This is a genomic window from Streptomyces sp. NPDC048751, assembly GCF_043198595.1.
Taxonomy (GTDB): Bacteria; Actinomycetota; Actinomycetes; order Streptomycetales; family Streptomycetaceae; genus Streptomyces.
The window spans coordinates 1-56,817 of record NZ_JBICUX010000008.1 but is presented as its reverse complement, the minus strand read 5'-3'; the positions used below and the strand labels follow the sequence as shown (position 1 = coordinate 56,817).

Sequence of the window (56,817 nt, the reverse complement as noted above, 5' to 3'; positions counted from 1 at the left end):
CCGGACAGCCGGGCCGCCGCGAGCAGTGCGCCCAGGGCGAAGCCGAGAACCATGACGACGGTGGTCAGCCAGAGGGTGAGCCACAGTCCGCGCAGCACCGAGTCGGTGGTGAAGTAGTCGGCGACGACATCCCACTGGAACGCCTGGTTGCGCAGGACGGAGTTGACGGCGAGCCCGAGCAGGACGAGGACGGCGACGGCGGCCGTCCACTGGCCGTAACGGCGCTGGGGGACGATCCGCAGGGTGTCCGCGGGCTCCGGCAGGACGGGAGCGGCGGCTTTGGCGAGGGTGTCGGAGGACATGCGAAGGCTCCGTGACGTCGAGTCGGTCGAACACGGTGACGCCTTCACACGGTCGCGCTCGGGGGCGCGGTGCGGCCGAGCCCCTCAGCAGGGCCGCTCGTCGACTGTACGGCGGCGTTTCCCCTCGCTGTCAAGGCCGTCCATAGTGTGAGCCGTACGTCTCAAGGCAGTTGACGCGGAACCGGGGACCTGTTCCACTTGGCCCATGCATCCACAGCAGTGGCTGGTCACGCGCTCCCACATCGACTTCGGTCGTGTGTGGTCCTCTTCCTGTTGAGCCTGTCGGACTGACCCCCTGCATGCCCCGCCCTTCCCGGCGGGCGCCTCGCGTTCTCCGCTTCGCCTTCACACGCGCACCCCTCCCCTCATGCAGCGCTCTCTCGCCCTCCGCTCTTCAGGAGTCCCTCCACCATGCCTCGCGCGCCCCAGCATGCCCTTTTCGCGCCCTTTATTCTGATTACTTCTGCCACTCTGCTCCTCACCGCCTGCGGATCCGGCTCGGACGACGCGGCCGGCGGCGGCACCGCGCAGGCCGCGGCCGCGGCGGACGGAATCCCCACCACGGACGTCGTCTCCGGCATCCAGAAGGACGAGGCGGCCGCCGAACTGCTGCCCGCCGGCACCACGAAGCTCACGGTCGCGGTCAGCGTCGGCGGCACCCCGCCCGGCACCGGCTACCTCGACGACGGCAAGACCCTCGCGGGCCAGGACGTCGACTTCACCAAGGCGGTCGCCAAGGTGCTCGGCATCAGGCTCAAGACGGAGCAGGCCGGTTTCGAGGCGATCCTGCCGGCGCTGGACAGCGGCAAGTACGACTTCGGCGTCGGCAACTTCGGGGTCACGGACGAGCGTCGCAAGACCATCGACTTCGTCACCTACATCAACGACGGCCAGGGCTTCGCCGCCCGCAAGGACAGCGAGCCGACCAAGGTCACCGACCTGACCCAGCTGTGCGGCCTGAACGTCGCGACCGGTGCGGGCACCACCTTCGAGGCCACGCTGGAGGACAACAAGCACGTCTGCACGGACGCCGGCAAGAAGGCGTACCAGGTGCAGACGTACAACGAGCAGGGCGCCATGTGGTCCTCGATCCAGCAGGGCCGCAGCGATGTCGTGATGTCCACCATCAACGGCCTGCGCTACGCCGTCGCCCACCAGCCCGGCCTGAAGTTCCTCAACGAGTACCACCGCCTGGACGTCGGCTTCGCCTTCAAGAAGGGCACGAAGCTGGCCCCCGCCTTCCAGGCGGCGGTGAACAAGCTGATCGCGGACGGGACGTACGACAAGATCCTCAAGAAGTGGGGCACGACGGGTTCGGCGATCGACAAGTCGCAGATCTCGCCGCCGGAGCTGAAGAACTGAAGAACTGAGACCGGAAGTGCCTCGGGGGCCGGTCCTGACGTCCGGTCAGCAGCCGTCGCAGGGGCAGCAGCAGTCGCAGCCGTCACAGTCGCAGTCGCGGCAGCAGCCCTCCCGCTTCTTCCGCGACCACGGCCCCTCGTACTGCTCGGCGCAGCACAGTTTGCAGGTGCAGCACAGCAACCAGAACATCCCGCAGCCCGCCCAGAACCCACGGCGCCCCTTCGGCGGCTCGGGCGCGGGCCCGCCGCCGAAACCACCGAACCCGCCGCCGTCGCGGGAGCCTCCGCCGCTGCCGTACGGGTTTCCGCCGCCGTAGGGGTTACCGCCGCCGTACGGCTGCTGCGGCGGACCGTAGGGACCCTGCTGCGGCGGCTGTCCGTAGGGGCCGGGCTGGTGCAAGGCGCACATCGGGACGGTGCCGAAGGCCCGGTCCACCGAGCGGCGCAGTTCGTGGACGAGCAGCAGGTGCGCGAGCTTCGCGTCCGCGAAGTCGACCTCGCGCAGCGCGAGCCGGATCCCGTGCAGGGCGTCGTCGGCGAGCCGCCGGGCCTCGGCGCGCGAGGTGCCGGTCGCGGTGAGCGGGTTCCACGCGCCCGACTCGGCGTCGGCCGCTTGGTCCTCCACGGCGTCCAGGAGATGCGCGAGCCGGCCGAAGAGGCGCCCGGCGTCGGCGAGCGGCTCGGCGTTGTGCGGGCGTCCCGCGAGGACGGCGGTGTGCGCGAAGGCCGCGGCGGTCGCGGTCTCGGTCGGTTCGGTGACGGTCAGGATCGGCGTCCCGAGCCCGGCGAGCGTCTCGATGCCGACCTGCCGGTCGACGGCGTCGACGAGCAGGTCGGTGTCGAACCCGACGGCCGATCCGCTCCGGGCGCCCGCGCGCCCCCAGCTCCGCGCGACCCTGCGGGCGGCGACCGCGACCGGCCGGCGTGCCAGCAGTCCGTCACCGTCGGCGACATGGTCGCGCACCTTGGCGGAGGCGAGCACCAGGGAGACGGCGGCCGCGAGCCGCGCCCCCTCACCGTGGGCGACGGACGCGGTACGCATCCCGCGCAACGCGCACGGTCCGGCCGTACGCCGCCACCCCACGTCACCGTGGGTCCGGTCGGCCTGAGCCTCCGTCAAAACCGAGATCAAAAGGCCGTCGTAGTTGGTCACGACCCGGGCGAGCTGCCCGTGGTCGGAGCGAAGAGCGAGACACAGGCCGCACAAATGCGCCATCCACTGGGCCTTGAGCCCGTCCCCCAGGCGATGAGTGCAGGGCCTGACCATTCCGAACACGACGATCCCCCGTGGCTCGTACGACGTTTGGATCCGCATCGTAACGGCCAGTTGTCATGTCGCGGTGGCCGCCCCGCTCACCCGTACGCCTCACCCATCACCCATACGCCAGGAGAAATCATATTTCACTCACAGTCAGCAGCTGTGTACGGCGGGAGCCTTGGGGCACACGGACTCTCGACGGATCGGCTGTGCACCAGTACCGTCACAAACCCCCCGCGCGGCGTCTATCCACTTGGCGCGCCGTCCGCATCATGGATGACCATAGGGATGCGGAAGCAAGAAAGACCGCTGTGAGAGGAGGCGTCCATGGGATCGGTGCGCAAGGCGAGTGCCTGGCTTGGCCTCGTCGACGACAACGATGACGAGCGTTACTACGACGACGACTACTCCGAGGGGACCGACTCCGGGGACGCCTGGGTCACCGACCCCCGGGTGAAGGTCGCCACGGACACGGCCGAGGAAAAGGGCCGTCGGATCGGCACGGTCACCCCGGACAGCTTCCGGGATGCTCGGGCCATCGGCGAGATGTTCCGCGAGGGCGTTCCCGTCATCATGAACCTCACGGCCATGGATGCCGGCGACGCCAAGCGTGTCGTCGACTTCGCGGCCGGGCTGATCTTCGGCCTGCGCGGCTCGATCGAGCGCGTGTCCACCCGAGTGTTCCTGCTGACCCCCGCCGACACGGAGATCGTCAACGGGGAGGCGGCTCCCCACCGGACGGACGGCTTCTTCAACCAGAGCTGAGGCAGGGCCGCTCACCGGCCCTGCCCCCCTCCGGGGTCGGCAGCAGGCGCCAGTGGAGGCGTCGAGCTCGGTGAGCGTCCTGCCCCAGCACGAGCTGGTGCGTCTCGACGGTGAAGACGTCGGAGTCGGCCGCTCTCACACCGAGACGCGGGACTCCGCGACCTCCCGGGGCGCAGGCACCTCCACAGCGGCGGGGGACTCGCAGTGCATGACCCGCGGCAACCGCAGCGCCATCACCGCTCCCAGCAGCAACAGCCCCGCACTCACGAGCAGCGTCACATGCAGCCCGTGCACGAAGCACTCCCGCGCGGTCTGACGCAGGGCGACCCCGGCGGAGCCCCCCAACTGCCCGGCCACCTCATAGGCCTCCCCCAGCGAATGCCCGGCCGCCCGCGACGCCGACTCCGGGACCCCGGGAACGGAGGACAAGCCGGGCGCGTACGCCGCGTTCATCACCGTGCCGAGCAGCGCGATCCCGATCCCGGCACCGAGCTGGTACGACGTCTCCCCGATCGCCGCGGCCCCACCGGCCTGCTCCGGCGGTGCCTCGCTCAGCATCGACTCGTACGCCCCGAACAGCGTCGTCTCGAGCCCGAACCCCAGCAGCACGAACCCGGACAGCATCAGCCCGGCGTTGTCCGACGCGCCCATCGCGGTCAGCAGCAGCACCGCGACCGCCGTGAGGCAGAACCCGAAGCACACCATCCGGCGCGGCCCGAACCGCCGTAGCATCCGCGCACCGGCCAGCCCGGCCGCCATCGCCGCGATGGTCAGCGGCAGCAACCGCAACCCGGTCTCCAGCGGCGACAGCCCCAGCACCAGCTGCAGGTACTGCGCCGCGATCAGCTCGAGACCCACCAGCGCCAGCATCGCCAGCACGATGCAGCCCACCGACGTACTGAACGCCGGCCGCGCGAACATCCGCAGGTCCACCAGCGGATGCGCCCGGCGTCGCTGACGTCGTACGAAGAGAACGATCAGGGTCGCGCCCACCACCAGCGGCAGCACGGTGAAGACACTGCCCGCGGGCTCCCCGCCGCCGAGCCGCTTCACGCCCAGCACCACACCGAACAGCCCGAGCGCCGCCATCAGCGCGCCGACGACGTCCCACGGCCCCCGCCCGTCACCCGTCGACTCGGGCAGCAGCAGCCGGCCCACCGGCAGGCTGACCAGCATCAGCGGGATGTTGACGAGGAAGACCGACCCCCACCAGAAGTGTTCGAGCAGGAAGCCGCCCAGCAGCGGCCCGACGGCCGCGCCGACCGCGGCCACCGCGCTCCAGAGACCGATCGCGAGCGCCCGCTCGCGCCGGTCGGGGAAGACCTGCCGCAGGATCGACAGCGTCGCGGGCATGATCATCGCGCCGCCCACACCGAGCAGCCCCCGGGCCAGGATCAGGGTCCGGGCGTCCGGTGCGAAGGCGGCGAGCGCGGAGGCGACGCCGAACAGGGCGTAGCCGAGGAGCAGGATCCGTCTGCGGCCGACCTTGTCGCCGAGCGTGCCGAACAGGATCAGCAGCGAGGCGCAGACGAGGGGATAGGTGTCGACGATCCAGAGCAGCTCTATGCCGCCGGGCCTGAGGTCCTCGGTGACGGCGGGCACCGCCACGTGCAGCACGGTCGCGTCGACGGCGACCAGTAGCAGGCTGACGCAGAGGACGACGAGTACGACCCAGCGGTTGGCACCGGCCCCGGCCGCCCGGCGGCGCAGCGCGGCGGCAGCCGTGGTCGTCCCGGACATGTACGTACCTCCCAGGGTGTCGCGTTCGGCGGGCTCGCGGGGTGGGGGGTTCCCCGCGACTTCGGCCGGAGAGGAGCGGTGGTCTCCGGCCCGCGCAACGAACGGCGAGTGACACGTCAGCGTACGCGAGTCCTCGGCGGCGTCACGTGGCGGACCTCTCACACTTGGGCGGAACCTGTGTGGCGTACACCACTCCCGTACAGCTCCCCCGCCGCCCCTCCGCAGCACTTCCACACCTCTTCCACCTGCTGGTTCGGGCGGTCGTCGCTCCCCGACGTACCGTCCGGTTTCCGCGCGGGTCGATAATCGAGCCCGTGACCGATCTTGAAGCGCGCGAGGCACCGCCCGGTGCCGGGGCCCTGCGCCGGGCCGCCCCGGCGCTCCTCGGGTACGCGGCCGTGCGAGCTCTGGGGCTGCTCGTGCTGGCCCTGTGGAGCGCCGGGCGCGGCAAGAGCGCGTACACGCTGCTGACCGCTCGGTGGGACGCGCTGTGGTACACGCGGGTCGCCGAGCTGGGGTACGGCTACGAGGTGCGGCTGCCCAACGGCGACGTGCACTCCAATCTCGCGTTCTTCCCGCTGCTGCCCTGGCTGGAGCGGCTGCTGCACGCGGTGACCCCGCTGTCGTACGCCGACGGGGGCTTCGTCGTCAGCCTGATCGCCTCGCTCGCCGCGGCCTGGGGCGTCTTCGCGGTCGCCGACCACGTGTACGGGCGCCGGGCGGGGGTGTGCGCGGTGCTGCTGTGGGCCGTGCTGCCGGTCGGGATCGTGCAGTCGATGGCGTACAGCGAGTCACTGTTCACGGCCCTCGCAGCCTGGGCGCTCTACGCCCTCCTCACCGGCCGCTGGGTGACCGCCGGGGTGCTGGCGTCTCTGTGCGGGCTGACGCGGCCGGTGGGGCTGGCCGTCGTGGCGGCGGTGTGGGCGGCGGGCATCACCTCGTTCGTGCGAGACCGAAGCACGGCGCCGGCACCCGGCGCGCGAGCCGAGGAACACGCCTCCCCGCTCCTCGGCGACCGGACGGAACAGCGCGCTCGGCGCGGGCGGCGCACTCTCGCCCTCCTCCTCGCCCCCCTCGGCGCCGCCGGATACGTCCTGTGGGTCGGCCACCGCACCGGCGGAGGTCCGCTCGGCTACCTCGACGTCCAGGCGGGCTGGCGCAACGGCTTCGACGGCGGTTACGCCTTCGCCCGCTTCGTCGCCGACAAGTTCACGTCGGTCCCGGGGGCTCTCGCGGGCCTGGGACTGATCGTCGGCGTCGGCCTCGTGGTCCGGCTCTACGTCGTCTGCGTCCGGCAGCGCCAGCCGCTCCCGCTGCTGGTGTACGCGGGGGTCGTCACCGCACTCGCCCTGTGCGCGTCAAGCTACTTCGGCTCGAAACCGCGCCTGCTGCTGCCCGCCTTCCCCCTCCTGCTGCCCCTTGCCCTCGCCCTGTCCCGGCTGCGTCCCCGCAGGTCAGCGCTGGTCCTGGGATCGGTCGCGGTGGCGTCGGCGGTGTACGGGGCGCTGTGGCTGAACGGTTCCGGTCCGCCATGATCACGCATGATCGCCAGGGTAATTCCATCCCATGATTCGGTGAACGAATTCATAAGGTAGCCAAAACTACTCGCACAGGATGATCAAAGGAATTGAAGGGAACAGCCTTCCGGCATTACGGATTCCTCGGAATTAAACCGCTCGCTGAGAGCAATCCCACATCACATCGTCATCACAAACCCGTGGATTCGCCCGGGAACTGAGCTCACTCGCTGTAACGTCGATTGGGTGCGTACCGAACGAAACCTCACCCGTCTGGACCGGGTGTTCGCGAGACTGGACCGTGAGCCGGAACGACCGGTCCACCTGGACATGCCGAGGATGAGCCGGCACCGGGTCGCTCTGCTCGCCGGGACTCTGTCCTTCTACCTGGCGATCGTGTGGCTCGTGGTCATCACCTCGTGGCTGGTCCGTCTCGACTGGCAGGTCATGTTCTTCCGGCCCTACCAGCAGTGGTCCGGGATCCACTGGTTCGTGGACTACTACGTGGTGCTCGGCCAGCGCGGCCCGACGGCCGTGATGGTCGCGGCCTGGCTGGGCTGGCGCTCCTGGCGCCAGCACACCCTCCGCCCGCTGCTCACCCTGGGCACGTCGCTGCTGCTGCTGAACATCACGGTCGGCGCCGCCAAGATCGGCATGGGCCGTCTCGGCCCGCACTACGCGACCACGATCGGCTCCAACGAGATGGGCCTGGGCGGCGATATATTTCCCAGCGGCCACACCGCCAACGCCGTGGTGACCTGGGGCATCCTGGCCTATCTGGCCTCCACCCCGAGAGCGCGCCGCTGGCTGTCGGCACTGTCCGCGGTGACCTCGCTCGGCGTCGGGATGGCCACCGTCTACCTCGGTACGCACTGGCTGAGCGACGTCCTGCTGGGCTGGGCCGCGGGTCTGCTGGTCCTGCTGGCGCTGCCGTGGTTCGAGCCGCTGATCGCCCGCGCCGAGGTCGGGATCCTCGACCTGCGCGACCGCTGGCGCACCCGTCACAGCGGTACGGCACCGGTGCCCGCGCCGACCTCCTCGGTCACCTCGCCGATCCTGCTCAAGCCGCGGGCCACCGCCGAGGAGGAGGCCCTGGCGGCTCGCGACACGTCCACCGCGGCGCGCGAGACGTCCACCGCGGCCCGCTCGCCCAGAGCCCCGGTCTACCTCGCGCCGGGCCCGCACGCCGTGCGCTCGGAGCGTACGCCGGTCACCCCGGTCGGCAGCCGCCGGCCTCCGCACCCCGACCGCCTCCCGCGCGGCACGGCCGCGTCCGCGGCCCGGCCTCTCACCGGCGGCTGACGCCCACGACCGCGGGACCGGTACGCACAGCCCACCCCCGCACGACGAAGGCCCCGTCTCCTGGACACAGGAACCGGGGCCTTCGTGTCAGCTGTCTCAGCCCTTCCAGGCCCGCGCCACGCGGCCGTCCTCCACCTCGAAGTTCAGCCGTCCCACGCGGTACTCCATGGTGATGATCGTCCCCGGCGGCAGCGCACGCACCGTCGACCACCCCCGCTCCCGCGCGAGCTGCTCCGCCCGCGCGGCCTCGAGGCCGACGTACCCGTCCGGATTGTCCTGGGGCTCCGCTGGTGGAGTGGGAATCGGTGCCATGCGGCCACGCTAGGCCGTGGTCGCCGACCGGGGAAGTCGGGCAGGCGTTCTGGATCACTCCGGTCACACTTCTGTCACAGGACCACGACACGCGTTTCGGCCCAACTCCGTCACGCGTACGAGCGGTTCCGGACGCCTTCCGCGCGCTTTCAGGCCGAATTTCCGCGTGTCGCGACCGCCCGCCGAATAACCGGGCGGAAAGCGCCCCGAGAACCGCACCCGGCCCTTGTTCCATTCCCTTTCCTCGCATGATCGTCAGGGCTGACGGCGCGTAGGAAATACACGGATCCGCCACATAATCTCCGTACGCCGTCCCGCCGGAGCGTGCGGCGTGCGCGCCTCATGACCGGAGCTCGCGCCGGCGCTGGGGATGCTCCGCGGTCCGGGCCAGAGCGGCATCGAGGCGGTCACGAACCGTCCTGATCGACTCCACGAGTTCGACGGGCTCCAGCACCTCGAAGGGGAAGCCCATCATCATCACGTGGATCACCATGACGTCGAGGTTCGGGGCCCCGGCGCGCAGGACGCAGGCGTCCTCGCCGTCCGCCTCCAGCGTCCCGGCCGACGGGGAGACCCGCTCGGCCGCCACCTCCAGGGGCACCAGCAGCCGGACGACCGCGTGCGAGGCGTACGCGCGCGTCGAGACGCCCCGGGAGACATAGGCGGCGAGGTCCTCGGCGGGCGGCTCGCGCGGCTCGAAGCGCGGGCCGTGCGGCGGCCTGGGCGTGACGCGGTCGACGCGGAACGTACGCCAGTCGTCGCGGTCGAGGTCCCAGGCGACCAGGTACCAGCGGCGCTCGGTGCACACCAGGCGGTGCGGCTCGACCGTGCGCCGGGTGGAGGCGCCGTCGTGGTCGCGGTACTCGAAGCGCAGCCGTTCGGCGTCGCGGCAGAGGTTGGCCAGCTCGGTCAGGACGGCGGGGTCGACGTTGGAGGGCAGGGTGTTGCGCAGCATGGGCACGGTGAAGGCGTTCAGGGCGCCCACGCGGCGGCGCAACCTGCTGGGCAGCACCTGCTCCAGCTTGGCCAGCGCGCGTACGGAGGTCTCGCCGATGCCGTCGATGCCCTGCCCGGCGGCCGTGCGCAGTCCGACGGCGACGGCGACCGCCTCGTCGTCGTCGAGGAGCAGCGGCGGCAGCTCCGCCCCCGCGCCCAGTTGGTAGCCGCCGCCCGTGCCGGGGCTGGCGTTGACGGGGTACCCCAGCTCGCGCAGCCGGTCCACGTCCCGGCGTATGGTGCGCGCGGTGACGCCGAGCCGTTCGGCGAGATCGGCGCCGGACCACTCGCGGTGGGCCTGGAGCAGTGAGAGCAGGCGCAGCAGTCGTGCGGAGGTCTCCAACATGGGCCCGAGTCTGCCAGCGGTCGCGGACAGGGGCTGTCCTCGATCGGCTGTCCTCGATCGGCTGTCCTCGACCGGCTTTCCTCGACCGGCTTTCCTCGACCGGCTTTCCTCGACCGGCTGTCGTCGACCGGCTGTCGTCGACCGGCTTTGGTCGATCGGCTTTGGTCGATCGGCTTTGGTCGATCGGCTTTGGTCGATCGGCTTTGGTCGATCGGATGTCCTTGATCGTCAGGGCTCGTAGGGCAGTTGCGGCACGTCGAAGCAGGTGCTGTTCATGTCCCCTTGCGCGACCCATCCCCGGCCGTCCTGCCAACGCGCCACCGACAGACATGTCCTACGGCGCTCCGGCGGCTCGGGGAGCCTCTCGAACCGTACGGGGATCAGCAGTCCGCCGGCGGTGAAACCCTCGCTGCGGTTCATGTAGGCGTCGACACACGCGCGCGTGATGCCCGTGCGCGCACAGGAGCGCGCCGCGTCCGTGAACCACTTCGCCGCCGCCCAGCCTTCCAACTGCCACTGGGAGTGGGTCTTCAGGCCCTCGGTGGCGTCCCGGAACTCCCGTACGGCGGGGTGGGAGGTGTCCTCGTAGTCGCGGCTGCTTCCCGTCGCCCACAGGGCGTTGCGGCAGCGCGGGGAGCCCTTGTAGTCGTCGGGGACGGTGGACGTCCAGTTCTGCACGTTCGTCACCTTGGCGACGACATCCGCGCCGACCTCGTCCATCGCCTCGCACAGCTGGGCGTTGCCGTGCGTGTCGAGGGCGTCGAGGACGAGGTCGGCGCCCCGGTCCTTCAGGTCGGCGGCGACCGCGCGGAAGTTGGGCAGGGCGAAGTCGACCTGCTCGGTGACCACCTTGTACCCCTCGGCTCTCAGGCCCCGCTCGACGAGCCGGGCGTAGGAGGCGGACGCGGACTGGTTGTAGGAGACGACGGCGGCCGTGCGGGCCCCGTGCTCACGCTTGAAGTAGCGGTAGACCTCGGTGCCGCCGTACAGCCTGCCGTCCCAGCCCGGAGTGCCGGCGCGGGGCGCGAGGCTGCCGTAGATGCCGTAGAGGTGCGGATAGGTGTCGTAGGCGGCGCCGATGGGCTGGCCGCCGATGTCGGGCACGCGCGCGTGGGAGACGCGGGGGGCGCCCGCGTAGTCGAGGGCCGTGGTGGCGACCAGGGCGACGACCTTGTCCTCGTCGATCAGCCGGTGCACGCAGGTGTTGTTGCCCACGCCGCTGCCGCCGTCGTCGCACAGCCGCGCCTCGACGCGGCGGCCGTCGACGCCCCCGCGCGCGTTGAGGCGGTCGAACCAGGCCCTGGCGCCGTCGCGGGGGCCGGTGAAGGCGGCGCCGCCGACCGGGCTGGTGACGCTGGTGATGATGCCGACCCGGACGGCCCGCGCGGTCGGTGTGTTCGGTGCGGGCACGCGCGTGTGGTCCTCGAAGTCGCTCTCCGGCAGGCGGCTGCCGCAGGCGGTGCCCAGGACGAGCAGCAGCGCCGCGAGCGCCGTCTCAGCAGCCCGGTATCGGCGACTGCGAGGCATCGCCGCTCATCTGGACCAGTGCGCACAGCACGCGGACGGACACCTTCCAGGTGCCGCCCTCCTCGACGGACGTGCCGGCGGCGTTCGGCAGGGCGGTGGCGCCCTTCAGCAGCAGTGTGTACGTCACGTTCGCCTCGGTCGCCTTGGTGAACTCCACCTTCTGGACCTTCGCCTGGACCTGCCTGCCGCGCTCGTCACCGCTGAACGCCTGGAGCACCGGCGCCATCCGGTCGCCGTGCTCCAGGAGGGCCTGTTTCTCCTCCAGCGGGGTGGCGGGGTCGAAGAACTTCTCCCAGCTCTGCCTGATCTCCTGCTCGGCGGCCGCGGGATCGGCGGGCGCCGTGGCCGTCTGCGCGGACCTCGTCCTGGTGGGCGTGCTCTCGCTGCCGCCGCCGTTGTCGTCGCTGCAGGCCGCCAGGGCCGGGGCGAGAAGGAGGACCAGAGCGGCCGCCAGCGCCGTGCCCGGTCCCGCCGCCCGTGGGCCGCTCCCCCGCCGTGCGTTCCCCCGCCTGAGGTCGCTCCCGAGAACCATCTGGCTCACCACCGGGTGTCGGTCCGGGCGATGAACGCCCGGTGCTTTCAGGGTCAGCTCACAGAGGGCATAGTGCAAGCCATCGGCCGCCATGGACAGGCACATGCGCAGCACACGACGTGCGGGAGCCGGACATGCCAACGACGCCTACGCCGCCAACGAGGCGGACCGCCCGCCCGTGGACCCAGCACCCGGTCCTGTGGGCCGGATGGATCGCGCTCGCGGCCGGCGCGGTGCTGTGCGTCATCGGCTGGTACGGCGTCTCCGGCGAGCGCTACGCCGCACGGCAGCTGCCCTATCTCGCCTCCTGCACGGTGCCCGGCGCCGCGCTGATCATCGCCGGGGCGGTCCTGCTCACCCACGGGCGGGGCGCGCTCGCCGCTGCCCGCGTGGAGGAGCTGTACGGCCTGCTCGTGGCCGCCGAACCCGCTTCCTCCTCCGACACCGACGAGTCCGGAGGGGCCGCGACCGCGCCGGTCGCGGTCAGCGGGGAGCTGCGGATGGTGCCGGGCGGCACGCTGTGGCATCGCGCGGACTGCCCGTTGGTGGCGGGGAAGGCGGAGGCGGTGCCGGTGGACGGCAGGCTGCTGGCGACCGGTGACCTCGGCCCTTGCCCGATCTGCGAGCCCGACTCCGCGGACGACTGATGTCCTCGCTGACGTACGACCTCACGCTCGCCGGTCTCTCGGTGGGCGCCGCCGCCGCGCTCACCGGGATCGGCCTGGTCGTGACCTACCGCGCGACCGGTGTGCTCAACTTCGCGCACGGGGCGATCGCGATGGTGTGCGCGTACCTGCTGCGGCAGTGCGTGGTCGTGTGGGGGTGGCCGCTGTGGCTCGGGGCGGCCGTGACGCTGCTGGTCGTGGCGCCTGCCGTCGGGGTGCTGCTGGAACGGTTCGTCTTCCGTCCGACCGCGGTCCTGGGCGGTGATCCGGCGCAGACGCTGGTGGCCTCCCTCGGGGTGTTCGTCCTGCTGGTGGGCGGGGCGGCGCTGGTGTGGGGGCAGGGGGCCCGCGACGACGTGCCGGAGCTGGTGTCGGCGGACCCGTGGGGGCAGCTGGCGGTGGTGTTCGTGCTGGCGGCCGGTGTGGGGGCGATGATCCGGTGGACTCGGTTCGGGCGGGAGCTGCGGGCCGTCGTGGACGACCGGGAGCTGGCCGTGCTCGGCGGGATCGACGCGGACCGGGTGGCCGCGGCGGGCTGGGCGTTCGGCGCGTTCACGGCGGGGCTCACGGGTGTGCTGCTGGCGCCCTACGTACGCCTGGACCCGTACGGGCTGCCGCTGCTCGTCATGGAGGTGGTCGCGGTCGCCGTGGCCGCGCGGATGCGGAGCCTGCCGGTCGCGGTGGTCACCGCGCTGGGCATCGGGGTGGCGCAGAGCCAGCTGACGCGGCTGCACCCCTCCGGCTGGGGCGAACCACTGCTCCAGGCGGTCGGCGCGAACCTCTTCGTGGTGGCCCTGCTGGTCGCCGCCCTCGTCCTGCCGGGCATCGGCACGCGCGACGCGCTGCCGCGCACGGCCGTCGCGCGCGTGCCGACCCCGCCGGGCGCCTGGCTCGTGGCCGTCGTGCTGTTCCTGCTCCCGCTGGGCTTCGCGGGCACGGACCTGCACACGTCCGTCCAGGTGCCGGCGCTGGGCGTGATCCTGCTGTCCCTGGTGGTCGTCACCGGCCGCGGCGGTCAGATCTCCTTGGGGCAGGCCGCGTACGCCGGCCTGGGCGCCCTCTTCACGGCGCTGCTGGCGGCGGGCCGCTTCCCGGGCCTGCCCCGCCTGCCCGAACTGGCGGCGCTGGCGGTGGCGGTGCTCCTCGTGGCGCCCCTCGGCCTGCTCACCGGCTGGCCTGCGATCCGCCGCCGGGGCCTGGCGCTCGCCCTGGCGACCTTCGCGGTCGGTGTCGCGGTGAGCCGCTTCGTGTTCGCCCAGCCGTACGCCACGCACGGCCTCCTGCTGGACCGCCCGGCGGGCTTCGACGGGGACCGCGCGTACTACGTCATGGAGCTGGCCCTCCTCGCGGCCGCGCTGCTGGCGACGCACGCGCTGCGCCGGGGCCGTACCGGCCGGGCCCTCGCGGCCATGCGGGACCACGAGCCGGGGGCGTCGGCGGCGGGTGTCCGCGTCCCCTCCCTCAAACTCCTCGCCTTCGTCGCGGGTGCCGCCCTCGCCGCCCTCGGCGGCGCCATGCTCGGCATGGGCCTGCGCGCCTTCGACCCCGCCGCCTACGACCCCGTCCGCTCCCTCCTCTGGTTCGCCGCGGTCGTCGTCCTCGGCGCCGACAACACCCTCGGCGCCCTCGCCGCGGCCGCCCTGCTGGTGGGCCTCGACGCGGGCGCGCGCGGTGGTGTGGCGGCGGCCCTGGTCGGTGTGCTGGCGGTGTCGGTGGGCCGCTTCCCCGACGGCCCGTACGAAGCCCTGCGCACGGCGACCCGGAGACTGCGCCTGCGCCGGACGACGGGCCTCACGCCGCTCGGGGTCCGTGTGCGGGCGAGTCTGCGCCCGGCGGAGCTCGTGCCGGAGCGCGGCCCCACGGCAACGGAAGCGAGGACCCCGCGAGCCGCCGTGTCCGAACGCCACCTGACAGAGGGGGGCCGGCACCGCCCGGCCGAGGGGGCGGCGCGCCGCCCGGCCGAGAAATCCCGGCACCGCCCGGCCGAGGAGGCAGCCCGCCACCCAACCGAGCAGACCCGGCACCACCCAACCGAGGAGGCAGCCCGCCACCGCCCGGCCGAAGACACCCGCCGACGTCCGGCCGAGGACACCCGCCAACGTCCAGAGCGTGGCGACACAGACGCACGGCGGAAGGCGCGGGCCCAGCCCCCGAGCCCACCGCGGGACCTCGACACACCCCATGACTCACAGTCGACCCCCGGAGAATTGGACCGCGCCCCGACGGCCCGGCCCAGGCCGACCGCCCCGCGGGCTCCCTCCGGACCCGGCGGCCAAGCCGAGCCGGTCCGGTCACCGCTCCCCAGCCCAGGCCGTCCAGCCCAGCAGCTCCACCCCATCCCCGCCACCCCCGCCGGGGCACGGCCGCGTCCGCGCCGCACCGCCGGCTCCCCGCTCCTGGTCGCTCGCAGGCTCCGCGCGCGGTACGGCGGCTTCGTCGCTCTCGACGGTGTGGATCTCGATGTGCGACCGGGGCAGGTCACCGCTGTGGTCGGGCCGAACGGGGCCGGGAAGAGCACGTTGTTCCACTGTCTGGCCGGGACACTGCGTCCCGCGCGCGGGCAGGTGCTGCTGGGTGGGCGGGACATCACACGGCTGCCCGCGCACGCGAGGACCCGGCTCGGGATCGCCCGGACGTTCCAGCAGTTGGCCGTGTTCCCGTCGCTGACCGTGGCCGAGAACGTCCGCGTCGGCGCCGAGCAGGGGCGGCTCGTGGACCCGGCCGCCGTGGAGCGGGCGCTCAGGCTGCTCGCGCTGGACGGACCGACCCGCGCTCTGCCCGCCGCCGGGCTGCCGACCGGCACCCTGCGCCGCGTCGAGCTGGCCCGGGCCGTCGCGGGCGGCCCGGCCGTACTGCTGCTCGACGAGCCCGCCGCCGGACTCGACACCGCCGAGGTGAGGGCGCTGGCCCGCGTGCTGAGGGCCCTGGCCGCCGACGGAACCGCCCTGCTCGTCGTCGAGCACGACCTGGACCTGGTCACCGACCTCGCCGATGTCGTGCACGTGATGACTGCGGGCCGGATCGTGCTCTCCGGGCCGCCCGCCCACGTCCTCGACACCCTCCGCGCGCGGGAGACCGCATGACCCTCTCCCTGCGCCACGCGCGCGTGCGCTACGGCCCCCTGGAAGCCCTGCACGGCGTCACCCTCGCCGTCCCCGGCCGAGGCCTGACCGTACTGCTGGGCCGCAACGGCTCCGGCCGTACGACCGCCCTGCGCGCGCTGGCCGGGACCGTGCCGCTGTCCGGCGGTGCGGTGGTGTGGGACGGCGCGGACGTGAGCCGGACGCCCGCGTTCGAGCGGGCGCGGCGGGGACTGTGCCTGGTCCCCGAGCGGCGGGCCGTGTTCGGCTCCCTCACCGTCCGCGAGAACCTCGACCTCGCCGCCGCCGCGCACGGACTCACCCACGAATCCGCCCTCGTCGCCTACCCACAGTTGGAGCCGCTTCTCCCGCGCCGCGCCGGCACCCTCTCCGGCGGCGAGCAGCGCATGCTCGCCCTCTCCCGAGCCGTGCTGGCCCACGCTCGCGTGGTCCTCGTCGACGAGCCCGCCCAGGGCATGGCGCCCGCGGTCGCGGCCCGTACGTACGAACTGCTGGGCTCCCTCGACGCCTGCGTGGTCGTCGCCGGGCAACGACTTCCACCGGCCCTGCGCGACCACCCGGCGTTCGTGTACGAACTGCGGCGCGGGGCCGTCGTGTTCGCCGGAGAGGCGGGCGAGTGGAAGCGTCGGGAAGGGCGGGGGTGAGGCGCTCGGTCCCGGCCCGCACACACGCCGGGCCCCGCCCTGTCGACCGGGCGGGGCCCTTCGTCCCCGGGAGACCCAGGAAGGTGGCTCAGAATGCCAGGCGCTGCCCGGGCACGATCAGGTTGGGATCACCGCCGATGACGGACTTGTTGGCCGCGTAGACCTGCTGCCAGGTCGTCCCGTGCCGGGCGGCGATCTCGCCCAGCGTGTCGCCCTGGCGGACGGTGTAGTCACCGCGGGAGGAACCGCGGTTGGTGTGCACCGACGACCGCTCGGCCGTCTTCGACGACGTCGAGGGCGCCGCGTTGGTGGACCCCGAGCCCGAACCCGACCTGGAAGCCGAACCGGAGCTCACACCCGAACCCGATCCCGAACCCGAGCTCGATCCCGAACCCGAGCTCGATCCGGACGACGCCGCCGGTGCCCCGCCGGACGCTCCCGCCCGTGCCGAACACGTCGGCCACGCGCCCCACCCCTGGGCCCGCTGGACCTTGGTGGCGACGGAGATCTGCTGTGCCTTGCTGGCCTGGTCGGCGGTGGACGCGTAGGCGGTGCCGCCGTACGCGCGCCAGGTACCCGCGGAGAACTGGAGTCCTCCGTAGTAGCCGTTGCCGGTGTTGATGTGCCAGTTGCCGCCGCTCTCGCACTGGGCGATGCGGTCCCACACGCCGCTGTCCGCCGCCGCGGCGTTGCCGGTGGCGGCCAGCAGTCCGAGCGGGGCCAGCAGGGCCGCCCCGGCGAGGACCGCCGTCGTACGAGCCTTGGTGGTGCGGCTGTTATCGGCACATTCGGACATGAAGATCCCTCTCTGCAAACCCGGGCTTCCCCCTGGTCGGGGCGCTGCCTCCACGCGTCGACGTGGGGGTGGCGCTCCGTCCCGCCCGCCGACGGTCGTGCTGCGCGGTGTTGGCTCTGCGCGGTCGGCGGACGTACCCGAGCGGTGCTCGCTGCACACGGCGGAGCAATCTATGGATCCTGACGAGCCGTTATCAACCAACTCCCCGTTGTCGCAGGTCACTTGGCTGTTACCGCGGGTAGCGAGAGAATTGAAACACCCACTTCATGCGCGTATTCCGCCATTTGTCGGGTAGCGGCTCGGGTAAACAGTGAGCCAGCTCACGGAGCCAACTTCCGTGACCTTCCCGTTACTTGACAATGAGTGCCCGATTCCGCACACATCGTGACCATCCGCGGCCGGTGGTTCGATTCCGTTCGTCATACAGCGTGACCCTGGCCACAGATCGCCCGTTGTCTTCTTCATGAGCCGGGGACCACCCGGCCTCGCCGACGCACCACATCCGAGGGAGCCACCCGTGCCGCGCATGCTCGACGTCAGCGACGAGGTACGCGCCGAGATCGGCAACGAAGAAGCCGACCGGCTGCTCGCCGGAGAGAACGCCCCGGGCAGTTACGACTGCACGTCCTGCCGCACCCCGGGCGACTCCGAGCACGAGCGGACCAGCACCGTCCTGTTCATCGGCGAGGAGACCGCCGTCCTCGCCTTCGCCCACGCCGGCTGCCTGCCCTCGCAGGTCGTCCAGGTCACCGAGGAGCAGCTGCAGGGCGCCGTCCGCTCCATCAGCGGCGACACCGTCGACCTGGAGCCCGACAAGATCGTGCCCGAGCAGGCCGTCCTCGGCGTGACCAGCGGACTCGTCCTGATCGCCGGGGAGTTGCACCCCGCCCTGGTCGTCGAGCCCACCGCGCCGGTGGTGCGCCCCGGCACGACCGGCGCGGGCGACGACTTCCTGCCGCTGCTGATCGAGCAGGGCTTCATGCCGCTGTCCGAGCTGAGCTCCGTACCGCCCGTCCAGCACGGCTGGTCGGTGCTGCTCGCGATGGGGCAGCTGCACGCGGTGCTCCAGCCGGGTGCGCACGGCAGCCAGCCGGTCGCCTGGTGGCAGGCCCACCAGCCGCTCCAGGTGACGGAGGGGTGGCGCGCGGCCGCCAACAAGCACCAGCAGGTGCTGATGTTCGCCGCACCGGTCGGGTCGATCGGTCGCCAGCCGCGTGAGGACCTGCTGCGGGACGCACTGGACAAGGCCGCGGCCAACGGACAGCTGGTCGGAGCGGCGCTGCCTCTCGCGGGGACCTGAGCACAGCCCCCCCCGCCTTAACGCGGCACTCCGCAGCCGCATCTCTTCCAGTTCGGGGTCGTTTGGACATACGTGCACGCATACGACGTTCCTCGCCGCCCCTCCTTGCAGTCGATCCCTTCCGCGCGACCGGGTCAGGATCCTCAAGGGGGCCCATCGGCCACGCCGATCTACGACGCGCTCTACGCGGAGTACGTCAAGTCGTACCGCTCGCTGCCGGGTGATCGCAGCGGCGAGGAGGGGCTGGGGTTCACCGCGTTCGGGAACATCCCGTACAGCACGGGCTCGTACGTGGAACACCGCTCGGGGACGTTCAGCAGCTCCTACAGCGCCTACAGCGCGGGAGCGCACAGCGCGCGGCACGGCGGCTCCTCGGGGCAGCAGCCGCAGTGGCAGCGCGTCGGACAGCTCGGGCAGCCCGGTCAGCCCGCGCAACAGCACCCCACGATGCACCACATCCCGGCGCTGCCGCCGGGCCCTCGAAGGGGCCAGTGAAGCAGGAGGACAGTGAAGAGGGGCGGCCCGTCGGGCCGCCCCTCTTCACTGTCCGCGTTACTTCCTCTTCGCGCCGCGCTTCTCGCGCACCCGCACCGAGATGTGGATCGGCGTCCCCTCGAAGCTGAACTCCTCGCGCAGCCGGCGCTCGATGAAGCGCCGGTAGCCCGCCTCGATGAAGCCGGAGGCGAAGAGCACGAACCGCGGCGGCTTGGTGCCGGCCTGGGTGCCGAACAGGATGCGCGGCTGCTTGCCGCCCCGGATGGGGTGCGGGTGGGCGGCGACCAGCTCGCCGAGGAAGGCGTTCAGACGGCCCGTCGGAACCCGGGTCTCCCAGCCGGCCAGGGCCGTCTCGATCGCCGGGACCAGCTTCTCCATGTGCCGGCCGGTGCGCGCCGAGACGTTCACCCGGGGCGCCCAGGCGACCTGGCCGAGCTCGGTCTCGATCTCCCGCTCCAGGTAGTAGCGGCGCTCCTCGTCGAGGGTGTCCCACTTGTTGAACGCCAGGACGACCGCGCGGCCCGCCTCGACGGCCATGGTGACGATGCGCTGGTCCTGGACCGAGATGGACTCGGAGGCGTCGATCAGGATGACCGCCAGCTCGGCCTTCTCGACGGCGGCCGCGGTGCGCAGCGAGGCGTAGTAGTCGGCGCCCTGCTGGAGGTGGACCCGCTTGCGGATGCCGGCGGTGTCGACGAACTTCCAGGTCACGCCGCCGAGTTCGATGAGCTCGTCGACCGGGTCGCGGGTGGTGCCGGCGAGTTCGTTGACGACGACGCGCTCCTCGCCCGCCACCTTGTTCAGCAGCGAGGACTTGCCGACGTTCGGGCGGCCGATGAGGGCGATGCGGCGCGGGCCGCCGATCGCGGCGCCGAAGCTCTGCTCGGGCGCCTCCGGCAGCGCCTCCAGGACGGCGTCCAGCATGTCGCCGGTGCCACGGCCGTGCAGCGCGGAGACCGGGTGCGGCTCGCCCAGGCCCAGGGACCACAGGTACGCCGCGTCGGCCTCGCCGCTCGGGCCGTCGACCTTGTTGGCGCACAGCACCACCGGCTTGCCGGCCTTGCGCAGCAGCCGTACGACCGCCTCGTCGGTGTCGGTCGCGCCGACCTTGGCGTCGACGACGAACACGACGGCGTCGGCGGCCTCGATGGCGTACTCGGCCTGCGCGGCCACGGAGGCGTCGATGCCGAGGACGTCCTGCTCCCAGCCGCCGGTGTCGACGACCTTGAAGCGGCGGCCCGCCCACTCGGCCTCGTAGGTGACGCGGTCGCGGGTGACGCCGGGCTTGTCCTCGACGACCGCCTCGCGGCGGCCGATGATGCGGTTGACGAGGGTCGACTTGCCGACATTGGGCCGGCCGACGACGGCGAGTACGGGCAACGGCCCGTGGCCGGCCTCCTCGATGGCACCCTCGACGTCCTCGAGGTCGAAGCCCTCTTCCGCGGCGAGCTCCATGAACTCCGCGTACTCGGCGTCGCCGAGCGCCCCGTGGTCGTGCTCGTGCTCGGCCGAGCCCTCGGGCTGGATGTGGTCGTTCATGAAGTCCGTACCTCGTCGTTCATCGTGGTGATCGGTGGAACGCCCGGATTCCCCGGGTCGATCCACTACTCATGGTCGCCTAGCGGCCGGTGAGCCGCCTGGCGTTTTCCAGGTGTGCGGTGAGCTGCTTCTGGATGCGCACGGTCGCCTCGTCCAGCGCCTTGCGCGTACGCCGTCCGCTGCCGTCGCCCGCCTCGAAAGGGTCGCCGAAGACGACGTCGACGCGGCCGCGCAGCGGAGGCAGCCCCTTTATCAACCGTCCGGGCCGGTCGGAACTTCCCAGCACCGCGACCGGCACGATCGGGGCACCGCCGCGCACCGCGAAGTAGGCGAGTCCGGCCCGCAGGGAGGCGAAGTCGCCCTCGCCCCGGGTGCCCTCGGGGAAGATGCCCAGCACTCCCCCGTTCTCCAGCACGCCCAGCGCCCTGGTGATCGCCGTGCGGTCGGTCGTGTCGCGGTCCACCTTCAGCTGGCCGATGCCGGTCAGGAAGGGGTCGAGCGGTCCGATGAACGCTTCCTTCTTGATCAGGAAGTGCGTCGGCCGGGGCGCCACGCCCATGACCATCGGGCCGTCGATGTTGTGCGAGTGGTTGACGGCGAAGATCAACGGCCCGGTGGCGGGCACCCTCCAGGCGCCGAGGACGCGCGGCCGCCACAGGCCGTACATCAGGCCGACGCCGATGCGTCGCCCGACCTCGGCACCCCGCGCCGATGGCAGCTCGGTCACTTCGCGGCCCGCTTCTCCTCGACGAGCGTGACGACGCACTCGACGACCTGCGCGAGCGTCAGCTCGGTCGTGTCCACCTCGACCGCGTCGTCCGCCTTGGCGAGCGGCGAGGTCTTGCGGCTGGAGTCGGCCGCGTCCCGCTTGATCAGCGCCTCGCGGGTGGCGTGGACGTCGGCACCCTTCAGCTCGCCGCTGCGGCGGGCGGCACGCGCCTCCGGGGAGGCGGTGAGGAAGATCTTCAGGTCGGCGTCCGGCAGCACGGTCGTGCCGATGTCGCGGCCCTCGACGACGATGCCCTTCTCGGCGGAGCTCGCCAGCGAGCGCTGCAGCTCGGTGATCCGCGTCCGCACCTCCGGCACCGCGCTGACGGCGCTGACCTTGGAGGAGACCTCCTGGGTGCGGATCGGGCCGGAGACGTCCACGCCGTCGACCCCGATGGTGGGGTCGGCCGGGTCGGTGCCGGAGACGATCTCGGGCTTGCCGGCCACGGCGGCGATCGCGGACGGGTCGTCGAGGTCGATGCCGTTGGTCACCATCCACCACGTGATCGCCCGGTACTGAGCACCGGTGTCCAGGTAGCTGAGGCCGAGCTGCGCCGCCACGGCCTTCGACGTGCTCGACTTGCCGGTGCCGGCGGGGCCGTCGATGGCGACAATCACGGGCTGGGCGGCGCCGTTTTCCACGGGGGAACACCTTCCTGGTGCGGTGCGGTGGGGTGTACGGGGCGCGAACGTGCCCCGCACAAGGTTACTGGGTACGCGTCACTCGTCCGGCCGCACGCCCTACTGCCGGATCGCCCACCCGCGCTCGCGCAGCGCGGCCGTCAGGACCGCCGCCGCCTTCGGCTCCACCATCAGCTGCACGAGGCCCGCCTGCCGGCCCGTCGCGTGCTCGATCCGTACGTCCTCGATGTTGACCCCCGCCCGCCCCGCGTCCGCGAAGATGCGGGCCAGCTGACCGGGCTGGTCGTCGATGAGCACGGCCACGACCTCGTAGGCCCGCGGAGCGGACCCGTGCTTGCCGGGGACACGGACCTGGCCGGCGTTGCCGCGGCGCAGGATGTCCTCGACGCCGGCGGTGCCCTCGCGCCGCTTGTCCTCGTCGGAGGACTGCAGCGCGCGCAGGGCCCGCACGGTCTCGTCGAGGTCGGCGGAGACGTCCGCGAGCAGGTCGGCGACCGGCCCCGGGTTGGCGGAGAGGATGTCGATCCACATCCGGGGGTCGGAGGCGGCGATCCGGGTCACGTCCCGGATGCCCTGCCCGCACAGCCGTACGGCGGCCTCCTCGGCGTTCTCCAGGCGGGCGGCGACCATGCTGGAGACCAGGTGGGGCATGTGGGAGACCAGCGCCACCGCGCGGTCGTGGGCGTCGGCGTCCATCACCACCGGGACGGCCCGGCAGTGCGAGACCAGTTCCAGGGCGAGGTTCAGCACCTCGGTGTCGGTGTCCCGGGTCGGTGTGAGCACCCAGGGCCGGCCCTCGAAGAGGTCGCCGGTCGCGGCCAGCGGGCCGGACTTCTCACGGCCCGACATGGGGTGCGAGCCGATGTACGAGGACAGGTCGAGGCCGAGCTCCTCCAGCTCGCGGCGCGGGCCGCCCTTGACGCTGGCCACGTCGAGGTAGCCGCGGGCCACGCCCCGGCGCATGGCGTCGGCGAGCACCCCGGCGACATGGGCGGGCGGCGCGGCGACCAGCGCGAGGTCCACGGGACCCCCGGGGGCCTCGTCCGTGCCGGCGCCGAGCGCGGCCGCCGTACGGGCCTGCTCGGGGTCGTGGTCGGCGAGGTGGACGACGACGCCCCGTTGGGCGAGGGCGAGGGCGGCGGACGTACCGATGAGCCCGGTTCCGATGACTAGTGCGGTTCTCACTGGGCGATGTCCTTGCGCAGGGCGGCCGCGGCGCCGAGGTAGACGTGGCTGATGTCGGCGCGGGCCCGGTCGGACTCGATGTGCGCGAGGACCCGGACGACGCGGGGCATGGCGCCCGCGATGTCGAGTTCCTGGGCGCAGATCAGCGGTACGTCGACGATGCCGAGCTTGCGGGCGGCGGCCGCCGGGAAGTCGCTGTGCAGGTCGGGCGTGGCCGTGAACCAGATGCTGATCAGGTCCTCGGCCGTGAGGGAGTTCCGCTCCAGGATGGCGGTGAGCAGGGCTCCGACCTGCTCGTCCATGTGTCCGGCCTCGTCCCGCTCCAACTGGACGGCCCCCCGGACCGCTCGTACCGCCACGGCACCGCTCCTTGCTCCCGTACGTATCGGCTCTGCGCTCGTCCAGCGTAGTCAGGCCGGGGACCACCGGTGCAGTCGCCCGCCCTCTGAGACGCCCCGAGCGGGGGAACCCACTGTGGACCACCAAACGTAAGAAACGTCCGTTTTATGGCATTCTCTGGGTGCGACTTCCTTCCGCACCCTCGGAGTGACGACATGACTCATCCCGCGACGCGACGCACCGTTCTCCTCGCGACCGCGACGGGCGCGGCGGCGCTCGCCGTCGGCTGCGGCAACGACGGCGACGGCGGGGGCGGCTCCTCTGCGACCTCCGGGCAGGGGCTGGCCAGGACGGCCGACATCCCGGTGGGCGGCGGCAAGATCTTCAAGGACGAGAAGGTCGTGGTGACCCAGCCGACGAAAGGTGACTTCAAGGCCTTCTCGGCGATCTGCACGCATCAGGGCTGCACGGTGGGCACCGTGGCGGACGGCACCATCGACTGCCCCTGTCACGGGAGCAGGTTCCACATCGAGAACGGCTCGGTGGCCAACGGCCCGGCGACCAGGCCGCTGCCCGCGAAGCAGATCACGGTCGACGGCGAGTCGATCCGCATGACGTAGGTCCTCAGAGGTCCCAGAGATCCTCAGAGGTCCCAGAGCGCCCCGAGCGTCACCAGTTCGCCGTGGTACTCGATCCGGTCGGCCCACTCCGTCGGCCATGCCTCGGCGCCCAGGTAGGCACCCGCGAAGGCACCGGTCAGGCAGGCGATCGAGTCGGAGTCGCCGGAGCTGCAGGCGGCCCGGCGCAGCGCGGTGAGCGGTTCGTCGACGAAGAGCAGGAAGCACAGCAGCCCGGTGGCCAGCGCCTCCTCCGCGATCCAGCCCTCCCCGGTGGCCAGGCACGGGTCGGTCTCGGGCGAGACGGTCCGTACGGCGTCCCGGAGCCGCTCCAGGATCGCCAGGCACTCGTCCCAGCCGCGCGCGATGAAGTGCTCGGGTGTGGGGTCCTGACTCCGGGTCCACAGGTCGCCGAGCCACGCGTGGTGGTAGTGGGAGCGGTTGTCGAGGGCGTACGACCGCAGCAGCCCGACGAGTCCGGCCGGATCGACGCCCTGGGCGAGCAGCCGTACGGCGTGCGCGGTGAGGTCGGAGGCGGCGAGCGCGGTGGGGTGGCCGTGCGTGAGGGCGGACTGCAACTGGGCGGCACCCGCGCGCTGTTCGTCGCTGAGTCCGGGCGCGAGGCCGACCGGCGCTACGCGCATGTTGGCACCGCAGCCCTTGGAGTGGATCTGGCTGGCGTCCCGCCACGGGACGCCAGGACGCTCCAGCAGGTCACAGGCGGTCAGGCAGGTGTTGCCGGGCGCCCTGTTGTTCTCCGGGGAGCGGTTCCAGGCGATGAACTCCTTCCGTACGGCCTCGGCCATCTGCTCCGGCCCGAGCACCCCTCGGTCCATGGCGGCCCGCAGCCCGTGCGCCACCGCCAGCGTCATCTGCGTGTCGTCGCTGACGATCGCGGGCGTGATCAGCTCCATCCGCCGCCAGGGGCCGCACTTGGCGAGGATCGACGGCACGTCGTTGAACTCCGTCGGGAAGCCCAGGGCGTCCCCGAGGGCGAGACCGAGCAGCGTCCCGGTGGCGGCGCGCTTGCGGACGGTGGTGGAGGCGGTCATGCGGGGCGTCCTTCCCGGGAGGGTCGAAGCAGGGGCGGGTGCAGGGCGGTGGCGGTGCCCGCGCGGTACAGCGCGGCCGGTTTGCCGCGACCGCCGGTCAGCCGGGCGGCGCCGGGGACGGCTTCGACGAAGCCGGGTGTGGAGAGCACCTTGCGGCGGAAGTTGGGCCGGTCGAGCCCGGTGCCCCACACGGTCTCGTAGACCTCCTGGAGTTCCCCGAGGGTGAACTCGGGCGGGCAGAAGGCGGTGGCGAGGCAGGTGTACTCGAGCTTGGCGCCGACGCGTTCGTGGGCGTCGGCCAGGATCGTGTCGTGGTCGAAGGCGAGCGGCCCGGCGGAGTCGTACGGGACCCAGCGGGCGTCGCTCGCGTCGCTGCCGCCGTGCGGCTCGGGCGGGTGCGGCAGCAGCGCGGCGAACGCGACGGACACCACCCGCATACGGGGGTCGCGGTCGGGTTCGCTGTAGGTGCGCAGCTGTTCCAGGTGCAGCCCCCGCACGTCCGACAGGCCGGTCTCCTCTGCGAGTTCACGCCGGGCGGCCGTCTCCGCGGACTCGTCCGGCTGCACGAACCCTCCGGGCAGCGCCCAGTGCCCGGCGTAGGGCTCCTGTCCGCGCTCGACGAGCAGCACGTGCAGGGCGCCCTCGCGGAGGGTGAACACGGCGAGGTCGACGGTGACGGCGAAGGGTTCGTGGGCGTACTTGTCGTAGCCCTGCATGACCTCCACCCCCTTTTATAGTCACCAAGACTATAAAAGGGGGTGGAGGTTCGTCACAAGCCCTTGGAGCCCACGGGCCCTGTGAGCCTTAGAGGTCGACTTCCTTCATCAGCATCCCGACCTCGGTGTTCGACAGCCGGCGCAGCCAGCCCGACTTCTGGTCGCCGAGGGTGATCGGTCCGAAGGCGACCCGCACCAGCTTGTCGACCGGGAAGCCGGCCTCGGCCAGCATGCGGCGGACGATGTGCTTGCGCCCCTCGTGCAGCGTGACCTCGACGAGGTAGTTCTTGCCGGTCTGCTCGACGACCCGGAAGTGGTCCGCGCGGGCGTACCCGTCCTCCAGCTGGATGCCGTCCTTGAGCTTCTTGCCCAGGTCGCGGGGGATCGGGCCCACGATGTGCGCGAGGTAGACCTTCTTCACGCCGTACTTGGGGTGGGTCAGCCGATGCGCCAGCTCGCCGTGGTTGGTGAGCAGGATCACGCCCTCGGTCTCGGTGTCGAGCCGGCCGACGTGGAAGAGCCGCGTCTCACGGTTGGTGACGTAGTCGCCGAGGCACTGCCGTCCCTCGTTGTCCTCCATGGTGGAGACGACACCGGCCGGCTTGTTCAGCGAGAAGAACTGGTACGACTGCGTCGCGACCGTCAGCCCGTCGACCTTGACCTCGTCCTTCTCCGGGTCGACCCGCTTGCCCTGCTCCAGGACGATCTCGCCGTTGACCTCGACCCGCGCCTGCTCGATCAGCTCCTCACAGGCACGCCGGGAGCCGTAGCCCGCGCGCGCGAGGACCTTCTGCAGCCGCTCGCCCTCCTGCTCGGCGCCGGGGAAGGTCTTGGGGAGCTTGACGTCCTTCTTGCCCGCGTACCGCTCGCGGTTGCGCTCCTCGGCACGGGCGTCGTACTCACGGGAGCTCGCCGGAGCCGTGCGGCCGCGTCCGGTGCCCTGGCCCTGCTTGGGGCCGCCCTTGGCGCCGCCGCGCGCCGAGGCGCCACGCCCCGACTTCGGGCCGTCCTGGGTCCCGCCGGGGCCCACGTCGTAGCGCCGCTCCTCCGGGCGCGGCTTCTTCGGCCGGCCGCCCGGCTTGTCGTCGCGGTTGTTACCGGCGCCGCGGTAGTTGCCGCGGCCCCCGCTGCTCCCGCCGCGGCCGCCGCTGTTGCCACCACGGCTCCCGCCGTTGTTTCCGCTGCTGTTCCTGCCGCTGCTGCTTCGCATCAAAGTTCCGTCGTCGTCGTGTCAGGCATGTACGTCGGGCGTTCGTCGTCCGTGTCCGGTGCGTCCGGATCGAACGAGGGCACCCCTTCCTGGGTCTCGGCCTCGATCGCCTCCGCCTCCGGGAGGAAGGGCGCGAGCTCCGGGAGCTCGTCCAGACCGCGCAGGCCCATCCGCTCCAGGAAGTAGTTCGTCGTCACGTACAGGATCGCACCTGTTTCGGGTTCCGTGCCCGCCTCCTCGACCAGACCGCGTTGGAGGAGGGTGCGCATGACCCCGTCGCAGTTGACCCCCCGCACGGCCGAGACGCGGCTGCGGCTCACCGGCTGACGGTAGGCGACGACCGCCAGCGTCTCCAAAGCGGCCTGGGTGAGGCGGGCCTGCTGGCCGTCCAGGACGAAGCCCTCCACGGCCGGGGCGTACTCGGCACGGCTGTAGAACCGCCAGCCGCCCGCCACGTACCGCAGCTCGAAGCCGCGGCCCTGCACGGTGTACTCGTCGGCCAGCTCGCGCAGCGCGTCCGCGATCAGCCGCCGGGGCCGCTCCAGTATCTTCGCCAGGTGCTCCTCGGTCGCGGGCTCGTCCACGACCATGAGCACGGCCTCCAGCGCGGGCTTGAGGTCGAGATCGGCGACGGCACGCAGCCCGGCCGGGGCGTCGACGGCGTCGGTGGTGGCATCGAGGGTGTCCTCACTCACGCCTTCTGCTCCTCCTTCGGCTTCTCGGGCGGCCGGTCGAACTCGTCGGTCACCATGGGCTCGGCTTCCCCGTCCCCGCCGGTCCACCGCACCATCAGCTCACCGAGCGCGGCCTCCTGATCGAGAGCGACGGCCTTCTCGCGGTACAGCTCCAGCAGCGCGAGGAAGCGCGCCACGACGGTGAGGGTGTCCTCGGTGTCCGCCACCAGGTCCCGGAAGCTGGCCTCTCCCAGCTCCCTGAGCCGCGCGACCACGATCCCGGCCTGCTCCTGGACGCTGACCAGCGGCGCGTGAATGTGGTCGACGTACACCTGCGGCTTGGGCTTGGGCTGCATCGCCTTGACCGCCAGCCTGGCGAACCCTTCCGCCCCGATGCTGATGACCACTTCGGGCAACAACTCGGCGTGGTGCGGCTCCAGCCCGACGGTACGCGGATACCGCCTGGCCTCCTCCACGAGCCGCGCGTTGAAGATGTCCGCGATCTGTTTGTAGGCCCGGTACTGCAACAGCCGCGCGAAGAGCAGGTCCCGCGCTTCGAGCAGCGCCAGGTCGGCCTCGTCCTCCACCTCGGCGGCGGGCAGCAGCCGAGCGGCCTTCAGGTCGAGCAACGTGGCGGCCACGACGAGGAACTCGGTCGTCTGGTCCAGGTCCCAGTCCGGCCCCATGGCCCGGATGTGCGCCATGAACTCGTCGGTCACCTTCGACAGCGCGACTTCGGTGACATCGAGCTTGTGCTTCGAGATCAGCTGCAGGAGCAGATCGAACGGCCCCTCGAAGTTGGCGAGCCGAACCTTGAAGACACCGTCGGGGGTTTCCCGAGGCTCCGGAAGGGGTTCCTGCGCAGCGGGCTCCTGCGCCTCGGGCTCCTGCGCCTCGGGCTCCTGCGCCTCGGGCTCCTGCGCCCCGGGTTCCTCCGGAGCGGGTTCTTGGGGAACGGTTTCGTGAGAAACCGGCTCAGGGACCGGCTCCGGTGCGACCACCTCGGGCTCCGGCTCGGCAGGCGCCGACTCGACGGGCGCCGCGCCCGGCCCCCGCCCCAGCACACGCCGACGACCGGCCGAGCCGGAGGACGGGACTGGGGCTTCGTTCGAGGTCATGGCCCCCGCAGGCTACCGCTACCGCCCACGCAGCCGTCGTACGAGGATGCTCGCGTCACCCCGGGACTCCAGATCGGCCAGCACCACGGCCACCGCCTCGCGCACGATGCGCCCCCGGTCGACAGCCAGCCCGTGCTCGCCCCGGAGCACCAGCCGCGCGTGCTCCAGGTCCATGAGCTCCTCGGCGGACACGTACACCGTGATCTTCTCGTCGTGCCGTTCCCGCCCGCTGGGCCGCCGCGAGGCCGCCCGGCCCCGCTTCTTGGGGGCCGCCGCGGCAGAACCTTCCTGCGCCGCTCCCTGCCGCCGCGGTGACCGCTCAGCGGCAGCGGCGGCGGACCTGCTGCGGGACTCCCCCGCGTCGGCCGCCTCCGCCTCCACCGCCACGTGCTCCGCGCCCTCGCCGTCCCCGCCCTGCGCGGGCACGGACTGCGGTGCGTCCTCGGACGCGGGCGACCCGGCCACCCCGTCGCTCTCCCCCGCGGGAGCCGGCACCCGGGCCTCACCGTTGGCCCCTCGCCGGGGAGTGGACGGTTGGAGCGCCATTCCCCCTGTCGTACGGAACAGTTCGTCGGCCCCCGGCAGACTCACTCGGCGTGACACCGGGCGAGCACCTCCCTGGCGAGCTGGCGGTAGGCGGCGGCACCGACGGAGTTGGAGGCGTACGTGGTGATCGGCTCACCGGCGACCGTGGTCTCCGGGAAGCGCACCGTGCGCCCGATGACCGTGTGGTAGACGTGGTCGTCGAACGCCTCGACGACCCGCGCCAGCACCTCACGGCTGTGCACGGTCCGGGAGTCGTACATCGTGGCGAGGATCCCGTCGAGCTCCAGCTCGGGGTTGAGCCGCTCCTGGACCTTCTCGATGGTCTCCGTCAGCAGTGCCACACCGCGCAGGGCGAAGAACTCGCACTCGAGCGGCACGATCACCTTGTGCGCGGCCGTCAGGGCGTTGACCGTGAGCAGGCCGAGCGAGGGCTGACAGTCGATCACGATGTAGTCGTAGTCGGGCAGCAGCGGCTTCAGCGCCCGCTGCAGCGTCGACTCGCGCGCGACCTCGCTCACCAGCTGGACCTCGGCGGCGGACAGGTCGATGTTGCTCGGGAGCAGGTCCATGTTGGGGACCGCCGTCTTCAGGAGCACCTCGTCGGCCGCCATCCCCCGCTCCATGAGCAGGTTGTAGACGGTGAGGTCGAGCTCCATCGGATTGACACCGAGTCCGACCGACAGCGCGCCCTGCGGGTCGAAGTCCACGAGCAGCACGCGACGTCCGTACTCCGCGAGCGCGGCACCCAGGTTGATGGTCGACGTCGTCTTGCCGACGCCGCCCTTCTGGTTGCACATCGCGATGATCTTCGCGGGGCCGTGGTCGGTCAGCGGGCCCGGGATCGGGAAGTACGGCAGCGGGCGGCCGGTGGGGCCGATGCGCTCGCGGCGCTGGCGGGCAGCGTCGGGCGCGAGCGTGGCCGCGTACTCGGGGTCCGGCTCGTACTCGGCGTCGGGGTCGTAGAAGTGCCCTTCGGGCAGTTCGTCGTAGTCGGCGAAGTGGTTGTGGGGCGCGCCACTTCCGTCGCCGGCCATGGCGTTCACGTGATGGCCATCCATGCTGTGGTGTGTCCGAGTCGCCTGCGGACTCTGGTGGGCTGCGAAGGTGCGCACCGCGACGGAGCCGACAGCCTCGAACCCCGCGGGGCCCTGGGCCTGTGCGGGCATTCCTGGTTGACCACCCCCGGGAGAAAATGTCGACTCATTCACAAGTCGTCTTACCTCCTTGGTGACCAGGAAACTTCTAGACAGGTCAGCGTGGCACCATGCCGACGGTTGGCGACTCTATGGCGTGTCGGCGGTCCGCAGCAACACAATCCGCCGGACCCGGCAGGATGTGTCGGCAATGAAACATCCCGCTGTCAAGGGCGTACGGCCGTCGCACGGTAGGTTTCGCCGGTGTGCGAATCGGTCGAAGGGTTACGTTCGAGGCGAGTTGACCGAGAGTCGCAAAGTGACCATACACACATCTGGCCGGACCTTGTCGGGCAAGGTCCGGCCTGGTGCGCGGCGTTGACGATCTCTGTTGACGTATCGCCTTTTGCCAAATGGTGACTTGGTGACTCAGCCGAGCAAGGACGCCAAGTCGACGTGCTCCAGGCCGTGCGCCTCCGCCACCTCGCGGTAAACGACCTTGCCGTCATGCGTGTTGAGGCCCTTGGCCAGCGCGGGGTCACGGCGCAGCGCCTCCACCCAGCCCTTGTCGGCGAGTTCGACGATGTAGGGCAGCGTGGCGTTGGTGAGGGCGTAGGTGGAGGTGTTGGGGACCGCGCCGGGCATGTTGGCGACGCAGTAGAAGACCGAGTTGTGGACCCGGAAGCTCGGCTCGGCATGGGTGGTCGGGCGGGAGTCCTCGAAGCAGCCGCCCTGGTCGATCGCGATGTCGACAAGGACACTTCCCGGCTTCATGCGCGACACGAGCTCGTTGGTGACCAGCTTCGGGGCCTTGGCGCCCGGGATGAGCACGGCGCCGATGACGAGGTCGGCCTCCAGGCACGCCTTCTCCAGTTCGAAGGCGTTGGAGACGACCGTCTGGATCTTCGTGCCGAAGACCCGGTCGGCCTCCTTGAGCTTGTTGATGTCCTTGTCGAGCAGGGTCACGTGGAAGCCCATGCCGATGGCGATCTGCGCGGCGTTCCAGCCGGAGACACCGCCGCCGATGACGACGGCCCGGCCGGCCAGCACGCCGGGGACACCGCCGGGCAGCACACCGCGGCCGCCGTTGGCGCGCATCAGGTGGTAGGCGCCGACCTGCGGGGCGAGCCGGCCCGCGACCTCGGACATGGGGGCGAGCAGCGGGAGCGCGCGGTTGGGGAGCTCGACGGTCTCGTACGCGATCGCCGTGGTGCCGGACTCGACGAGCGCGTCGGTGCACTCCTTGGAGGCGGCCAGGTGCAGGTAGGTGAAGAGCGTCTGGTCCTTGCGGAGGCGGTGGTACTCCTCGGCGATGGGTTCCTTGACCTTCAGCAGCAGGTCCGCGGCGGCCCACACCTCGTCGGCGGTGTCCAGGATCTCGGCACCGGCGGTGACGTACTCGGCGTCGGGGATGGAGGAGCCGACACCGGCGCCGCGCTCGACGACGACCTCGTGGCCGTGGCGCACCAGCTCGTGCACGCCGGCGGGGGTGATGGCCACCCGGAACTCGTTGTTCTTGACCTCGCGGGGAATGCCGACCTTCACGTCGATCACGGTCCTTGGCTCAGAGGGCGTGGGGGCATAGCGATACATACCCGGGCATGCACGGGCACACCGGGATAACCGCAGGAGAACATGCGGTGGAGCCAGTCTAATGAAGGTGTACCCGCTGTCTAGCCTTCCATTGCATCAATCTTCAGCAGATGCACTACGGATTTCGCAGGCGTTGCCTCCCTGTTCCGGGGAGGAATCATGTTCCGGGGCCTCCTCCCCCAGCATCCGCTCGGCGGCGCCGCGGTGCATCCGAGCCGCCGTGGGGTCGCCGAGGTGCTCCAGGGTGTCGGCGATCCGCAGGTGCAGCGCGGCCTGGAGGCGTACGTCCTCCGCGCGCCGCGCCCACTCCACGGCCTCCTGACAGGTGCGCAGCGACTCCTCGGGCCGGCCCGCGTACTCCTGGACCCGCGCCAGCTCGCTCAACGCCCGCGCGTGGGCCGCCACATCACCGGCCCTGCGGTATCCGGCGAGAGCGGCCCGCCAGGCCCGCTGTGCCTCGCCGTAGCGGCCCGCGTAGGTGTGGGCGGCGGCGATCCTGCCGTACAGCCGGGCGGCCTCCACGCGCTCGTCCCGGGCCAGCCGCTGGGCGAGGGCCCGGCCGAACCAGTCGGCGGCCCGGTCGTAGTCCCCGAGCTCCAGGTGCGCGCCCCCTACGGATTCCATCGCGCGCCCCGTCGCGTACGGGTCGTTCGCCTCCCGTCCGGCGTCCAGCGCGGCCCGGTAGCGCGCCAGCGCGTCCGCCGTTCGGCCGGTGCGGGCGTCGACGTCGGCGAGGTTCAGCAGGGCGGCGGCCCGCTCGCGGTGCAGGCCACGGCGCTCGGCCACGTCCAGGACGAGCCCGTGGATGTCGTAGAGGTCGGGCGCGGCCGCCTGGGTGCCGACGTGCGCGACCAGCGCCCTGACCAGCTGGGACATCAGGCGGCGCGCCAGCGTGTCCACCTCGCCGTCGGCGACCGCCAGGCGGGCCGCGGCGAGCAGGCTGGGCCTGCGGATGCGCAGCCAGTCGGCGGCCGCCCTGGGGGTGGGGAAGCGCAGGGCGCGCGGCATGTCCTGGAGCTTCTCGCGCGCCTCGAGGTCGTCGGTCTCGGTGATCGCCCGGCAGGACTGCAGCAGCCGTACCGTCCGCTCCAGCATGCGGGCCCGCGCCAGCTGGAGCTCGGCCGGGCGCTCCTGGGTGTGGGCGAGGGCCTTGAACAGCGGATACAGGCAGCCGGGCACCTCGTACTGCGGCAGCGGCGAGTCGACGGACCGCAGCAGGCCCAGGGCGACGAAGTCGTCGAGGGTGGTGCGGGCGGTGCCGACCGAGCAGCCGGCGAGCGCGGAGGCGGTGTGCGGGTCGACGAGTCCGGCCGGGGCGAGGGCGAGCAGGCGCAGGATCCGGGCGGCCGGGGTGGGCAGCAGCCCATGGGTGAGCCGGAAGACCCGGCTGAGGGGGGTGCCCTCGTTGCCGTCGGAGCGCAGTTGTTTGGCCAGGTCGGAGACGGCTGCCTTGGGGCGGGCGGCGAGCCAGCCGCCGGCCAGCGTCAGGGCAGCGGGCTGGCCCTGGCACTCTTCCACGAGCCCCTCGGCGGCCCGGGGGTCGACGGTGATGCGGACCGAGCCGGTGTAGCGGGTCAGCAGCTCCAGGGCGGACTTGGTGTCCAGCCCGCCCAGCGTGCACGGGCGGACGTCGGAGATCCCGGTCAGCGGACCTGAGGAGACGGCGACGACCAGGCAGTCCGGTGCGTCCGGCAGCAGCGCGTCGACCTGTTCGGCGTCGGCCGCGTCGTCCAGCAGGAGCAGCACACGCCGGTCGGCCAGGGCGTCGCGCAGGGCCGCCGTGAGGTCGTCCTCGGCGGCCCCGGCGGGCGTCGGCAGCTCCAGGGCGGTCAGCAACTCGCGGGCGGCCCGTCCGACGGGCACGGGCGTGCCGTCGCTCTCGCCCAGACGGGCGCGCAGCACCCCGTCCGGGTAGCGGTCGGCGACCTGTCGTACGAGCTCCTCGGCGAGGGCCGTACGGCCGGAGCCGGGGCGGCCCGCGATGAGGAGCACGCGCGCGCGTGGGGCCTTCCTTCCGGACAGGGTGTCCAGTCCCGCGCGCTCGATGTCGGCGCGCAGCTCCTTCAACTCCCGTGTGCGGCCCAGGAAATGGGGCTCCGCGGCCGCGTGTCCCGACAGCTGCGCTCCGTCCGTGTCCACCGCCTGATCCGTCACGGGCCACACTCCCGTCCCACCGCACGCGCAAGCCCGCCGGGACTCCGGTCCGGGCTGTTTTCCTGAGCCTAGTTCACGCTCTGCGACGTTCCGTGAGGAGCGCGGCGGGGAGGTCCCCCGATCGGATCAGGCGATCGTCACACCGGCAGCGGAGAGCGGTGTCGCGCCCCGAGGATCAGGCCTCGAAGGGCCGCGCCGGCCACGGCGCCTGCGCCGGACGCAGTGCGTCGAGGCCGTCGCCCTGCTGCGCGGCGACGAGCGAGAGGACGCCGACGACGAGGCAGTTGTTGTGCAACTCGCCCGCGAGCACGCCCCGGACGAGTTCCTCGACGGGCACGCGCGCGTGCTCCATGTCGGCCTCCTCGTCCTCGACTTCGAAGCGCTGTCCGTCGGCAGCGGACAGACCACGGGCGAGGAAGATCCGTACGGCCTCGTCGCAGCCGCCGGGAGTCGTGTACACGTCGGTCAGGACCCGCCAGTCCTCCGCCTTGACGTGCGCCTCCTCGTACAGCTCGCGCTGGGCGGCGTGCAGCGGGTTCTCGCCCGGCACGTCGAGCAGACCGGCCGGGATCTCCCACAGCTTGTGGCGCACGGGGTGCCGGTACTGCTTGATGAGCAGGACACGGTCCTCGTCGTCGAGGGCGAGGACGGCCACGGAACCGGGGTGGACCTGGTAGTCGCGGCGGGCGACCTCACCGTTCGGCATGACCACCTCGTCGGTGCGGACGGAGGTCTTGCCGCCCACGAAGGGGGTCTCCGTCGCCCGGATCTCCCACTCCTCGGGGGTGTCCTTGATCGTCATGCCGCGTCCTCCCACAAGCCAGCCACGAGCCAAAACAAAACCGGGGTGCCCACCATTGAAGGTATGCACCCCGGCCACCGTACAACCGGTTGTGTTACTTGGAATTCTTCCGCTCGACCGAGGCCTTCACGAGACCGGCGAACAGCGGGTGCGGCCGGGTCGGACGCGAGCGCAGCTCCGGGTGCGCCTGCGTGGCGACCAGGTAGGGGTGCGCCTCACGGGGGTACTCGACGTACTCGACGAGCTTGCCGTCGGGCGAGGTGCCCGAGAAGAGGATGCCCGCCTTCTTCTCCAGCTCGGCACGGTAGGCGTTGTTCACCTCGTAGCGGTGCCGGTGGCGCTCCTCGACGTACTCCTTGCCGTCGTACACCTCGCGCACGATGGAGTCCTCGGCCAGCTTGGCCGGGTACATGCCCAGGCGCATCGTTCCGCCCATGTCGCCCTCGCCGGCGACGATGTCGAGCTGCTCGGCCATGGTGGAGATGACCGGGTGGGCGGTGGCCGCGTCGAACTCGGTGGAGTTGGCGTCGGGGATGTCGGCCAGGTTGCGCGCGGCCTCGATCACGATGCACTGCAGGCCGAGGCAGAGACCGAGCAGCGGGATCTTGTTCTCGCGGGCGTACTTGATCGCGCCGACCTTGCCGAGGACTCCGCGGTCGCCGAAGCCGCCCGGGATGCAGATGCCGTCGACGTCACCGAGCTGCTGCGCGGCGCCTGCCGGGGTCTTGCAGTCGTCCGAGGTGACCCACTTGATCTTCACGCGGGCCCGGTTGGCGAAGCCGCCGGCCCGCAGGGCCTCGGTGACCGAGAGGTAGGCGTCGGGAAGGTCGATGTACTTGCCGACCAGCGCGAGGGTGATCTCGTGGTCGGGGTTGTGGACGCGGTCGAGCAGGTCGTCCCAGGTCGTCCAGTCCACGTCACGGAACGGCAGGTCCAGCTTCCGGACGACATAGGCGTCCAGGCCCTCGCCGTGCACGGTCTTCGGAATGTCGTAGATGGACCGCGCGTCCGGGCACGCCACGACCGCCGCCTCGTCGACGTCGCACATCAGGGAGATCTTGCGCTTGATGGCGGTGGGGACCTCGCGGTCGCAGCGCAGGACGATCGCGTCCGGCTGGATACCGATGTTGCGCAGGGCGGCGACCGAGTGCTGGGTGGGCTTGGTCTTCAGCTCGCCCGAGGGACCGATGTAGGGCAGGAGCGAGATGTGAACGACGAAGACGTTGTCCCGGCCGACCTCGTGCCGCACCTGGCGGACCGTCTCCAGGAACGGCAGCGACTCGATGTCACCGACGGTGCCGCCGACCTCCGTGATGACCACGTCGACCTCGTCGGTGGCCATACGGCGGATGCGATGCTTGATTTCGTTGGTGATGTGCGGGATGACCTGCACGGTGTCACCCAGGTACTCGCCGCGCCGCTCCTTGGCGATGACGGTCGAGTAGACCTGGCCTGTAGTGACATTGGCGGAGCCGTCCAAGTCGCGGTCGAGGAACCGCTCGTAGTGTCCGATGTCCAGGTCGGTCTCGGCGCCGTCGTTGGTGACGAAGACCTCGCCGTGCTGGAACGGGTTCATCGTCCCCGGGTCGACGTTCAGGTACGGGTCGAGCTTCTGCATCACGACACGCAGACCCCGGGCCTTGAGCAGCATGCCGAGGCTGGAGGCGGTGAGACCCTTGCCGAGAGAGGAGGCGACACCCCCGGTGACGAAGATGTGCTTGGTCGTCGTAGATTTGGGCGGCATGGCCAAGAGGGGGCTCCCGTGGTCGCGGTCTGGGGTTGCGGTACGGCTCCCGGCCGGAGATTTCCGGGGTCGCCGTCGCTGCGGTTCGGGGGTTTCGAGCCCACCGGTCCACGGGCTACCAGGGTATCAGCGACCGCGGGGAACGGCTTCCGGCCACGCTCCGCTCACAGGTCGACACAGACGCGCGTCAAGCACGCGTTTCTCACCTGCCGCTCACCCGATCGGCCCACCCGCGTTGCACGGAGCGGCACGCAGATCATCTACGTGCGTCGTATCCTGCTCGGACACTCGCTGCCGAGCCCGGCCGGGTAACACGGCACACCCCCGCCGATACACACCGGAACAACGAGAGCTCGTCAGTTCGTTGAGCAGTAATTGTCGTTTTGCCACACGGCACCGGCGACTGCTTTGCTTCACCGCTCAACGACGCATACCCAAGACCCCTTGACCGCATTAGCGAATGCCCCGTTCTTTTCGCGGGGCGACGTGGCCGTTCGACTGGAGTTGCACGTGGCCGGGCGCATCGAAGACTACGCACTCATCGGAGACATGCAGACAGCAGCGCTGGTCTGCCGTGACGGCACGGTGGACTGGCTCTGCCTGCCGCGCTTCGACTCGCACGCCATCTTCGCCGGTCTGCTGGGCACCGAGGAACACGGCTTCTGGCGGCTCGGCCCGGCGCACGGCGCCGACGCCGAGCCGCCGACCGCGGCCCGGCGCAGCTACCGCGGCGACTCGCTGATCCTGGAATCCGAGTGGGACACCCCCCGCGGCACCGTCCGTGTGACGGACTTCATGCCCCCGCGTGACGGCGCCCCGCAGCTGATCCGGATCGTCGAGGGCGTCTCGGGCCGCGTGCCCATGCGCTCCGCCCTGCGGATGCGCTTCTCGTACGGCCGGGTCGTGCCGTGGGTGCACAAGCACGAGGGGCGCACGGTCGCCGTCGCCGGCCCGGACTCGGTGTGGTTCGACACCACGGCCGAGACCTACGGCAAGTCGCTGACGACGTACGCGGACTTCACGGTCGCCCCGGGTGACCGGATCGCCTTCACGATCTCCTGGGAGCCCTCGCACAAGGAGCCGCCCGCGCTGCCGGAGCCCGAGCAGTCGTTGCAGGCCACTGAGGACTTCTGGCGCGAGTGGGTCGAGCACTGCACGTACCACGGCCCCTACCGTGAGGCCGTGGTCCGCTCCCTGATCACGCTGAAGGCCCTGACGTACGGCCCGACCGGCGGCATCGTCGCCGCCCCCACGACCTCGCTCCCCGAGGACATCGGCGGCGTCCGCAACTGGGACTACCGCTACACCTGGCTGCGCGACGCGGCGATCACCCTGTCCTCGCTGCTGCGCACCGGCTACCGCGACGAGGCCCGCGCCTGGCGCGAGTGGCTGCTGCGCGCGGTCGCGGGCGACCCCGAGAACCTGCAGATCATGTACGGCATCGCCGGCGAGCGCGAGCTCGGCGAGGCGGAGCTGGACTGGCTGCCCGGCTACGAGAACTCCGCGCCGGTCCGCGTCGGCAACGGCGCCGCCCACCAGCTCCAGCTCGACGTCTACGGCGAGGTCACCGAGGCCCTGCATTTGGGCCACATGACCGGCCTGGCCCGCAACGACTACGCCTCCCTCCTCCAGCTGAAGCTGATCCGCTACCTCGAGGACCACTGGGACGAGCCGGACGAGGGCATCTGGGAGGTGCGCGGCCCGCGCCGCCACTTCGTGCACTCCAAGGTCATGGCCTGGGTCGCGGTGGACCGCACCATCAAGCTGATCGAGTCCGGCGACGCGGACGGCCCGCTGGAGAAGTGGCGCGAGCTGCGCGACGACATCCACCGGGACGTCTGCGAGAAGGGCTACGACAAGGAGCGCAACACCTTCACGCAGTCCTACGGCTCCAAGGAGCTGGACGCGTCCTTGCTGCTCATCCCGCAGATGGGTTTCCTGCCGCCGGACGACAAGCGCGTCATCGGCACCATCGAGGCGATCCAGCGCGAGCTGTCCACGCCGGACGGCTTCATCCTGCGCTACCCGACCTCGGGCGACAACGAGGGCGTCGACGGGCTGCCCGGAGACGAGGGCGCGTTCCTCGCCTGCTCGTTCTGGATGGCGGACGACCTGGCGATGATCGGCCGCGTCGACGAGGCGCGCAAGCTGTTCGAGAAGCTGCTGTCGCTGCGCAACGACCTCGGTCTGCTCGCCGAGGAGTGGGACCCGCGTCTCAAGCGCCAGGTCGGCAACTTCCCGCAGGCCTTCAGCCACGTCCCGCTCATCGACACCGCGCTGCGGCTGACGGCGTCCGGGGCCTACGGCGGCTGAGCGGCGTACGACGGCTGGACAGGACCGACGACGACCCGCACCCCCCTCGTGCCGTGAGCCCTGCCGGACGCCTCGAGCCGGTGAACCTTTCCGGTCACGGCACTAGCCTGGGAAGCAGACCCAGCCCCTGATGTCGGAAGGGGGCGGCCATGGCTTCCCTCTCGAAGGCGGGCGCGGCTCTCACCGCGCTGCGCGAGGATCTGACCGGCGATGTCTTCGCCCCGGGGGACCTGGGGTACGACGACGCCCGGCAGGTGTTCAACGCGATGATCGACCGGCGTCCGGCGGTGATCGCGCAGTGCGCGGACGAGAGCGATGTCGTCCGGTCGGTGCGTTTCGCCCGGGACCTGGACCTGAAGATCGCGGTACGCGGCGGCGGGCACAGCGTGGCGGGCATGGCGACCAACGACGCCGGTGTGGTGATCGACCTGCGCCGGATGCACGAGGTGACCGTCCACCCCGCGGCGGAGGCGGTACGGGTCGGCGGCGGGGCCACGATGAGCCATCTGGACCGGGCGACCCAGCCGTACGGACTCGCCACGACCGGCGGCCGGGCCTCCACCACCGGTGTGGGCGGCTTCGTCCTCGGCGGCGGCACCGGCTGGCTGGACCGCTGCTTCGGCCTCGCCGTCGACAACCTGCTCGGTGTGGAACTGGTCACCGCCGACGGCTACCGGACCCATGCCAGCGCCGACGAGAACCCGGACCTGTTCTGGGCCCTGCACGGCGGCGGCAGCAACTTCGGCGTCGCCACCGCGCTCACCCTGAAGCTGCACGAGCTGCCGGAGTTCTCCATCGCGCTGGTGCTGTACCTCCCCGAGCACGGCCGCGAGGCCGTCCGCACCTACCGCGACCTGATCACCGCCGCCCCGAACGAGGCGGGCGGCGCCGTCATCTACCTCACCGCCCCGCCAGAGGAGTTCGTACCGCCCCATCTGGTCGGCACGCTGACGTGCGGTGTCCTGCTGACGTACGCCGGCGGCGAGGACGACCTGCGCAAGCTGGCCGAGCCGCTGCTGGCGCTGCCGCACGAGACGGAGGTCGTCGGGGCGATGCCGTACGCCGACGTGCAGTGCATGATCGACGATCCGCCCGGGATGCGGAACTACTGGTCGGCGGAGTACCTCACGGGCGCGCCCGACGCCTTCGTGGACGTCTACTGCGCCCGCGCGGCCTCCATGCCCGTGCCGACGGGCACCCAGCACGTGCTGTTCCCGATGGGTGGCGCGGTCGCCGACGGCCCGCACGGATATCCCGTGCCCTACCGGGACGCGCCGTGGGCCGTGCACCCCTTCGGGATCTGGGAGGACCCGGCCGACGACGAGCGGGGCATCCGGTGGGTGCGGGACGTCAGGGAGGACGCCCGGCCGTGGAGCACCGGCGACGTCTACCTCAACTTCATCGGCGACGAGGGCCCGGAGCGGGTGATCGCCGGCCTCGGCGGGGAGAACGCCCGGCGGCTCGCGGAGCTGAAGCGGCACTACGACCCGGACAACGTGTTCCGCTTCAACCACAACATCAGGCCGGCCTGAGCGCCGTGAGCGTGCGCTCCCCCGCCGGGTCGCCCTTGGTGGCCGGGACCAGGGCGATCTCGTCGAGGCCCGCCTCGGCGTAGGCGTCGATGCGGGCGCGCACGGTGTCGAGGTCGCCGACCAGGCCGACCGCGGTGGCGGCCTCCGGGGGCAGGGCCCGTACGAGGGTCTCGCGGTCGGCGCCCTTGGCGGCCAGCTCCACGGCGGCGGCGAAGCCCGCCTCGACGAACATGTCGCTGTAGCCCGGCACGGTCAGATAGCCGGCGATGCTGCCCAGGACCTGGGCGAGCGAGCGCGGATCGGGGTCGACGGCCGCGGGCAGCCAGGAGGCGAGCGTCGGCGGGGTACGGCCCGCCCGCTCGGCCGCGTCGACCATCTTGGCGCGCAGGACGCGCACCTGCTCCGGGGAGACGATGTCCAGCAGCATGCGGTCGGCGTGCGCGGCGGCCGTGGCGATGGCGCGGTCGCCGAACGCGGCCACGGTGAGCTGCCCGCCGGGCGCCGGCAGGCGCCGCGGGAAGGCGCTGCCGGGCACGATCGGCTCGCCGGGCTCGCCGTGCAGCAGACCGCGCAGGGCGGCGGCGCTCTCCTCCAAGGCGGCCGCGGGCCGGGTGCGGGGCCTGCCGTGGACGCCTTCGACGACCCGCTTGCTGGACGTGCCGAGCGCGACCCCCACGGGCCGACGGACGAGGGCGGCGCTCGACGCGGCGCCGCGCGCGATCGTGAGCGGGTCCCGCACGTTCACCGGCACCGGCCCGGCCGTCAACACCGCATGTCCGGTGGCCAGTCCGATGGCCGTCGCCAGGACGAACGAGTCCCAGGTCGCTCCCTCTCCCGCCCAGATCTCGCGATATCCGAGCCGGTCGGCGAGTTGCGCGACGCGCAACGGCTCCTCGACCGGGCTGTCGTCCTCTCGTGCCGCGGCGACCACACTGATGTCCATGACGGCGCCGCTACCCAGTGATCGCGGCCGTACGCCCGCGCAGCTGTCACCGGGGCATCGGCGCAGGTAGCGTCCGCTGCATGGACAGCCGCACGGACCACCGATTCGACAGCCACGGCGCCGGCGTCACCGTGCAGCGGGCGCTGGAGCTGCCCGGCCTGCGCAGCGGGCTCCCCGAGGTCCTGGCGGGCGCCGACCGGCTGGGCCGCACCGTGCGCTGGGTGCACGCGGGCGAGGTGCCGAACATCGCCTCGCTGCTGAAGGGCGGCGAGCTGCTGCTGAGCACCGGCTACGGCCTCGGCACCCGCCCGGCCGAGCAGCGGGCGTTCGTGCGCACCCTGGCCGAGCGCGGGATCGCCGCCCTGGTGATCGAGCTCGGCCCGCGCTTCAGCCGTCTGCCGGCCGCCCTGGTCGAGACGGCGCGCTCGGCCGGGCTGCCCCTGGTCCAACTGCATCGCGAGGTGCCCTTCGTGACGGTCACGGAGGAGATCCACACCGAGATCGTCAACGGCCACTACGCGCTGCTGCAGCGGGCGGAGGAGGTGCACCGCCGCTGCACGGAGGCCCTGCTGGGCGGCGGCGGGATCCCGCAGGTGCTGGGCATTCTGGCGGACTTCAGCACCAACCCGGTGTTCCTGGAGACGACGGACGGCCAGCTGCTGTACGCCGCCGGGTCCGGGCCCGAGGGCGCGGATCCGCTCCAGGTGTGGGAGGGGCTGCGCGGCCCCCGCAAGGACGCGCCGCCGCCGACGGGTTCGGTGCTGGTGGACGTGCCGGGCGGTGGCCCGGGGGCGGGTTCCGTACGTGCCCGGCTCGCACTGCTGCCCGTGCGCGCCCCGCTCGCTCCCGTGCACCGGATCGCCGCGGAGCGGGCCGCCGGCATCCTGGCCGTCGTGCTGATGCAGGCCCGGCAGGAGGAGGAACTGGCGGCGCGCGGGCGCGGCGACTTCCTCACCGACCTCGCCGAAGGGCGCGTCAGCGCGGAGGACGCCCCGGCGCAGGCGCGCGTGCTGGGCTTCAAGCCGGGCAGCGGCCCACTGCTGCCGGTGGTCATGCGGCTGGGCGACGCGCTCTCCCCCGCCGGGGGCGCAGCCCGCTCGAGCGCGGTCGAGAGCGGCGGAGGCTGGGCGGTGCTGGCGCGGGCGGTCGCGGAGGAGCTGGCGTCGGTGGGCGTCCCGGTCCTCCTCGGGGTACGACCGGTCGAGGGCCGGGTGCCTCTCCTGCTGGGCCTGCGCTCGGAGTCGGAGCGCTCGGCGGTCGCGGACCGGGTCGCGGCGGCGCTGCGGGCGGGGGTGGAGCGGGCCGGTATGCAGCGGCCGGGCGGCCGGCCGCCGGTCGTGGTCGTCGGGGTGGCCGGCGGCTGGGCGGCGGCGGCAGCCGGCCTGCGGCACGCGGCCGAGACGGCGACCGCGGCCCAGGGCCTGTCGGACCGCCCCTGGTACGACGCCCGCCGCCTCGACATCGACCTGCTGCTGTGGCGGCTGCGGGACCATCCCGACCTGGCGGCCTTCGTGGACCGCGCGATCGGCCCGGTCCAGGACCACGACCACCGCTCCAAGCCGCCGCTGCTGCCCACCCTGGAGACCTACCTGGCCCACGCAGGCCGCAAGGCGGAGACGGCCCGGGAGCTCCACCTCAACCGCCAGACCCTCTACAACCGCCTCGCCCGCATCGGCGAGCTGCTGGGCACCGACCTCGACGACCCCCAGACGGTCCTGGCCCTGAGCCTGGCCCTGCGGGCACGACGGCACGTGCCGTAGCCGTCCCTGGTTTCAGCTCAGGGGCCGCGGCTGCGTCAGCTCGTCGTAGACGCTGAGCACCTGCGCGACGGTCTCGTCCTCCGTCGGCCAGGTGGTCGCCTGCCGCACACCCCGCTCCCGGAGGGTCTCGCACCGCTCGGGGTCGCCAAGGAGCCGTACGACGGCGTCCGCGAGGGCGCCCGCGTCGCCGTAGGGCACGAGTTCGGCGGCGTCGCCGACGAGTTCGGGGATGCCGCCGACGTCGGTCGCGACGAGCGGCACGCGCGCGTGGAGGGCCTCCTGGGCCAGTACGGACCGCGACTCCCACCGGCTCGGCAGCAGTGCCAGATCGGCGGCGGCGAGCAGTTCGCCCACGTCGTCCCGCCGTCCGATGAGCCGCACCGGCAGCCCCTCGTTCTCGATGCGGCCCTGGAGCGTCGCCCGCAGCGGTCCCTCACCCGCGATCACGACCAGCGGCAACGGGTCGAGGTCGCGCCACGCACGCGAGGCGTCCAGCAGGACGTCGTACCCCCGGTGCCGGTCGAGGGAGCCCACCGCCATCAGCAACGGGCGCCCGATGGCGCCGAGTTCGGCCCGCGCCTTGGGCCGCAGCCGCTCGGGCTCCTCGGGGCCGTCGGGCGTGCGGGGCCCGGGCAGCGCCACGGCGGCGAGCCGCGCGTCCCGCGCGCCCGTCCGACGCGCCCGGTCCACGAGGTCGGAGGAGGTCCCGAGCACCACGGTGGCGGCCTTCGCGACCCGCCGCTCCAGCAGGCGCAGGAGATGGGCGCGCGCCCCCTCGGCGTGCGCGTGGTTGTGCCACGTGACGACGAGCGGGGTGCGCCGACCGCTGAGGGCGAGCACCGCGCGGAAGGAGGCGTGCAGCCCGTGCGCGTGGACCAGATCGGCGTCCGTGCAGGCCGCCCGCAGGGCCGACACCGAGCCCGGGTCGCTGCTGCGCGGCACGTGGACGTGGTCGGCGCCGGCGCCCACGAAGTCGTAGGCCCGTTCGGCCTCCGAGGGGGCGCAGACCGTGACCCGCACGCCCCGAGCGACGAGCCCCGCGGTCAGGGAGCGCACATGTGCGCTGCTGCCGGCGTTGCCGCCGCCCAGCACCTGCACGGTGCGCAACGACGACGGACCGTGCGGTGCGGGGCTGCTCACGGGGCTCACGCGGCCGGGGCTCCTGGTTCGGCATCGGACGGTCACGAAGGAACGTACAGAGAACGTACAGAGGGAGACCACGCGCGGTGGTGTTCCGCGCAATTCCTCCCCGTTCCACGCCAAGGATGCCAGGACGTACGGGTGTTCCGGGAACGCCGGGGAGCCGGTGACCATGCCGGACCCCATGCAGGTCACCCACACGAGTGAATCAGTGCACGCCTGCACGAACGCGGCCCTGCGCGCCTCCCGGGTGACCGGGTCTACGCGCTCTCCCGTGCCGTCGCCAGCAGCTCCTCCGCATGTGCCCGGGCCGTCTCCGAGTCCTCCTGCCCGGCCAGCATCCGGGACAACTCCCGGATCCGGTCCTCCCCTTCGAGCACCTTCACACCGGAGCGCGTCACCGAGCCGTCGTTCGTCTTCTCGACCAGCAGCTGCCGGTCGGCGAACGCGGCCACCTGCGGCAGGTGGGTCACCACGACGACCTGCGCGGTCTTCGCGAGCCGCGCGAGCCGCCGCCCGATCTCCACGGCCGCCTTGCCGCCCACGCCCGCGTCGACCTCGTCGAAGAGATACGTCGGCACGGGATCCGTCCCGGCGAACACGACCTCCACGGCCAGCATCACGCGCGAGAGCTCACCGCCGGACGCGCCCTTGGCGATGGGCCGGGGCGGCGCCCCCGGATGCGGCGCGAGCAACAGCTCGACCTCGTCGACACCCGACGGCCCGTACGCCACCGCACGGCCGCCGACCTCCACGCCCTCCGGGTCCTCGGTCTGCCGGATCTCGAACGACACACGCGCGTGCGGCATCGCCAGCGAGGCCAGTTCGGCGGTCACGGCGGCGGCGAACCGCTCGGCGGCCTCCGCCCGGGCATCGGTCAGCGCCTGCGCGAGACCTCCCAGTTCGCTCCGCAGCGCGTCCCGCTCGCCGGTCAGCTCGTCGATCCGCTCGTCGTCGGAGTCCAGCTCGGTGAGCCGGGCCGCACTCCGCTCGGCCCACGTGAGCACCGCGTCGACGTCCTCGCCGTACTTGCGCGTCAGCGCGGTCAGCGCGGCCCGCCGCTCCTCGACCGCCGCGAGCCGCAGCGGATCGGCGTCCAGGTCGTCGGCGTACCCCGCCAGCTCCCCCGCCACGTCGCCCAGCAGGATCCCGACCTCCCCGATCCGGTCGGCGAGCGCCGCCAGCGCCGGATCATGCGCCCGTACGGCCTCCAGGGCCCGCTGAGCGCCCGCGACGAGGGTGGTCGCGTCAATCCCCTCGGGGTCCTCCGGATTGCCCGCCAGAGCGCCGTGAGCGGCCGTGGCGGCCGACGACAGCGCCTCCGCGTGCCCGAGCCGCTCCGCCTCCTCCGCCAGCTCCACGTCCTCACCGGCACGCGGCTCCACGCCGGCGATCTCGTCGAGCCCGTACCGCAGCATGTCGGCTTCCTGGGCCCGCTCACGCGCGCGCGTGGTGATCTCCTCCAGCTCCACGGACACCGCCCGCAGCCGCCGGTACGCCTCGCCGTACTTCGCCAACGGCACGGCGACGGCGTCACCGGCGTACCGGTCGAGCGCCTGCCGCTGCCGGGACAGCTTCAGCAGCCCCTGCTGGTCGGTCTGCCCGTGCACCGCCACCAGCTCGTCGGCGAGCTCGGCCAGCATCCCCACCGGCACACTGCGCCCGCCGACGTGCGCCCGCGAGCGCCCCTCGGCCGAAACGGTACGGCTGATCAGCAACGCCCCGTCGTCGAGTTCGGCCCCGGCCTCCTCGGCCCGTACGGCCACCGGGGCGCCCGAGGGCACGGTGATCCGCCCCTCCACGACCGCCTTCTCGGCCCCGATCCGCACGAGCGCCGCATCTGCCCGCCCGCCCAGCAGCAGTCCGAGGCTGGTGACCACCATGGTCTTGCCCGCGCCCGTCTCACCCGTGACGGCGGTGAACCCCGGCGACAACTCGACGACAGCGTCGTCAATGACCCCGAGCGACCGTATCCGCATCTCCTCCAGCACGGGGAAGACCATACGAGGTCGGCGGCAAGGAGTGCGAGGCGCCCTTGTCACCCGGGAGAGGGAAGCGCCCCGAAAGGGGCGCAGGGCCGTATCGCTAGTGAGGTGCCCCCCGCCATCCGGAAACCGGCAGGGCGAACTTCGCCACCAGCCGATCCGTGAACGAAGCATGGTGCAACCGGGCCAGCCGCACCGGCACAGCGCCCCGCCGCACCTCCACCCGCGCCCCGGGCGGCAACTCCACGGTCCGCCGCCCGTCGCACCACAGGACACCCGGCGGAATATGAGGCAGAACCTCCACAGCCAGCACAGAATCCGGCGACGTCACCAACGGCTTCGCGAACAGCGCATGCGCGCTGATCGGCACCATCAGCAACGCCTCGACCTCGGGCCACACCACCGGCCCACCCGCCGAGAACGCGTACGCGGTCGACCCGGTCGGTGTGGACAGCACGATCCCGTCGCACCCGAATCCCGTCACCGGCCGCCCGTCGATCTCGAGGACGACTTCGAGCAGCTTCTCCGCGGACACCTTCTGCACGGCCGCCTCGTTCAGCGCCCAGTCCGTGTGCACGATGTCCCCGTTGCGGTGAACGACGACGTCGACGGTCATCCGCTCCTCGACCTCGTACGCCTTCGTGACCACCCGGTCCACGACCTTGTCGAGATCGTCCCGCTCGGCCTCCGCGAGGAACCCGACACGCCCGAGGTTGACCCCGAGCATCGGCACCCCGGACGCCCGCGCGAACTCCGCGCCGCGCAGCAGCGTCCCGTCGCCGCCCAGCACGATCAGCAGCTCACACCCGTCGAGGCACTGCGGAGTGGCCTCCTTGACCAGCTCCACCTCGTCCGACAGCGGCAGGTCGCGCGCCTCGTACTCCAGGACGCGTACGCCGATGCCCGAGCGCAGCAGCCCCTTCACCACCAGCTCCGCACTGCGGATGGCGGCGGGCCGCCCCGTGTGGGCGAGCAGGAAAACAGTTCGAGCTCGGTTCTGAGTCAACGCGGCCCCTCCGCAACTGCACGGTCGACATCGGCCGGGTCCAGGGCCGGTGCCCCGGACCGCAGCCAGAGAAAGTACTCCACGTTGCCCGAGGGTCCGGGCAACGGACTGGCCGTCACACCCTTCACCCCGAGACCCAGCTCCCAGGCCTTGCCGGCGACCCCCCGCACGGCCTCGGCCCGTAGCTGCGTACTGCGTACGACTCCCCCACTGCCCAGCCGTTCCTTCCCCACCTCGAACTGCGGCTTGACCATCATCACCAGGTCGGCGTCCGCCTTCACACACCGCGTCAGGGCCGGCAGCACCAGCCCGAGCGGGATGAAGGACAGATCCCCCACGACAAGATCCACAGGCTCCCCATCGATCGCTTCAAGCGTCAACTCGCGTACGTTCGTACGGTCCTTGACGGTGACGCGTTCATCGCTCCGCAGAGACCACGCGAGTTGTCCGTATCCGACGTCGACGGCGACGACGTGCGCGGCGCCCGCGCGCAGCAGTACGTCGGTGAAGCCGCCGGTGGACGCGCCGGCGTCCAGCGCCCGCCGCCCCTCGACGACGAGCCCCTGCGGCACGAAGACCTCCAGCGCGCCGGCGAGCTTGTGGCCGCCCCGGGAGACGTACTCCGGCTCGCTGTCGTCGACGGCGACCACGATCGCGGCCGCCGTCTCCACCTGTGTGGCGGACTTGGTCGCGACGGTCTTGCCGACGGTGACCCGCCCGGCGGCGATCAGCTGGCCGGCGTGCTCGCGCGAGCGCGCGAGCTTCCGGCGGACCAGCTCCGCGTCCAGACGGCGGCGTGCGACTCCTGCCACGTTCGGTTCAGCTCCTGCTCTGGTACGTCGATGGGGGCACCGGAGGGCCCGGGCGGGCGTCGAGCGCGGTGAGCGCGTCGCGCAGCCCCCGGTGTACATCCTCGTACACCTCGACATGCCCGTCCGTGGCGAGGTGGTCCGTGTCACCGAGCCTAGCCAGATGGGCGTCGACCTCGGCGTTGTCGGTGGGGGTGCGGTGCACGTTCAGAGGAGCGGGCGCGGCCGGGTCGCGCTCCGGTTCCTGCGGCTTCGGCTCCCGCGGCTGCGCCTCCGGCACGGCCTCCGGCTCCGGCACTGTGTCGCTCATGCCCAGACGCTACCCCGAACCCCTGGGGTACCGTCGATCGCGATGGCCACCATTGAGGAGTGCCGTGCGGCACTCGAGAAGCTCTCGGAGAACATGCAGAGCGCCGAAGGGGACGTCCGTACGGCCGCCTCCCTGGACCGTTCGGTGAGCTGCTGGATCACGGACCTGGACGTCACGTTCGTCGGCCGGATGACGGCCGGCCGGATCGTGGTGCATGACACGCTGGAGGGCCCTCCTCGGGAGAAGGCCCAGATCAGGCTGACCATGACCGGTGACGATCTGGTCGCGCTGGTCGCGGGCGAGTTGCACTTCGCGAAGGCCTGGGGCTCCGGACGGGTGAAGCTGGAGGCCGGTCTCAGGGACCTCTTCCAGCTCAGGAAGCTTCTGTAGCGACCGCCTGCCGGGCCGGTGTCCGCTGTGTCCGCTGTGTCCGCGTCTTGCGCGCCGCCGGCACCACCAGCGGGGTGCCCGTCTCCGGGTCGTCGATGACCTGGCAGCGCAGCCCGAAGACCTCCTCGACCAGCCCGGCGGTGACGACGTCGTTCGGCGCGCCCTGCGCGATGACCTCGCCGCCCTTCAGGGCGATCAGATGGGTGGCGTACCGGGCCGCGTGGTTGAGGTCGTGCAGGACGGCGACGAGGGTGCGGCCCTGCTCCTCGTGCAGTTCGGCGCACAGGTCGAGCACGTCGATCTGGTGCTGGATGTCCAGGTAGGTCGTCGGCTCGTCGAGCAGCAGCAGCGGCGTCTGCTGCGCGAGCGCCATCGCGATCCACACACGCTGGCGCTGACCGCCGGACAGCTCGTCCACGTACCGGTCGGCGAGCTCCGCGACCCCGGTCTGCGCCATGGACTCCTGGACGATCCGCTCGTCCTCGGTCGACCACTGGCGCAGGAGGCCCTGGTGCGGGTAGCGGCCGCGGCCCACCAGGTCGCCGACGGTGATCCCGTCGGGCGCGATCGAGGACTGCGGCAGCAGCCCCAGCGTCCGCGCCACCTTCTTCGCGGGCATCGACTGGATGACCTGCCCGTCGAGCAGCACCCGCCCCTGGGACGGCTTCAGCATCCGCGACAGGGCCCGCAGGAGCGTCGACTTGCCGCACGCGTTCGGACCGACGATCACGGTGAAGGAGTTGTCGGGGATCTCCACAGACAGCTGTTCGGCGATGACACGCTGGTCGTAAGCGAGGGTGACGTTCTCGGCGGACAGGCGGTTCACGGTACTCCTTGGGGTGTTCTTCTTCGCTGAGCCGCTCATCTCCGAGCCGCTCATATCCGGCCCGCCCTGCGCTCGGTGACCAGCAGCCACAGCAGATAGACGCCGCCGACGACACCGGTGACCACGCCCACGGGCAACTGGTCGGCGCCGAAGGCCCGCTGTGAGACCCAGTCGGCCGTGACGAGCAGGGCCGCGCCCATGCACAGCGACGGCAGGAGGTTCGGTCCGGGCGAGCGGGTCAGGCGCCGGGCCAGCTGCGGCGCGGTGAGCGCCACGAAACTGACGGGGCCCGCGGCGGCGGTCGCGGACGCGGTGAGCAGGACGGCGGCCACCATCAGCAGCAGCCGTACGCGCTCCACGGGCACACCGAGCGCGTGGGAGACGTCGTCGCCCATCTCCATCATCCGCAGCCCGCGCGCGTTGCCGAGGACGAGCGGCACGAGCACGGCGCACAGGGCGAGCAGCGGCCAGACCTGCTCCCAGTCACGGCCGTTGAGAGACCCGGTCATCCACACGACCGCGCGGGCCGCGTCCACGAGGTCGGCCTTGGTGAGCAGATAACCGTTGACCGCCGTGGCGATCGCCGAGACACCGATGCCGACCAGCACCAGCCGGTAGCCGTGCACGCCCCGCTTCCAGGACAGCAGGTAGATGGCCGCACCGGTGACCAGTCCCCCCACGAGCGCCCCGAGGGTCACCTCCGTGGGGCTCCCGGAGAACAGCACGATCATCACGAGTGCGCCCGCCGTCGCGCCCTGCCCGAGGCCGAGCACGTCCGGGCTGCCCAGCGGATTGCGGGAGAGAGCCTGGAACAGCGCGCCACCGAGCCCCAGCGAGGCGCCGACCAGCAGCCCTACGAGGACCCTCGGCAGCCGCAGCTCGTTGACGATGAACTCCTGTCCCGGGTTTCCGTCGCCGACCAGCGACTTCAGCACGTCGGAGGCCGGGATGGGGAAGTCGCCGGTGCCGATCAGCACGACACCCGCGGTGAGCGCGGCGAGCAGCAGCAGGACGACGACGGTCAGCGCGCGGACGTCCAGCCGCACGGAGAGCCCGCCGGGGGTGCGCAGCGTCCGGGTGCCACGCGCGGCCCGAGTGCCGGTGTCTGCGGTCTTTACGTCTGTGGTCTTCACGTCTGCGGTCTTCACGTCTGCAGTCTTCACAGCTGCGCCGTCCTCCTCCGTCGTACGAGATGGATGAAGACCGGGCCGCCGATGATCGCGGTGACGATGCCGACCTGGAGCTCCGAGGGCCGGACGACGACCCGCCCGATCACGTCCGCGCCGAGCAGCAGCACGGGCGACAGGACGGTCGCGTACGGCAGGATCCAGCGCAGGTCGGGACCGGTGAAGGAACGCACGACGTGCGGCACCATCAGCCCGACGAACACGATCGGCCCGCAGGCGGCGGTCGCCGCCCCGCACAGCACGGTCGCGGCGAGCATCGACAGCGCCCGGGTGCGGTTCAGGTTGGCGCCGAGCGCCTTCGCGGTGTCGTCGCCCATGGCCATCGCGTTGAGCGGCCGGGCGAGGGCGAGCGCGAGGACGGTACCGACCGCGAAGAACGGCAGCACCTGCCGGATCGTCCCGTCGGTCGCCGACGACAGCGAACCCACCGTCCAGAAGCGCATCTTGGCCAGCGCCGCGTCATCCATGATCATCACGGCCTGGAGGTAGCCGTAGAGCGCGGCACTGATCGCCGTACCGGCGAGGGCGAGCCGCACGGGCGTGGCACCCCGGCTGCCGCCCAGGAACCAGACCAGCGCACCGACGGCGGCCGCCCCGAAGAACGCGAACCACACATAGCCGGTCAGGCTCGTGACACCCAGATACGTCACCGCCGTGACGACCGCGGCCGAGGCACCCGCGTTGATGCCGAGCAGCCCCGGGTCGGCCAGCGGATTGCGCGTCAGCGCCTGCAGCACGGCCCCGGACAGGCCGAGCGCGGCGCCGGCGAGCAGGCCGAGCACGGTCCGCGACAACCGCTCGTCGACCACGACGTCGCCGTACGTCCCCGAGTTCTCGAACAGGCCGTGCCAGACCTGCGCGACGGACAGCTCCTTCGCGCCGATCGCGATGCTCGCCAGAGCGACGAGCGCCAGGATCAGGACGGAGAGCAGGAGCCCAAGGCTCCGTATCGCCCGGCGGCTTGGGGGCGCGGGGGCGGTTTCCGCGCGCTGTTCGGGAGGACTGTCGACCAACACGTAGTTAGGTTAGCCTACCCTCGCATTCTCCTTGGTTCCCTGGGTGGCGCACGGCCTCGGGTTCACAGACCCGTCGCGGATCCGTCACCCCCATGCACAGGCCGGGCGCCGGCCCGTCTCACAGCCCCAGCCGCGCCAGCGCCTTGCCCCCGTCCAGTTCGCAGGTGCCCTCCCCGGCCACCGTCCAGGCCGCCGCGCACAGCGCCCGGAGACCGTCCAACGCCTCGCCCTCGCCGCCGAGTTCGAGCCGCCCGTCACCGGCCGTCGCCGTCCACCCGCCGCACCGGAACCCACCGTCAACGTCCGTGACCTCCGGCTGACCGGTCAGCAACCCGCGCAGATCCGCGTCGACGTACGTCGGCCGGTGCTGCGGCGGTGCGGCCAGCAACTGCGCGCCGTCGGTGACACCGGTCAGCACCAGCAGCGAGTCGACCTCGCCGTTGAACGCGCCCTCGATGTCCGTGTCCAGCCGGTCCCCGACCACCAGCGGCCGCTCGGCACCCGTCCGCAGGATCGTCTCCCGGTGCATCGGCGGCAACGGCTTGCCCGCCACCTGAGGCTCGGCCCCGGTCGCGATCCGCACGACCTCCACCGCCGCCCCGTTGCCCGGCGCGATGCCCCGCCCGCTCGGAATCGTCAGATCGGTGTTGGACGCGAACCACGGCACCCCGCGCGCGACGGCGTAGGAAGCCTCCGCGAACCGCCCCCAGGGCAGGTCGGGCCCGCCGTACCCCTGCACGACGGCGGCGGGATCGTCGTCGGCGGACTCCACCGGCACGAGCCCACGCTCCCGCAGCGCCACCCGCAGCCCCTCCCCGCCGATGACCAACACCCGCGCCCGCCTGGGCATCTGCTCACTGATCAGCCGGGCCACCGCCTGAGCCGACGTGATGACGTCGTCCGCCCCCGTCGGTATCCCCAGCTCGGTCAGATGCTCGGCCACCGTGTCCGGGGTGCGCAGCGCGTTGTTGGTGACGTACGCCAGACGCATCCCGCCCGCGCGAGCCCTGTCGAGCGAATCGACCGCGTGCACGATCGCGTGCCCGCCCGCGTACACCACACCGTCCAGGTCGAGCAGCGCCGTGTCGTACGCCTCGCTCAGGGCCTGCCCACTGCCCTCGGGCCTCGTCCTGACGCTCCGGCTCATTGCACATCGCTCCTCGTTCGCTCGGCTTTCCCCCGATCATCCCGTATGCCACTGACACACGTACGATGCCGGGATGAACTCAGCAGGTCACTCGGAAGCAACGGCGCGCCGAGGCCTGGAACTCACCCCGTTCCGAGGCCTGCGATACGACCCCGACCGGGTCGGCAGCCTGGCCGCCGTGACGTCCCCACCGTACGACGTCGTCGTCCGCCCGGACGGCGTGCACCACCTCCATTCCGCGGACCCGCACAACATCGTGCGGCTGATCCTCCCCCAGGCCACCACCCCCACCGCCCGCAACGACCAGGCCGCCGACACCCTGCGCCGCTGGCTCGACGAGGGCGTCCTGACCGCCGACCCCGAACCGGGCCTGTACGTCTACGAGCAGCGCGACGGCGACGGCATGATCCAGCGCGGCCTCATCGGCGCGCTGCGCGTCTCCGAGCCGTCCGAGGGCGTGGTCCTGCCCCACGAGGACGTCATGCCGCACGTCGTCGCGGACCGCGCGGCCCTGATGCGGGCCACCTCCGCGAACCTGGAGCCCCTGCTCCTGACGTACCACGGCGACGGCTCGGCGGCCGAGGTGGTGGAGCACGCCGCCGAACGGCCCCCGCTCCTCGACACGACCACCGAGGACGGCTTCAGTCACCGCCTCTGGTCGGTCACCGACCCCGACGAAGTGGCCTGCGTCCAACGGGACCTCGCGCACCATCAGGCCCTGATCGCCGACGGCCACCACCGCTGGGCGACCTACCGCAGGCTCCGCGCCGAGCACCCGTCCCCCAGCCCCTGGGACTACGGCCTGGTCCTCCTCGTCGACACGGCCCGCTATCCCCTGCGCGTCCGCGCCATCCACCGCCTCCTGCACGGCCTGCCCGTGGCCGACGCCCTGTCCGCCCTGGACGGCCTGTTCCGCGTACGCCGTCTCGACGTGCCTTTGCCTCAGGCCCTGGGCGCACTGGCCGACGCGGTCCGCGAGGGCAACGCGTTCCTCCTGGCCGGCGACGGCACCTTCCACCTCGTCGACCGCCCGGACCCGGCCCTCCTGGCCCGCACGGTCCCCGCCGAGCACCCCGCCGCCTGGCGTTCGCTGGACGCGACGGTCCTGCACGCCACGCTCCTCGACCACGTCTGGCGCATCCCCGAGGACTCCCCCGCCCACATCGCCTACATCCACGACACGGCCGCGACCGTCGCGAAGGCGGAACGCGACGGCGGTACGGCGGTGCTCCTGCACCCGGTCCGCGAGGAAGTCGTCCGAGACCTCGCCCGCCAAGGCGTCACCATGCCCCGCAAGTCCACCTCGTTCGGCCCGAAACCGGCGTCGGGCCTGGTCCTGCGGGCGCTGGACCTCTGAGCGACCCACGCGGGAAATGACAGAGGGGCGGGCCCCTTTCGGGATCCCGCCCCTCACTCATGGACGTCAGTCCTTGTCGTCCTCGGCCTCGGCCCCGGCCTCGGCCTCGGGTCCCTCGGCACTTTCCGCCCGGACCTCCGCGGACTCGGACTCACCGTCGTTCACGTTCTCGTCCAGCGCGTCGACGAAGTCGACCCCGTCCAGCTCGGCCAGCCGGTCGGAGGCGTCCGTGCTGCCGTCCCGGTCGGCCTCGACGGCCTTCGCGAACCACTCGCGCGCCTCGTCGACCCGCTCGGCCGCCAGCAGCGCGTCCGCGTACGCGTACCGCAGCCGCGCGGTCCAGGGCTGGACGGAGCCGGAGGCCAGCTCGGGGCTCTGCAGCGTCACGATGGCCGCGTCCAGCTGCCCCATGTCGCGCCGGGCGCCGGCCGCGACGAGCCGCATCTCGACCTGCCCGGCCTTGTCGAGCTTGTGCACCTCGGGAGCGCCGGCCATGTCGAGCGCCTTCTCCGGCCGCCCGAGCCCACGCTCGCAGTCGGCCATGACGGGCCACAGCTCCACACTGCCGGTCATCCGCCGCGCGGCCCGGAACTCGGCGAGCGCCTCGCTGTACTTCTGGTTCGCGTACGCGGCGAACCCGGCCGCCTCACGTACGGCCGCGACCCTCGACGCCAGCCGCAGGGCGACCCTGGAGTAGCCGTAAGCACCCTCGGGGTCCTCGTCGATGAGCCGGGCGACCATCACCAGGTTCTTGGCGACGTCCTCTGCGAGCGTCTTCGGCAGGCTCTGGAGCTCCTGCCGTACGTCCTTGTCGATCTCGTCGCCCGTGACGTCCTCGGGGATCGGCAGCCGCTTGATCGGCTCGCGGTCACGATCCCGCTCCTCGCGGAACCGCCCACCGCCACCGCCGCCGCCACGTCGGTCGTCCCGATCGCGGAAGCCACCCGGCCGACCGCCCCGGTCGTCCCTGCGCGGCCCGCGTCCACCACGGTCGTCCCGCCCCCGGAACCCGCCCCGCTCACCGCGGTCACCGCGCTGGTCGTCGCGCCGGAAACCCGGGCGCGTGTCGCCGCCACGGAAGCCACCACGGTCACGGTCACCGCCACGCTCGTCCCGACGGAAGCCACCACGGTCCCCGCGGTCGTCGCCACGCCGGTCGTCGCGACGGTCATCACGGCGATCGTCACGCCGGTCGTCACGGCGGTCGTCACGCCGGTCGTCACGCCGGTCGTCACGGCGGCCGTAGCCACCGCCGCCGCCACGGTTGTCGTCGCGGCGGAAGCCACCGCGGTCGTCGTCGCGGCGCTCCGGGCGGCCGCCACGGTCGTCGCGACGGAAGGGAGGCCGGTCGCCCCGGTCACCGCGGTCGTCACGGCGGAAGGAGGGACGGTCGCCCCGGTCGTCACGGCGAGGCCCACGGTCACGGTCGTCCCGCTGGAACGACGGACGCGGCCCCCGGTCGCCCTCACGACGGTCGTCGCGCCGGAACCCACCGCGGTCCCCGCGGTCGTCGCCACGGCGGTCGTCACGGCGGCCGTAGCCACCGCCACCGCCACCACGGTTGTCGTCACGGCGGCCGTAGCCACCGCCGCCGCCACGGTTGTCGTCGCGGCGGAAGCCACCGCGGTCGTCGTCGCGGCGCTCCGGGCGGCCGCCACGGTCGTCGCGACGGAAGGGAGGCCGGTCGCCCCGGTCACCGCGGTCGTCACGGCGGAAGGAGGGACGGTCGCCCCGGTCGTCACGGCGAGGCCCACGGTCACGGTCGTCCCGCTGGAACGACGGACGCGGCCCCCGGTCGCCCTCACGGCGGTCGTCGCGCCGGCCGCCGTATCCACCGCCACCGCGGTTGTCGTCACGCCGGAATCCACCGCGGTCCCCGCGGTCGTCGCCACGGCGGTCGTCGCGACGGGCGCCGTAACCACCGCGGTCGTTACGGTCGTTGTCGCGGCGGTCGTTGTCGCGGCGGAAGCCACCACGGTCCCCGCGGTACCCGCCGCGGTCGCCGCGGTCACCACTGTCCCGTCGCCGCTGGTCGCGCTCCGGTCGGTCGTCGGGAGAGTTGGTGGACATGGGTGACTCCTGTCTTCGGTACCGCAAGTCATTCTCGCGCAGTCGGGTACCCGATGCGCCCCGGGCTGCGCTTGTTTCAAAACACGAAAAGGACCCCTGGTCCCCAGCTGAACGCTGGGGACCAGGGGTCCTTCCCAAAGATTGTTCGGCGGCGTCCTACTCTCCCACAGGGTCCCCCCTGCAGTACCATCGGCGCTGTAAGGCTTAGCTTCCGGGTTCGGAATGTAACCGGGCG

General features: G+C 72.1%; 50 protein-coding genes and 1 rRNA gene (1 of these 51 only partly in view). 15 read left to right on the top strand and 36 right to left on the bottom strand.

Features of this window, described 5'->3' with window-relative positions; all coding sequences use genetic code 11:
* Positions 1-302: the 5' end (the start) of an amino acid ABC transporter permease gene (locus ACGFNV_RS25120; protein ID WP_393625243.1), read on the bottom strand. 553 nt of this gene lie to the left of the window's left edge; 302 of the gene's 855 nt are visible here — the first part of the coding sequence; the start codon lies at positions 300-302; its stop codon lies off the left edge, out of view.
* Between the two features lie 411 nt (positions 303-713).
* On the opposite strand from ACGFNV_RS25120, the gene ACGFNV_RS25115 reads away from it, so the two are divergent.
* Positions 714-1,664, top strand: a complete 951-nt coding sequence (locus tag ACGFNV_RS25115; RefSeq protein WP_393625242.1) for an ABC transporter substrate-binding protein — start codon at positions 714-716, stop codon at positions 1,662-1,664.
* A gap of 45 nt (positions 1,665-1,709) precedes the next feature.
* On the opposite strand, the gene ACGFNV_RS25110 is transcribed toward ACGFNV_RS25115, so the two are convergent.
* Entirely contained in the window at positions 1,710-2,939 is a 1,230-nt protein-coding gene (locus ACGFNV_RS25110) for a DUF5685 family protein (RefSeq protein WP_393625241.1), read from the bottom strand.
* Positions 2,940-3,248: 309 nt separating this feature from the next.
* On the opposite strand from ACGFNV_RS25110, the gene ACGFNV_RS25105 reads away from it, so the two are divergent.
* Positions 3,249-3,686 carry a cell division protein SepF gene (locus ACGFNV_RS25105; protein ID WP_393625240.1) on the top strand — a complete coding sequence of 146 codons (438 nt, stop codon included), beginning with the start codon at positions 3,249-3,251 and terminating at the stop codon, positions 3,684-3,686.
* 135 nt (positions 3,687-3,821) lie between these two features.
* Here the strand turns inward: ACGFNV_RS25105 and ACGFNV_RS25100 are convergent, their stop codons facing one another.
* Positions 3,822-5,426: an MFS transporter gene (locus tag ACGFNV_RS25100; protein WP_393625239.1), complete on the bottom strand. Its 1,605-nt coding sequence runs from the start codon at positions 5,424-5,426 to the stop codon at positions 3,822-3,824.
* A 314-nt stretch (positions 5,427-5,740) separates the two neighbouring features.
* Between ACGFNV_RS25100 and ACGFNV_RS25095 the strand changes: the two genes are divergently transcribed.
* Complete coding sequence (locus tag ACGFNV_RS25095) at positions 5,741-6,961, top strand: mannosyltransferase family protein (protein WP_393625238.1); 1,221 nt, start codon at positions 5,741-5,743, stop codon at positions 6,959-6,961.
* 228 nt (positions 6,962-7,189) lie between these two features.
* Positions 7,190-8,245 carry a phosphatase PAP2 family protein gene (locus ACGFNV_RS25090; RefSeq protein WP_393625237.1) on the top strand — a complete coding sequence of 352 codons (1,056 nt, stop codon included), beginning with the start codon at positions 7,190-7,192 and terminating at the stop codon, positions 8,243-8,245.
* A 96-nt stretch (positions 8,246-8,341) separates the two neighbouring features.
* On the opposite strand, the gene ACGFNV_RS25085 is transcribed toward ACGFNV_RS25090, so the two are convergent.
* The 4 genes from ACGFNV_RS25085 to ACGFNV_RS25070 all read right to left on the bottom strand — a co-directional run bounded on the left by ACGFNV_RS25085 (position 8,342) and on the right by ACGFNV_RS25070 (position 11,958).
* Positions 8,342-8,557, bottom strand: a complete 216-nt coding sequence (locus ACGFNV_RS25085) for an I78 family peptidase inhibitor (protein ID WP_133929245.1) — start codon at positions 8,555-8,557, stop codon at positions 8,342-8,344.
* A 340-nt stretch (positions 8,558-8,897) separates the two neighbouring features.
* On the bottom strand, positions 8,898-9,899 hold the full coding sequence (locus ACGFNV_RS25080) for a helix-turn-helix transcriptional regulator (protein ID WP_393625236.1): 1,002 nt from the start codon (positions 9,897-9,899) through the stop codon (positions 8,898-8,900).
* Positions 9,900-10,127: 228 nt separating this feature from the next.
* Entirely contained in the window at positions 10,128-11,426 is a 1,299-nt protein-coding gene (locus ACGFNV_RS25075) for an ABC transporter substrate-binding protein (protein WP_393625235.1), read from the bottom strand.
* On the bottom strand, positions 11,395-11,958 hold the full coding sequence (locus ACGFNV_RS25070; protein WP_393625234.1) for a hypothetical protein: 564 nt from the start codon (positions 11,956-11,958) through the stop codon (positions 11,395-11,397). Before ACGFNV_RS25070 ends, ACGFNV_RS25075 begins: the two co-directional genes overlap by 32 nt.
* Positions 11,959-12,092: 134 nt before the next feature.
* Between ACGFNV_RS25070 and ACGFNV_RS25065 the strand changes: the two genes are divergently transcribed.
* Genes ACGFNV_RS25065 through ACGFNV_RS25055 form a run of 3 tightly spaced genes read left to right on the top strand, consistent with a single transcriptional unit; the run spans position 12,093 to position 16,368 of the window.
* Entirely contained in the window at positions 12,093-12,605 is a 513-nt protein-coding gene (locus tag ACGFNV_RS25065) for a hypothetical protein (protein ID WP_393625233.1), read from the top strand.
* The gene (locus ACGFNV_RS25060; RefSeq protein WP_393625232.1) at positions 12,605-15,706 is read left to right on the top strand and encodes an ATP-binding cassette domain-containing protein; all 3,102 of its coding nucleotides are present in this window, start codon (positions 12,605-12,607) and stop codon (positions 15,704-15,706) included. The genes ACGFNV_RS25065 and ACGFNV_RS25060 overlap by 1 nt, the downstream gene beginning before the upstream one ends.
* Positions 15,703-16,368 (top strand): ATP-binding cassette domain-containing protein, encoded by a 666-nt coding sequence (locus tag ACGFNV_RS25055; protein ID WP_393625231.1) that lies wholly within the window; start codon positions 15,703-15,705, stop codon positions 16,366-16,368. The genes ACGFNV_RS25060 and ACGFNV_RS25055 overlap by 4 nt, the downstream gene beginning before the upstream one ends.
* Positions 16,369-16,456: 88 nt before the next feature.
* On the opposite strand, the gene ACGFNV_RS25050 is transcribed toward ACGFNV_RS25055, so the two are convergent.
* Complete coding sequence (locus ACGFNV_RS25050) at positions 16,457-17,164, bottom strand: transglycosylase family protein (protein WP_393625230.1); 708 nt, start codon at positions 17,162-17,164, stop codon at positions 16,457-16,459.
* Between the two features lie 517 nt (positions 17,165-17,681).
* Between ACGFNV_RS25050 and ACGFNV_RS25045 the strand changes: the two genes are divergently transcribed.
* Together ACGFNV_RS25045 and ACGFNV_RS25040 are read left to right on the top strand one after the other, a co-directional pair.
* Complete coding sequence (locus tag ACGFNV_RS25045) at positions 17,682-18,464, top strand: hypothetical protein (RefSeq protein ID WP_393625229.1); 783 nt, start codon at positions 17,682-17,684, stop codon at positions 18,462-18,464.
* A gap of 72 nt (positions 18,465-18,536) precedes the next feature.
* The gene (locus ACGFNV_RS25040; RefSeq protein ID WP_393625228.1) at positions 18,537-18,959 is read left to right on the top strand and encodes a hypothetical protein; all 423 of its coding nucleotides are present in this window, start codon (positions 18,537-18,539) and stop codon (positions 18,957-18,959) included.
* Positions 18,960-19,016: 57 nt separating this feature from the next.
* Here ACGFNV_RS25040 and der read toward each other — a convergent pair whose 3' ends face one another.
* The 5 genes from der to aroH form a co-directional block, all read right to left on the bottom strand.
* Entirely contained in the window at positions 19,017-20,498 is a 1,482-nt protein-coding gene (der, locus tag ACGFNV_RS25035) for a ribosome biogenesis GTPase Der (protein WP_393625227.1), read from the bottom strand.
* Positions 20,499-20,577: 79 nt separating this feature from the next.
* A complete protein-coding gene (locus ACGFNV_RS25030; RefSeq protein ID WP_393625226.1) occupies positions 20,578-21,225 on the bottom strand; it encodes a lysophospholipid acyltransferase family protein in 648 nt (215 codons plus the stop codon).
* Positions 21,222-21,908 carry a (d)CMP kinase gene (cmk, locus tag ACGFNV_RS25025; RefSeq protein ID WP_393625225.1) on the bottom strand — a complete coding sequence of 229 codons (687 nt, stop codon included), beginning with the start codon at positions 21,906-21,908 and terminating at the stop codon, positions 21,222-21,224. The genes ACGFNV_RS25030 and cmk overlap by 4 nt, the downstream gene beginning before the upstream one ends.
* A 99-nt stretch (positions 21,909-22,007) precedes the next feature.
* Positions 22,008-23,093 (bottom strand): prephenate dehydrogenase, encoded by a 1,086-nt coding sequence (locus tag ACGFNV_RS25020; protein ID WP_393625224.1) that lies wholly within the window; start codon positions 23,091-23,093, stop codon positions 22,008-22,010.
* Positions 23,090-23,452, bottom strand: coding sequence for a chorismate mutase (gene aroH / locus ACGFNV_RS25015; RefSeq protein WP_133929232.1), 363 nt, complete (start codon positions 23,450-23,452; stop codon positions 23,090-23,092). The genes ACGFNV_RS25020 and aroH overlap by 4 nt, the downstream gene beginning before the upstream one ends.
* A 195-nt stretch (positions 23,453-23,647) precedes the next feature.
* Here aroH and ACGFNV_RS25010 point away from each other — a divergent pair, with 195 nt between their 5' ends.
* Positions 23,648-24,052 carry a Rieske (2Fe-2S) protein gene (locus ACGFNV_RS25010; protein ID WP_393625223.1) on the top strand — a complete coding sequence of 135 codons (405 nt, stop codon included), beginning with the start codon at positions 23,648-23,650 and terminating at the stop codon, positions 24,050-24,052.
* 23 nt (positions 24,053-24,075) lie between these two features.
* Here ACGFNV_RS25010 and ACGFNV_RS25005 read toward each other — a convergent pair whose 3' ends face one another.
* The 11 genes from ACGFNV_RS25005 to ACGFNV_RS24955 all read right to left on the bottom strand — a co-directional run bounded on the left by ACGFNV_RS25005 (position 24,076) and on the right by ACGFNV_RS24955 (position 36,791).
* Entirely contained in the window at positions 24,076-25,101 is a 1,026-nt protein-coding gene (locus ACGFNV_RS25005) for an ADP-ribosylglycohydrolase family protein (RefSeq protein ID WP_393625222.1), read from the bottom strand.
* Positions 25,098-25,817: an NUDIX domain-containing protein gene (locus ACGFNV_RS25000; protein WP_393625221.1), complete on the bottom strand. Its 720-nt coding sequence runs from the start codon at positions 25,815-25,817 to the stop codon at positions 25,098-25,100. Before ACGFNV_RS25000 ends, ACGFNV_RS25005 begins: the two co-directional genes overlap by 4 nt.
* Before the next feature lie 88 nt (positions 25,818-25,905).
* On the bottom strand, positions 25,906-27,027 hold the full coding sequence (locus tag ACGFNV_RS24995; protein WP_393625220.1) for a pseudouridine synthase: 1,122 nt from the start codon (positions 27,025-27,027) through the stop codon (positions 25,906-25,908).
* Positions 27,027-27,722 carry an SMC-Scp complex subunit ScpB gene (scpB, locus tag ACGFNV_RS24990; RefSeq protein ID WP_393625219.1) on the bottom strand — a complete coding sequence of 232 codons (696 nt, stop codon included), beginning with the start codon at positions 27,720-27,722 and terminating at the stop codon, positions 27,027-27,029. Before scpB ends, ACGFNV_RS24995 begins: the two co-directional genes overlap by 1 nt.
* Positions 27,719-28,819, bottom strand: coding sequence for a segregation/condensation protein A (locus tag ACGFNV_RS24985; RefSeq protein ID WP_393625218.1), 1,101 nt, complete (start codon positions 28,817-28,819; stop codon positions 27,719-27,721). Before ACGFNV_RS24985 ends, scpB begins: the two co-directional genes overlap by 4 nt.
* Before the next feature lie 18 nt (positions 28,820-28,837).
* Positions 28,838-29,422, bottom strand: a complete 585-nt coding sequence (locus tag ACGFNV_RS24980) for a hypothetical protein (RefSeq protein ID WP_393625217.1) — start codon at positions 29,420-29,422, stop codon at positions 28,838-28,840.
* Positions 29,407-30,531, bottom strand: a complete 1,125-nt coding sequence (locus tag ACGFNV_RS24975; protein WP_393625216.1) for a ParA family protein — start codon at positions 30,529-30,531, stop codon at positions 29,407-29,409. Before ACGFNV_RS24975 ends, ACGFNV_RS24980 begins: the two co-directional genes overlap by 16 nt.
* A gap of 396 nt (positions 30,532-30,927) precedes the next feature.
* Complete coding sequence (gene ald / locus ACGFNV_RS24970) at positions 30,928-32,052, bottom strand: alanine dehydrogenase (RefSeq protein WP_393625215.1); 1,125 nt, start codon at positions 32,050-32,052, stop codon at positions 30,928-30,930.
* A gap of 135 nt (positions 32,053-32,187) precedes the next feature.
* Positions 32,188-34,245: a tetratricopeptide repeat protein gene (locus tag ACGFNV_RS24965; protein ID WP_393625214.1), complete on the bottom strand. Its 2,058-nt coding sequence runs from the start codon at positions 34,243-34,245 to the stop codon at positions 32,188-32,190.
* A 175-nt stretch (positions 34,246-34,420) separates the two neighbouring features.
* Positions 34,421-35,047 carry an NUDIX domain-containing protein gene (locus ACGFNV_RS24960; protein ID WP_393625213.1) on the bottom strand — a complete coding sequence of 209 codons (627 nt, stop codon included), beginning with the start codon at positions 35,045-35,047 and terminating at the stop codon, positions 34,421-34,423.
* Positions 35,048-35,141: 94 nt separating this feature from the next.
* A complete protein-coding gene (locus ACGFNV_RS24955) occupies positions 35,142-36,791 on the bottom strand; it encodes a CTP synthase (RefSeq protein ID WP_393625212.1) in 1,650 nt (549 codons plus the stop codon).
* Between the two features lie 510 nt (positions 36,792-37,301).
* On the opposite strand from ACGFNV_RS24955, the gene ACGFNV_RS24950 reads away from it, so the two are divergent.
* On the top strand, positions 37,302-39,104 hold the full coding sequence (locus ACGFNV_RS24950; protein WP_393625211.1) for a glycoside hydrolase family 15 protein: 1,803 nt from the start codon (positions 37,302-37,304) through the stop codon (positions 39,102-39,104).
* 149 nt (positions 39,105-39,253) lie between these two features.
* On the top strand, positions 39,254-40,636 hold the full coding sequence (locus ACGFNV_RS24945; RefSeq protein ID WP_393625210.1) for an FAD-binding protein: 1,383 nt from the start codon (positions 39,254-39,256) through the stop codon (positions 40,634-40,636).
* Here ACGFNV_RS24945 and ACGFNV_RS24940 read toward each other — a convergent pair.
* Positions 40,623-41,579 (bottom strand): LLM class F420-dependent oxidoreductase, encoded by a 957-nt coding sequence (locus tag ACGFNV_RS24940; protein ID WP_393625209.1) that lies wholly within the window; start codon positions 41,577-41,579, stop codon positions 40,623-40,625. The two genes, ACGFNV_RS24945 and ACGFNV_RS24940, sit on opposite strands and share 14 nt — an antisense overlap.
* An 80-nt stretch (positions 41,580-41,659) precedes the next feature.
* Here ACGFNV_RS24940 and ACGFNV_RS24935 point away from each other — a divergent pair, with 80 nt between their 5' ends.
* On the top strand, positions 41,660-43,339 hold the full coding sequence (locus ACGFNV_RS24935; RefSeq protein WP_393625208.1) for a PucR family transcriptional regulator: 1,680 nt from the start codon (positions 41,660-41,662) through the stop codon (positions 43,337-43,339).
* Between the two features lie 12 nt (positions 43,340-43,351).
* On the opposite strand, the gene ACGFNV_RS24930 is transcribed toward ACGFNV_RS24935, so the two are convergent.
* The 5 genes from ACGFNV_RS24930 to ACGFNV_RS24910 all read right to left on the bottom strand — a co-directional run bounded on the left by ACGFNV_RS24930 (position 43,352) and on the right by ACGFNV_RS24910 (position 48,589).
* The gene (locus ACGFNV_RS24930; RefSeq protein WP_393625207.1) at positions 43,352-44,488 is read right to left on the bottom strand and encodes a glycosyltransferase family 4 protein; all 1,137 of its coding nucleotides are present in this window, start codon (positions 44,486-44,488) and stop codon (positions 43,352-43,354) included.
* Positions 44,489-44,739: 251 nt separating this feature from the next.
* Positions 44,740-46,482, bottom strand: coding sequence for a DNA repair protein RecN (recN, locus tag ACGFNV_RS24925; RefSeq protein WP_393625206.1), 1,743 nt, complete (start codon positions 46,480-46,482; stop codon positions 44,740-44,742).
* A gap of 82 nt (positions 46,483-46,564) precedes the next feature.
* Positions 46,565-47,470 (bottom strand): NAD kinase, encoded by a 906-nt coding sequence (locus ACGFNV_RS24920; RefSeq protein ID WP_133929214.1) that lies wholly within the window; start codon positions 47,468-47,470, stop codon positions 46,565-46,567.
* Positions 47,467-48,282, bottom strand: a complete 816-nt coding sequence (locus tag ACGFNV_RS24915; RefSeq protein WP_393625205.1) for a TlyA family RNA methyltransferase — start codon at positions 48,280-48,282, stop codon at positions 47,467-47,469. Before ACGFNV_RS24915 ends, ACGFNV_RS24920 begins: the two co-directional genes overlap by 4 nt.
* A gap of 7 nt (positions 48,283-48,289) precedes the next feature.
* Positions 48,290-48,589 (bottom strand): hypothetical protein, encoded by a 300-nt coding sequence (locus ACGFNV_RS24910; protein ID WP_393625204.1) that lies wholly within the window; start codon positions 48,587-48,589, stop codon positions 48,290-48,292.
* Positions 48,590-48,631: 42 nt separating this feature from the next.
* Between ACGFNV_RS24910 and ACGFNV_RS24905 the strand changes: the two genes are divergently transcribed.
* Positions 48,632-48,979 carry a sterol-binding protein gene (locus tag ACGFNV_RS24905; RefSeq protein ID WP_393625203.1) on the top strand — a complete coding sequence of 116 codons (348 nt, stop codon included), beginning with the start codon at positions 48,632-48,634 and terminating at the stop codon, positions 48,977-48,979.
* Here ACGFNV_RS24905 and ACGFNV_RS24900 read toward each other — a convergent pair.
* The 4 genes from ACGFNV_RS24900 to ACGFNV_RS24885 all read right to left on the bottom strand — a co-directional run bounded on the left by ACGFNV_RS24900 (position 48,963) and on the right by ACGFNV_RS24885 (position 53,155).
* A complete protein-coding gene (locus ACGFNV_RS24900) occupies positions 48,963-49,844 on the bottom strand; it encodes an ABC transporter ATP-binding protein (protein WP_393625202.1) in 882 nt (293 codons plus the stop codon). The genes ACGFNV_RS24905 and ACGFNV_RS24900 overlap by 17 nt on opposite strands.
* Before the next feature lie 11 nt (positions 49,845-49,855).
* On the bottom strand, positions 49,856-50,938 hold the full coding sequence (locus tag ACGFNV_RS24895; protein ID WP_393625653.1) for a FecCD family ABC transporter permease: 1,083 nt from the start codon (positions 50,936-50,938) through the stop codon (positions 49,856-49,858).
* Between the two features lie 26 nt (positions 50,939-50,964).
* Complete coding sequence (locus ACGFNV_RS24890; protein ID WP_393625201.1) at positions 50,965-52,008, bottom strand: FecCD family ABC transporter permease; 1,044 nt, start codon at positions 52,006-52,008, stop codon at positions 50,965-50,967.
* 118 nt (positions 52,009-52,126) lie between these two features.
* Positions 52,127-53,155: an HAD hydrolase-like protein gene (locus tag ACGFNV_RS24885; RefSeq protein ID WP_393625200.1), complete on the bottom strand. Its 1,029-nt coding sequence runs from the start codon at positions 53,153-53,155 to the stop codon at positions 52,127-52,129.
* 73 nt (positions 53,156-53,228) lie between these two features.
* Between ACGFNV_RS24885 and ACGFNV_RS24880 the strand changes: the two genes are divergently transcribed.
* Entirely contained in the window at positions 53,229-54,512 is a 1,284-nt protein-coding gene (locus ACGFNV_RS24880; RefSeq protein ID WP_393625199.1) for a DUF1015 domain-containing protein, read from the top strand.
* Positions 54,513-54,578: 66 nt separating this feature from the next.
* On the opposite strand, the gene ACGFNV_RS24875 is transcribed toward ACGFNV_RS24880, so the two are convergent.
* Both ACGFNV_RS24875 and rrf read right to left on the bottom strand, forming a co-directional pair.
* Positions 54,579-55,361, bottom strand: coding sequence for a hypothetical protein (locus ACGFNV_RS24875; RefSeq protein WP_393625651.1), 783 nt, complete (start codon positions 55,359-55,361; stop codon positions 54,579-54,581).
* A 1,364-nt stretch (positions 55,362-56,725) separates the two neighbouring features.
* A 5S ribosomal RNA gene (rrf, locus tag ACGFNV_RS24870) occupies positions 56,726-56,817 on the bottom strand; the annotation flags it as partial.

Excerpts from the sequence above, each read along its gene's own strand:
- ACGFNV_RS25105 (WP_393625240.1), top strand. The coding sequence starts at position 3,249 with ATGGGATCGGTGCGCAAGGCGAGTGCCTGGCTTGGCCTCGTCGACGAC.
- der (WP_393625227.1), bottom strand. The coding sequence starts at position 20,498 with ATGAACGACCACATCCAGCCCGAGGGCTCGGCCGAGCACGAGCACGAC.
- ACGFNV_RS25115 (WP_393625242.1), top strand. The coding sequence starts at position 714 with ATGCCTCGCGCGCCCCAGCATGCCCTTTTCGCGCCCTTTATTCTGATT.
- ACGFNV_RS25100 (WP_393625239.1), bottom strand. The coding sequence starts at position 5,426 with ATGTCCGGGACGACCACGGCTGCCGCCGCGCTGCGCCGCCGGGCGGCC.
- ACGFNV_RS24905 (WP_393625203.1), top strand. The coding sequence starts at position 48,632 with ATGGCCACCATTGAGGAGTGCCGTGCGGCACTCGAGAAGCTCTCGGAG.
- ACGFNV_RS25010 (WP_393625223.1), top strand. The coding sequence starts at position 23,648 with ATGACTCATCCCGCGACGCGACGCACCGTTCTCCTCGCGACCGCGACG.
- ACGFNV_RS25000 (WP_393625221.1), bottom strand. The coding sequence starts at position 25,817 with ATGCAGGGCTACGACAAGTACGCCCACGAACCCTTCGCCGTCACCGTC.
- ACGFNV_RS25055 (WP_393625231.1), top strand. The coding sequence starts at position 15,703 with ATGACCCTCTCCCTGCGCCACGCGCGCGTGCGCTACGGCCCCCTGGAA.
- ACGFNV_RS24900 (WP_393625202.1), bottom strand. The coding sequence starts at position 49,844 with ATGAGCGGCTCAGCGAAGAAGAACACCCCAAGGAGTACCGTGAACCGC.
- ACGFNV_RS24945 (WP_393625210.1), top strand. The coding sequence starts at position 39,254 with ATGGCTTCCCTCTCGAAGGCGGGCGCGGCTCTCACCGCGCTGCGCGAG.
- ACGFNV_RS24975 (WP_393625216.1), bottom strand. The coding sequence starts at position 30,531 with ATGCCCGCACAGGCCCAGGGCCCCGCGGGGTTCGAGGCTGTCGGCTCC.
- ACGFNV_RS25060 (WP_393625232.1), top strand. The coding sequence starts at position 12,605 with ATGTCCTCGCTGACGTACGACCTCACGCTCGCCGGTCTCTCGGTGGGC.
- ACGFNV_RS24940 (WP_393625209.1), bottom strand. The coding sequence starts at position 41,579 with ATGGACATCAGTGTGGTCGCCGCGGCACGAGAGGACGACAGCCCGGTC.
- ACGFNV_RS25050 (WP_393625230.1), bottom strand. The coding sequence starts at position 17,164 with ATGTCCGAATGTGCCGATAACAGCCGCACCACCAAGGCTCGTACGACG.
- ACGFNV_RS24960 (WP_393625213.1), bottom strand. The coding sequence starts at position 35,047 with ATGACGATCAAGGACACCCCCGAGGAGTGGGAGATCCGGGCGACGGAG.
- ACGFNV_RS25005 (WP_393625222.1), bottom strand. The coding sequence starts at position 25,101 with ATGACCGCCTCCACCACCGTCCGCAAGCGCGCCGCCACCGGGACGCTG.
- ACGFNV_RS25085 (WP_133929245.1), bottom strand. The coding sequence starts at position 8,557 with ATGGCACCGATTCCCACTCCACCAGCGGAGCCCCAGGACAATCCGGAC.
- ACGFNV_RS25070 (WP_393625234.1), bottom strand. The coding sequence starts at position 11,958 with ATGGTTCTCGGGAGCGACCTCAGGCGGGGGAACGCACGGCGGGGGAGC.
- ACGFNV_RS24910 (WP_393625204.1), bottom strand. The coding sequence starts at position 48,589 with ATGAGCGACACAGTGCCGGAGCCGGAGGCCGTGCCGGAGGCGCAGCCG.
- recN (WP_393625206.1), bottom strand. The coding sequence starts at position 46,482 with ATGGTCTTCCCCGTGCTGGAGGAGATGCGGATACGGTCGCTCGGGGTC.
- ACGFNV_RS24935 (WP_393625208.1), top strand. The coding sequence starts at position 41,660 with ATGGACAGCCGCACGGACCACCGATTCGACAGCCACGGCGCCGGCGTC.
- ACGFNV_RS24880 (WP_393625199.1), top strand. The coding sequence starts at position 53,229 with ATGAACTCAGCAGGTCACTCGGAAGCAACGGCGCGCCGAGGCCTGGAA.
- ACGFNV_RS25075 (WP_393625235.1), bottom strand. The coding sequence starts at position 11,426 with ATGCCTCGCAGTCGCCGATACCGGGCTGCTGAGACGGCGCTCGCGGCG.
- ACGFNV_RS24885 (WP_393625200.1), bottom strand. The coding sequence starts at position 53,155 with ATGAGCCGGAGCGTCAGGACGAGGCCCGAGGGCAGTGGGCAGGCCCTG.
- ACGFNV_RS25080 (WP_393625236.1), bottom strand. The coding sequence starts at position 9,899 with ATGTTGGAGACCTCCGCACGACTGCTGCGCCTGCTCTCACTGCTCCAG.
- ACGFNV_RS24955 (WP_393625212.1), bottom strand. The coding sequence starts at position 36,791 with ATGCCGCCCAAATCTACGACGACCAAGCACATCTTCGTCACCGGGGGT.
- ACGFNV_RS24995 (WP_393625220.1), bottom strand. The coding sequence starts at position 27,027 with ATGCGAAGCAGCAGCGGCAGGAACAGCAGCGGAAACAACGGCGGGAGC.
- ACGFNV_RS24985 (WP_393625218.1), bottom strand. The coding sequence starts at position 28,819 with ATGACCTCGAACGAAGCCCCAGTCCCGTCCTCCGGCTCGGCCGGTCGT.
- ACGFNV_RS25065 (WP_393625233.1), top strand. The coding sequence starts at position 12,093 with ATGCCAACGACGCCTACGCCGCCAACGAGGCGGACCGCCCGCCCGTGG.